This window comes from Rhizobium sp. R634, assembly GCF_002211305.1.
GTDB lineage: Bacteria > Pseudomonadota > Alphaproteobacteria > Rhizobiales > Rhizobiaceae > Rhizobium.
In genome coordinates this window covers 112,046-167,916 of record NZ_LOKW01000012.1, presented here as the reverse complement: position 1 = coordinate 167,916, position 55,871 = coordinate 112,046, and the positions used below count along the sequence as shown (strand labels likewise).

Genomic DNA, 55,871 nt, shown 5'->3' with positions numbered 1-55,871 from the left:
TATCGAATCCGCCAAGCTCGTGCAGCAATGGGCACAGGGCGGCTATTTTTTCCCTGGTTTCGAAGGCATCTCGGGTGACGACGCCGTCCAGCTGTTCATATCGGGGCAGGGGGCGTTCCTGATTTCCGGCACCTGGTATTTTGGGGATATGCAACACAATCCGGATATTGCCTTTATGGCCATTCCTGCCCCGAAAGGCGTTTCCAAGCCGTTGAGTGTCGGCGGCGTGGACCTTGCCTGGGCGATAACGAGCCTTGCCAAGGAAAAGGCAACCCAGGATCTCGCCGGCGAATATATAGACTACATGGTTTCTGAGAAGGCTGCCGAAACCTGGGCCAATGCAGGCTATCTTCCTGCAACATCGCTGGCGGCGGACGCAAAGCCGAAGCTCACGCCGCTGCTCACCAGCGGTATCGAGATGTGGAAGACGCTCAATGCCAACGACGCTCTCGGCCACTATCCCGATTGGTCGAGCCCGACGATGCTGAAGACGATAGACGACAACACGCCTCTTCTGCTGTCCGGCAATATTACGCCTGAAGCCTTCGTCGATGCCATGGACAAGGATTACCAGGCCTACCTGAAGGACAAGAAATAAGAGTTTGCACACAGGCCACGGCCGCTCGCCATGCGGCCGTGGCCTGTTTCTGCTGGATATAGGTTCAACGGGCACGGCGATTTCGGCTTGCGGCGCGATGACCATAGCTTTGGCTTGACGGAGTCCTGGATGAAACGCTCCAAACTCGATGGTTCCCAACGCACCAATTTGATCTATCTGCTGCCCGGGCTGCTGCTCTATACGGCTTTTGTTTTCGGGCCGATCGTTGCGGCCTTGGGCTTGAGTCTGACCAGCTGGGACGGCGTGAGCATGCCGAGATGGGTTGGCCTCAGCAATTATCTCGATCTGTTTTCCGACAGTCGTTTTTATATTGCCTTGCGCAACAACGCCCAGCTGATGATCTTCTATTGTGTGCTGCCGCTCGTGCTCGGCATCACTCTTGCCGCCTGCGTCTGGAACCTGAAGCAGCGCGAACAGCTCGCCCTGCGGACGTTCCTGTTCCTGCCCTACATCATGCCGACGGCTGTTTTGGGCATCATCTGGGCATGGCTCTACAATCCCGCCTTCGGCCCGTTCAATCAATTTCTGCGGGCTGTGGGATTGGGCATGTTCGCTCTGCCCTGGCTCGGCAATTTCAATTTCGCGCTTTCCGCGGTCGGGATCGTCGCGACATGGTATTTCTTCGGCTTCTGCATGGTCATCTTCCTGACGGGAATTCAGCGCATCGACCCGTCGCTTTTCGACGCGGCCAAGGTCGATGGCGCCTCGGCGCGCAAAACCTTCTTCTGGGTAACGCTGCCGCTTCTCCTGCCTGAGATAAGAGTGGTGCTGCTTTTGACCGTCATCGCGTCGATCAAGAGCTTCGACCTGATTTTCACGATGACCCGCGGCGGGCCTGCGAACGCGACACTCGTGCCGAACATCTACATGTATCAGCTCGGTTTCGAGCTCAATCGCTTCGGCGCGGCGGCGGCCATCGCCATCGTCGGCGCGGCTCTCACATTCATTATCAACTATGCCATTCACCGGTTCGTGGGCTCACAAAGCAAAGGGGTGGTTTGATGAGCCGTTCATCCAATATCCCCGCCGGTGCGCTATCCCTGCGCATTCTCCTCTGGCTTCTCGCTTTCGTAACGATCACGCCGTTCCTGCTTCTGCTTCTGACCTCGGTGAAGAGCAAGGCCGACGTTTTGAAGGGTGCCTTTGCCCTGCCGGCATATCCGCACTTCGAAAATTACCTCGATGCGTGGAATGCCGGGCATTTCAATATTTACTTCTGGAATTCGATCATCGTCGTCATACCGGTCGTCGCAGCCAGCGTCTTTCTCGGTCTGCTGACGGGCTTCGCCTTCGCCTTCCTGTCTTTTCCGCTCCGGCGCACGCTGTTCGCCATCCTGACGCTTGGCATGATGGTGCCGGCGGAGGCCTTCATCATCCCGCTTTATTATGAGATGCGCTACCTCGGATGGATCAATACCTATGCCGCGGTGATCGTGCCGCAGATCGCCATGTCGATCCCGTTCTCGACGATCTTCCTCGCCAGCGCGATGCAGCAATTGCCGGAGGAAATTCTGGAAGCCGCGGTCCTCGACGGCGCAGGACGCTTCTACATCCTTCGCAAGATTGTCGTCCCCCTCATGGTGCCGGCAATGTCGACACTGGCGCTGTTCCTGTTCATATGGACCTGGAACGAGTTTCTCATTCCCTTCATTCTGGTCAATGACGATGCCTATCGGACGCTGCCTCTCGGCATGCTGTTTTTCCAGGGGCGCTACACGGTCAATACGCCGGTGCTGACCGCCGGTGCCGTGATCGTCATCGCCCCGCTGATCGTGACGTATCTCATCTTCCAGCGGCGGTTTATCGCCGGCTTGACGGCAGGGGCGACGAAATAGACCGCCCTCACGCCGCTGCCACGGAGCTTCGGCGCCTGTGCCGCGCTTCCAGCGCGACACAGCCCCAGACCGTGCCGAAGAGCAGATAGACGTGCCGCCAATGGTCGATGTCGATGACGTTGCCGATTGCCGCATGGCCGAGCACGGAAATCCAGGCGATCATAAGGAAAGGTTGCCAGGGCCGGTCAAGCAGCAGGTTGCGAAAGCCTATGGTGAGCGTCCAGATCAGCATGCCGACATAGCTGACGAAGCCGAGCCAGCCATAGCTGGTCAGCGATTTCAGCCAGATATTGTGCTCGTCCTCGGGAAACATCGTGCCGAACACCAGCGGCCCGATGCCGAGCGGGCGCTCCATCATCATGGTGAAGCCGATCCTGTGGCGCTCGAAACGGCCGAGATGCTCGCCGTCATATTGCTGCACCAGTTGCGCGCGGGCCGAAAACAGTTCTGCGACCTTCGGGATCTGCAGCGCCACCAGCAGTGATGCGACCAGCATGATGATCGCCGCCAGCGACAGGATCAGGACTCGCAAGCGAAAGGCGCCGCTGCGCTCTTTCAGCAGCATGATGAAGATCAGCAGCAGCACGCCGAGAGCAAAGAGGCCCCAGGCGGCGCGGGAAAAGGACAGGAAGATACCGAGCGCAATCACCAGCAGGGCTACGGCCTTCAATGGCGATTTCTTCAGGTCGCCGACAAGGATGCCGTGAATGAGGTGGAGCGACGGCGGCACCAGGAAGGGGCCGAAAACGTTCGGATCCTGGAAGGCGCCTTTGGCGCGGTCGTAGAGCGTGAACACCTCGGAGCCGGGAAAGGCGTGGAAATAGCCGAGCACGCCGAGCGCCGACGTGGCGACGGCGGCGAAGGCCCAGGCGTTGAAGATCAGCGGCAGCCGCTTGTGGCTGTCCTCGATGATCGCCGCGTAGAAGACCGCCGTCAGCGCCAGGAAGGTCGAGACGGCGATATACATCGGCCCCGTCGCCAGGTCCTTCATCTGCGTCAGCGACAGCATGCCGCCGATATTGAAGGTGAGGAGCAGGGCAAGCAGCGGCGCCACGCTGCGCGAGATCTTCAGGCCGAGGATGAACCAGAGACCGATCAGCCCCGCCATCCAGAGTTCATAAGGCGCGGGCTCGTCGATGACGAAGCCGGAAAGGAAGACGCCGAAGGCGACGAAGGCCGAGCCGATCAAGCGCAGCGTCATCCGCTGCGGCTGGGCGACACGCGAATATGTCGCCTCGATCGCGCTCAATAGGCATTTTCCGTGTTGAGCAGCCGGATCGGCGTCAGGAACAGGATCTTGAGATCGAACCAGAGCGACCAGTTCTCGATATAATAGAGATCGTAGGCCGTGCGGAACTTGATCTTCTCGTCATTGTCCACTTCGCCGCGCCAGCCATTGATCTGCGCCCAGCCGGTGACACCAGGCTTGACGCGGTGGCGGGCGAAATAGCCTTCGACGACATCGGCGAAGGCGCGGTCACGTGCCTGGGCAAGAACCGCATGCGGACGCGGGCCGACGAGGGAAAGCTCGCCGCGCAGCACGTTGAAAAGCTGCGGCAGTTCGTCGATCGAAGTCTTGCGGATGAAGCGGCCGACACGGGTGACGCGCGGATCGCCTTTGGTCACCGCGGCCTTGCCTGTGGGGTCGGCCATGTTGGTATACATCGAGCGGAACTTGAAGACGTTGATGACTTCATTGTTGAAGCCGTGACGCTTCTGCATGAAGAAAACCGGGCCTTCGGAGGTCGCCTTGATGGCAATCGCGGTCGCGACCATCAGCGGCCAGAGCAGCGCAAGGGCGACCACGGTGAAGAAGATGTCGAAGCTGCGCTTGGCAACGGAATCCCAGTCGCGGATCGGCTTCTTGAAGATGTCGAGCATCGGCACCGAGCCGACATGCGAATAGGCGCGCGGCCGGAAACGCAGCCGGTTGGCATGCGCGGCCAGGCGGATATCCACGGGCAGCACCCAGAGCTTCTTCAGAAGGTCGAAGATGCGAGCCTCGGCCGAAAGCGGCAAAGCGATGATCAGCATGTCGATGCGCGTCAGCCGCACGAATTCGACGAGTTCGGCCACGGTGCCGAGCTTCGGGTAGCCGGCGACCATGATCGGCGAGCGCTTCTCGCCGCGATCGTCGAAGATGCCGCAGATGCGGATGTCGTTGTCGGCCTGCTGTTCGAGGATGCGGATCAGCTCCTTGGCCGGTTCGCCGCCGCCGACGATGACGGCGCGCCGCTCCATGATGCCGTTGCGCGCCCAGTTGCGGATACCGTAGGAAACGAGGAAACGCTCGGCTGCAAGGAAGAGCGCGCCCGCCACGAACCAGGGGATATAGGCATCGACCATCGCCCATGTCGTCCCGCGGACCAGGGCGAAAAAGCCGGCAGTCAGGATAAGCGCGATCGTCCATGAGGCGAGGATGCGCGGCATCAGCCTGAGTTTGGCCCGAAGCGCAGGGATGGTGTAGGTGTCGGCAAGCTGCAGACCGACGACCGTCAGGGCCGAAGCGATAGCCGCCATGCCGGCGCGCATCAGCGGGGTATCGCTGCCATCGCCGGGCCAGAAATAGTGGGCTATCAGGGCGATGGCGAAGAGCGCCAGGAATTCCAGAAGCCGCAACTGACCGATGATGATCACGGGCGATTGCGGACCGTCGCGGAACTGTTCGGCGATTTGCCGAGCATAGGGATTGATCTCGATCGGCCCGGAAGATTTCTCCTCGGCCGCATCGCCGCGCGCCTCGACATCGGAAACCTGCCTGCGCAGTGCTTCTACGTCGAACTGATCGCCTTTTTCCAGTTTGTTCATGGGGTTTTGTCGCTCGTTGTCAGCAAGCGAAATACCAGAAAGCCCCTAAGAAATATTTACGAGGCGACGGGCATTGCTTGCCTGGCCGCGGGATCGACGAGCTCATGGTACAATTTCAGAACATCCTGCGCCATCACGGCCGAGGAAAACACGGCCTTTACTGCTTCACGCGTGGGCATTGTTCTGGCGTGCCAGCCGGGCGTGCTCAGCGCTTCCGCCATGACGCGGGCGAGATCATCGGAATTGTCAGGCTCCACCAGGGCCGGGCTGTGCTTGCCGAGCACCTCGGGAATGCCGCCGACGCGACTTGCAATGATCGTCTTGCCGGCGCCCAGCCCTTCGAGCACGATATAGGGCATGGCTTCGGCGCGAGAGGGAACGACGAGGTTCTGCGCCATGGCGAAGGCTTCGTGGATGCGCATCGCCGGCAGCATGCCGATACGCTTGCCGAGGCCGCGTTCCACCATCATTTCCCGGTAGCGGTCACGGTCAGGCCCGTCGCCGATCATCAGCGCCGAAAGCGGCCGGCCGAGCAGCCGCTCGGTCTTGGCGAAGGCATCGACAAACAGATCGGGACCCTTGAGGTCCCGGAGCATGCCGACATAGATGAAGTGCACAGCGTCCGACCGGGTGTGGATCGGTTCGAACTCCCGTTCGCCGATGCCGTTGTAGATCAGTTGCGTCTTCGTCCGTGGCTTGCCCACCTTGCGCGCATAGGTGTCGCGTTCATATTCGCAGATGAAGACCAGCGCATCGGTGAAATATTCCTGCAGGCGCTCCATCCTGAGGACGAACTGTCCTGTGAAGGAGGAGCGCGAATAATGCAGGCTTCCGCCATGGGCGGTATAGAGGCGGGCTACGCGATACCTGTTCACCCGCAAGGCTGAGCCGGCAAGTCGCGCGAGCACGCCGCCCTTGGCGCCGTGCCCGTGCAGCACATCCGGCCGCAAACTTTTGATTTTCTTATATGTATCCCACATCGTCGCGATATCGGACGGGCTGACCGAGCGCCGGATCGGCACGCGTGTCAGACCGAGCGAGAGATAGGGACGGATATCGTCGAAAAGGCTGTCCTCGTGTTCGCCGCCGGTCGAGCTGTCGCAGAGAATGCCGATTTGATGACCGGCCTTGCTGTGCTCCTCGACGAGATCGCGGACATGGCGGAAGATCCCGCCGACCGGCGACCTGAAGCAATGGAGGATGCGGAGCGGCTTCTGTTTCGTCATCGCTCAGAAGAGCCGTTCGCGGACGTAGATCGTGTCGCCGGCGATGATCGGCCCCGATATGTTGATGCGGCCGGTCAGCACCTGTCCGTTGATCTTACGGGTCACGTCGACCATGCTCTGGTTGGCGCGGCTGGTGAAGCCGCCGGCAACCGCGATTGCGTTCTGCACGGTCATGCCGGGAACATAGGCATACTGGCCGGGCTGGCCGACTTCGCCCATGATGAAGATCGAGCGGTAGCGATCGACATCGATGGTGACGTCGGGATCGCGAAGATAGCCCTGCTGCAGTTTCTGGGCGATCTGTCCCGAGAGCTGCTGCAAGGTCCGGCCACGGGCAGGGACCTGGCCGATGAGGGGGAAGGCGATATAGCCGGCCTGATCCACCGTATAGGTGTTGGTCAGGCTCTGCTGATCGAAGACAGTGATGCGCAGCCGGTCGCCGCTATCGAGCGTATACGGCTGGATGGTCGCCTCGTTGAAGGCTTTCGGAGCCGGCTTATACGTCGTGCAGCCGCCCAATGCTGCCGTCATGGCTGCAAGGCTCAGGGCCAAAAGGATCTTGGGCGGGGCGACAGACATCCGCTTGTGCTCACAGAAAATGAACTCGGTGATGTCGTTATCGATCCGTTAGGGTTAATGCCCGGTAAAAAACCTCTGCGATTTCCCGAGTTCCTTGCTGATCGGTGCTTATTTCTTGGAAGTTCGCCATTAACCGTTGAGTTACCATGGTCGTTTACGCTTACGGCACATTTGTTGTGGAGTAAGAGCATGTCCGGCGTAGTGCGTGATCAGGATGTGGACATCGACCTCGGCCAGTTGGCCCGCGCGGTTTGGGCGCGCCGTCTCAGGATTTTGACGATTACCCTCATGGCGGCGGGCGCCGCCTTTGCCGGCGCCAAGCTGATGTCGCCGCAATATCGCAGCGAGACACGCCTTCTCATCGAGCCGCGTGCGCCGGCCTTTGCCAGCACCCAGCAGGTCAATGACGCGAGCGCCAGCCCGCTGATGGACGAATTGAACATCGCGAGCCAGGTGCAGCTCCTGCAATCGGCCGATCTCCTCAAGCGGGTGATCAACGATCTCAAGCTCTATGACCTGCCAGAATTCGACGATGCCGCCAGCGGCTCGGCGATGAGCAGCATCCTGGTGAAGCTGCACCTGAAGAAGAACCCGCTGGAAAATCCGCCGGAAGAGCGCGTCATCGACGCCTTCATCGAACGTCTGCAGGTCTATCAGGTGCCGGGGTCGCGCGTCATCGGCATCACCTTCACCTCCAAGGACCCGAAGCTCGCCGCCGCCATTCCGAACGCCATGGCGAAGGTCTATCTCTCGATCCAGAGCGGCGCCAAGCTGGATTCCAATTCGGAAGCGACGCGCTGGCTGGAGCCGGAGATCGAAAGCCTGCGGCAGAAAGTCTCCGAGGCCGAGAAGAAAGTGGCCGAATATCGCACCACCTACGGCCTGTTGCAGACGAACGGCACGACCACCTTTCCGGCCCAGCAGCTGAATGACATCTCCGCAGAATTGACCCGTGTGCGCGGCGACAAGGCCAATGCCGAGGCGAGGGCGCAGGCGGTGCGCAATGCGTTGTCTTCGGGCGAGGCTTCCGACACGCTGCCCGACATCATGTCCTCGCAGGCAATCCAGCGGCTGAAGGCGACGGAATCCGGGCTGCAGTCGCAAATATCAGACCTCCAGACCAGCCTTCTCAACAGTCATCCGCGGCTGAAGAGCCTGCGCGCCCAGCTCTCCGATATCCGCGGCCAGATCCGCCAGGAGACGCAGAAGATCCTCGCCAGCATCGAAAACGAGGCGAAGGTCGCCGATCTCCGTGCCAGTGAACTGGAGCGCCAGAAGGACACGGTGCAGGCCAACAGCGCCCGCGCCGGCGAAGACGAAGTTGGCCTCAATGCGCTGGAGCGTGAGGCAAACGCGCAGCGCCAGTTGCTGGAAACCTATCTGGTTCGCTACCGCGAGGCCGCTTCCCGCGCCGACAGCAATTCGAGCCCCGCCGATGCCCGCATCGTTTCCAAGGCGATCGAGCCGGTCGATCCCTATTTCCCGAAGGTCGTGCCGATCGTCGTCGTTGCCGCCGTCGCGACGCTGATCGTCAGCGCGATCGTCATCATGCTGGCCGAACTCTTCAGCGGCCGGGCGCTGCGCGCCGTCGATATCGCCCCGAAGGCGTCCGATGAGGAAGCGGCCATCGAGGACGAGGCGCCGCAGGCCGCTCCGGTCGCCGTCGCCGCGAGAAGGCCTGTCCAGCCGAGCATGCTTGCCGCCGTCACGGATGAGGACGACGCAGTCGAGGAGCCTGAGGCCGCCGAAGAGGCGCCGGAGGACGAGAATGAATTCTCCATTGCATCGGTTGCGGATTATCTGACCGGCAGCCGAGCGCCCCTGGCGATAGCTATATCTCCGACCGGTGACAATGGCTCGGCGGCGACGGTTTTGTTGACCCGCATGCTCGCCGATGCCGGCCGCCGCGTCATCCTGGTCGACATGACCGGTTCCGGTTATCCGACCGAATTGATGGCTGAAGACCGGGCGGCACCTGGCGTCACCGATCTGCTTTGCGGCGAGGCGGCCTTTGGTGACACGATCCACGGCGACCGCCTTTCCGATGCCCATCTGATCCCGCAGGGCCGAAGCGACGCACGCCGCGCAATGCGTGGCGTCGACAGGCTGTCGCTGCTCCTCGATGCGCTCGCCGCCGCTTATGACCTCGTGGTCGTCGAATGTGGTGCGGCCGATGTCGCCGGTGTCTCGCGGCTGACGCACAGCCGCGACGTCGAGATCATCCTTTCCCTGCCGGAGATGGAAGAGACCGTCTTCGTGACGCTGATGACCGAATTCCAGGCCGCAGGTTACGAGCGCGTCGTGCTGATGTCGGGCGGCGAAGGGGCGAAGCAGGAATTCGGCCGCGCGGCTTGAGCCGTCAGCCGATTTTTGCCCGGATGCCCTGGGCGAATTTATAAAGTTTCGGGCGCGCCTTGATATGCGCCTTGCCGCGGGTCACGAGCCGGTGCGCAGCGCCGGCGGCGACGCCGAACGGCGTGATCGGCAGCACCACATCGTGATGCGCCGTCTCGACCGGCGCCCAGGAACGCTTGTAGGTCTGGTCGCCAAGGCCGAAATCGAACAGGGCCACGCCTTTGCCGTCCAGTGCCGAGATGGTCTGCCAGTAAAGGAATTCGCCCGGGCTCGTATCCGGCACGAGCTCTTCGTCGATTGCGCCGAACTGGCAGATGATGTGATCGCCCTTGCGCGAGATGCCCGAAATCGCGGCGATCCGGCCGTCGTTTTCGCCTTTGAGCCGCAGCGCATGCATCTGCAGCCCGAAATACTCCTTGGCTTCATCTCGGCTGTCGATGAGGCCGTGCAGGAAGGTCTTCGTCTCCTTGTCGGCGAAAACGTCCGGCAGGCCGAGGCTGGCGAAGCGAGCACTTTTCAGCCGGAAGAACGTATCGAGCAGGTCGTGCTGTTCTTCCGATGTTTCGGGAACGGCGTATTCGAAGCCGCCCGCCGCCTCGAGGCGCCGCGACTGAACCCGGAATTTCTTGCGCCGGCTCTTGGCGTTCAGTTGTTTCAGCGTCTCCTCGAAAGTGGAAAGGAGCGGCAGCTGGTAGGCGTGATTCTGGTTCTGGACCGTCGGCAGCCCCGTCAGCGGCGTCTGCCGCCCGCGCCATTCCAGCGGAATGTTCTGCAAGAGCAGCAGATCGGCCCGGCCCTTCAACGCATTCTGGAGCTGGCCGGCGAACTGGTCGGCGTCGATGCTTCCGCCGCTTCCTGCAAAGTTTTCGGAAAACAGGCCGGTATTGATGTTGCTGTGATCGGCAGCGATGAACTTGGCGACGGAAAGCCCGCGGGATTTGACAATCTCGACCGGCAGAATGAAAGCGGTCTCGCCGGCATGCGTGCCTTTGAGGATCGCAAGCGGCCGCTGAAAGGCGCCCACCCAGGCGGCGCACCAGTCATAGCTTTGGTGAAGCGACTGCAGATTGTCGCGCTCCAAGGCCCGCCAGTCGTCCTCCAGCGGCTGCATGCTGTCGAACACGCTGATGTCGATTTCGGCCATCGCGAGTTTCATGCTCAGCTGGCGCAGGTTTGAAAGGGCTGTTTCGGCCAAAGCTGCGTCATTTGACTGATGTTCATGGACATCGAGCTTTTGCGTCTGCACGGGTGGTCTCCGGTCAAGAATGCTGAGCGGAAGGTAGGGGTGCCTGACGTATATTTGGTTTAATCGCGCGGGGTGGGCGAGGTTTTCCGCCGATCACGGTTATTCGGCCGTTAATGGCCTCACTGCCGCCGCGGTCCGGCCATCCATTTGATGATCACCATTGCCGGCAAGACCCAGAGCAGGCCGGTCAGAAGGAAATAGAGAAGATGCCCCCACCAGGGCGCGTTGCCGAGTGTTGCCACCGCGATCGTATTGGCCAGCAGCGCATAGCCGAGCACGAGCACGATGATGAGGATCGTGCCGATGAATTTGCGGAGGCGGATGGGCATCGCTTATCTCTTGCAATGGATGGATCGAACCGGCGCGACGGCATGCCGCAAAGGTTCGGGGCTTGTTTTGCATGAGCCGGTGGGGCAAATCAACACCCGGATAGAAGGAGATATCATGGCCGTCGCGAACCTCACCACGGAACAGGCGATCCGCAGCGAAATGCGCAAGCAGGACCGCGACCGCCGCGCCGTGCGCCTTTGGCTCGGCTTCGTGCTCTTGACGCTCTTCTGTCTCGTGCTCGTCGGCGGTGCCACACGGCTCACCAATTCCGGCCTGTCGATCACCGAATGGAAGCCGATCCACGGCGTCATCCCGCCGCTGTCGGCTGCCGAATGGGAGGAGGAGTTCCGCCTTTACCAGCGCATTCCCGAATTTCAGCAATTGAACAGCTCCATGACCGTCGACGAGTTCAAGGGCATCTTCTGGTGGGAATGGGCGCATCGGCTGATCGCCCGCGGCATCGGCGTGATCTTTGCCCTGCCGCTCATCTATTTCTGGCTGACGGGGCGGATCGAGAGACGCCTGCGTTGGCCGCTCGCCGGCATCCTGGCGCTCGGCGGCCTGCAGGGCTTCATCGGCTGGTGGATGGTGTCCTCCGGTCTTTCGGTCCGCACCGACGTCAGCCAATACAGGCTCGCGACCCATCTCGTCATGGCCTGCCTGATCTTCGCCTCCTGCATGTGGATCATGCGCGGTCTCTCCAGACATTCGAATGATCCGGCGCCGGCACGAAGCTCGCGCGCATTTGCTGCCGCGATCGCCATTTTCTCGCTGTTCCAGATCTATCTCGGCGCGCTGGTGGCGGGGCTCGATGCAGGCTTTTCCTATAATACCTGGCCGCTGATGGACGGCGCGGTCGTCCCGTCGGATCTGCTGATCCAGCAGCCTTTCTGGATCAACGCCTTCGAGAATCCGAAGACCGTGCAGTTCATCCACCGCATCGGCGCCTATACGCTCTTCGCGCTCACGCTGATCAATATGGTGATCGCCCTTCGCGGCGCATCATGGACCACCCATGCGCGCCGCGCCGTCCTGCTTTTTGCGCTGGTGACGATACAAGCGGCGATCGGCGTCGCCACGCTCTTGATGCAGGTGCCGCTGCACTGGGGCCTGCTGCACCAGGCCGGCGCGCTGGTGGTCTTCGGCTTCGCCATCGCCAACTGGCGCGGCTTCTACGGTGAATATCCGCGCGAGACGCTGATCGCAGAGCATAACTGAAGAGAATCGTTCAGCGCAGCACCCCATCGAGCAGTGGCATGCCGATGATCGCCGCGGCAGCAATTAGCACGTAGCAGGCGATGCGGAAGGTCCGTTCCTCGGCAAGCCCGAAGAGTTTCGAACCACCGTAGAGGCCGATGGCATAACTCGGCAGGATGACGACGGTGAGCGCGAAGACGGCCGGCACGAACAGGCCGCCGACATAATAGCTGATGACGCTGAAGACGGTTGAGATCGAGAAATAAAGCACGACATTTGCCCTGACGCGCGTGCGGTCGCTCTTACCGCCGAGCCAGTAGGCGACCACAGGCGGCCCGCCGAGCTGTGCCGCGCCGCTGAAAAGCCCGGCGATCAGGCCGACGCCGCTGGTAAGCGGTGCGGAGGGCGCGCCGTGGTAACGCCACCCGGATACCAGAAGCGCAAGCAGGCTGATGGCGATGATCGCGATGCTCCAGCGCAAGAGCATCGGGTCCAGCAAAGCCAGTATGGCAGTGCCGGCCGGCACGCCAAGGGCAGCACCCGCCGCCATGATGAAGACCTCGCGTCGGTTGGCGCCGCGCCAGGCGGGCGGGATCATCCCGAGCGTCGCAACGCCATCGATTACGAGCAGGATCGGCGAGACCAGCTTCGGCCCGACGATCGCACCGCCGAGCGGAATGAAAATCAGCGCAGCGCCAAAGCCGGAGAAGCCGCGGGCAAGCCCGGCGATGACGGCGAAGGCCATCAGCGCATAGATGCCGTGGTCGGGTAGGGCGGCGGCAAACCATGCCTGCACGCCGGCGAAAAGCGCGTCCGGCGTCATGACGTCAGGAGGCGAGCATCAGGTCCATGTTCTGGACGGCGGCGCCCGAGGCGCCCTTGCCGAGATTGTCGAGCAACGCCACCAGATTGACCTGCGAGCCGCCTTCCTTGCCAAAGACGAAGAGCTTCATCGTGTCCTTGCCTTCGAGCTCGACGGCGTTGACGCGGGGGAGCGCCTTGCTTTCGGCGAGCGGCACGACGGTGACGATCTCCTGACCGGTATAATGGGCGACGAGTGCGGCGTGGATGCTTTCCATCGTCGTGCCCTCGGCGAGATCGTCGAGGTGCAGCGGCACCTGCACGATCATGCCCTGCGCGAACTTGCCGACGGATGGAGAGAAGATCGGTGCACGGTCGAGCAGGCCGTGCACGGTCATCTCAGGCACGTGCTTGTGGGTGAGCGGTAGGCCGTACAGGAAATGCGGTGCTGTGATCGCGTCCGGGTGATCCGGGTTTTCCATCTGCGCGATCATCTGCTTACCGCCGCCGGTATAACCGGAGACCGCGTTGACCGTCACCGGATAGCCGTCCGGCAGAATGCCGGCGGCGCGCAGCGGCCGGATGAGGCCGATTGCGCCGGTGGGATAGCAGCCGGGATTGGCGACGAAGCGGGCGGCCTTGATCTTGTCCGCTTGCGCATTGTCCATTTCGGCAAAGCCATAGGCCCAGCCGGGATTGACGCGGAAGGCGGTCGAGGTGTCGATGACCCGGACGTTGTTGTTGGCCGACACCATCTGCACCGCTTCCTTCGACGCGTCGTCGGGCAGGCAGAGAATGGCGATGTCGGCGCTGTTGAGCATGTCCTCGCGCATGGCGGCGTTGCGCCGCTCGGCCTCGGGAATGGACAGAAGCTCGACATCGCGGCGGCCGGCCATGCGCGTGCGGATCTGCAGACCCGTTGTGCCGTGTTCGCCGTCGATGAAGATTTTCGGTGCCATGTTAGACCTGCGCTTTCAATGGGTTCTGAAGGTTTCCGGATTCAGTTTGCGATGATACGTCAGCCTTGTGACACAGCGATGGCGCGTCGCTCGGCGTGAAGACCCAGCATATACATTGCCACTGTTGCCCCCGCAATGGCGGTGATATCGGCATGATCATAGGGCGGCGACACCTCGACCACGTCGGCGCCGAGAATGTCGAGCTGATGCAGGCGCTGCAGCACCGAGAGGATCTTGGCGCTCGACGGTCCGCCGGCGACCGGCGTGCCGGTGCCCGGCGCAAAAGCCGGATCGAGGCAATCGATATCGAAGGTGAGGTAGGCGGGAGCGCCGCGCGTGTGGGAGATGATCGCCGAGGCGATGTCGCCGGCACTCATGTCCTCGACCTGATGCCCATAGAGGATGTTGATGCCGCAATCCTCCGGCGCATGGGTGCGGATGCCGATCTGGATCGAGCGGTCGGGATCGATGATGCCTTCGCGGGCGGCACGCGCCACGAAGGAACCGTGATCGATACGCCGCTCTTCGTCGAACCATGTGTCCTGGTGCGCGTCGAACTGCACGAGGGCCAGCGGCCCGTGTTTTGCCGCATGGGCTTTGAGCAGCGGCCAGGTGACGTAGTGATCGCCGCCGAGCGTCAGCAGGAAAGCGCCGCTGTCGAGGATGACGTTCGCCTGGCGTTCGATGGCCGCAGGCGTGTCCTGATGGTTGCCATAATCGAGCAGGCAATCGCCGTAGTCGATCACGGCCATGCCGGCGAAGAGTTCTCGGTTGAAGGGATATTGCGCGTCGTTGTCGAAGATTGCCGAGGCGCGGCGGATCGCCTGCGGCCCGAAGCGCGTGCCCGGCCGGTTCGATGTCGCGGCATCGAAAGGAATGCCCCAGACGGCAACATCGACGCCAGCAAGTTCCTTGGTGAAGCGTCGGCGCATGAAGGACAGCGCACCGGCAAAGGTCGGGTCGCTGGCGGCGGAGGTGAGGCTGGTGGCCGTGAAGGCGTGATCGATGGACTTGTTCGCCAAGAGGGGGCTCCTTCTCTGTGGGCGCTGAACCAGAGCCGCGTTCGATGTCGGCTGATGTTGCCGGATCACCGGTCACGACTACACCGCGGGCGGCGGATCTGCTGCCACTCGACGAGGTCCGCCTGATCCCCCGGAAGGAACTGGTGTTTCCTTTCGGGGCAGCAGAAGGGGTAGGCGAGGTGCGCCGAGATTTCAAGCGATCCCGTTGCTTGACGGCCGCTCGAGGTTTTCGAGCGGCCGCTGTTCAGCAGCCGTTGATCAGGCTGTCTTCCGAAGGAGCTGGCGCAATCCCGCCAGAGTGATCAGTGCCGTCACGCCGGTATAACCTGCCAGCGGCCAAGCTGTGTCGCCATCGAGAAGAACCACGAATAATGTGCCCGCAATTCCTACGATGAGGCTTTCGACGCAGAAATAGAGCGCCACTGCCGTCCCCGCGATATCGCCGAAGGCTGCGAGCGCACCGTTGGCGGTGACAGCCGTTGCAAAGACGATGCCGACCGCGATGATCCACATCGGAAGGATGAAACTGGCGACGGGCGCCAGCGGAAACATTTCTCCCGTGGCAAGCATCCCCGCACCGAGAAGCAGCATCGTCATTCCTCTTGCGAGGCTGCCTGCGATGCCCCAGCGCGTGACGAAGTGTTTGGCGAAGCGCGCCGTCGCGATCATCACCAGTGCCACCGAAGCAAAGAGGAGGCTGAAACTGATGCCGGAAAACCCGGCTTGATCGATCAGGATACGGGGCGCAGTCGAGAAGAAGACGAAGAAGGCCCCCATCGCCGCACTGAAACCGGTCGTATAGACCCAGAAGGGAAAGCTCGTGAGAATGGGGCGTAACGCGATGGTTGCGGCCGCAGCCGTCGGGCGGGTTTCATGCCATCGCGTGCAGGCGTTGAGAACGGCGGCGACCGAGAGGAGGCCGATGACGAGAAAGATAGCGCGCCACCCATACCGGTCCGCAATCAACGCTCCGACGATCGGCCCGAACGCAGGCACAAGAGATAGCATGGAACCGAGCAGGCTATAGATCACACTGCTTTCCGGGCGCTCGGCGTAGACATCTCGCACCGTCGCGAAGGTGGCGACAAGAGCCGCTGAGGCGCCGATGGCCTGCAGCAATCGGAAGGCCACGAAGAGGGACGCCGATGAGGCCCCGGCAAGCAGGAAGGATGCAACGGCAAAGAGTGCCGTTCCGCCGAGCAGGACGGGTCGTCGCCCGACGATGTCGGAGATCGGACCAAAGACGATCTGCCCGACGCCGAGCACAAGCATGTAGAGGCTGAGGGTCAACTGGATGACTTCAGGCGAGGTGGCGAGCGCCTGAGGCATCGTCGGCACGACCGGTAGATAGATGTCCATGGCAAGGGACGCCAGGATGTCGAAGGGAGCCATCAGCAACAATGCCGCCGGCACGGAATAATTCCAGGACGGAATTTTCGGATAAGACATGGGTAACGTCCGCTCAAATGATTACATTCGGCGGCGATCTGTCTTTTCATCAATATCGGATTTGCTGGGACAGACGCCGCAACAACAGCGCAAAGTTGTTGCGGCTTAGTTGTCTGCGGACTTGGTTGTTCCCATGATGCGGCCTCGGCTGCGGCTTCGCACATTCGCAAAGCACTTTGCCGGATTTCTATCAGCAGAACCGGAATGCGGCAATGGCGCTAAACAGGCCCAAGAGCTCCTCAAACACGCAAACAAAAAGGCCGGGTTTCCCCGGCCTTCGTAAATTCCTTCTGTCCGAAGCGATTAGCGCTTGGAGAACTGGAAGGAGCGGCGGGCCTTTGCCTTGCCGTACTTCTTGCGTTCGACGACGCGGCTGTCGCGGGTCAGGAAGCCGCCCTTCTTCAGGACCGAGCGCAGGCCCGGCTCGAAGTAGGTGAGCGCCTTGGACAGGCCGTGGCGAACGGCACCGGCCTGGCCGGAGAGGCCGCCGCCGGCAACGGTTGCGACGATGTCGAACTGGCCGTCACGGGCAGCCGCGACGATCGGCTGGCGCAGGATCATCTGCAGCACCGGACGGGCGAAATATTCCGCGAATTCCTTGCCGTTGACGATGATCTTGCCGGAGCCCGGCTTGACCCAGACGCGGGCGACGGCGTTCTTGCGCTTGCCGGTCGCGTAGGAGCGGCCGAGCGAATCGACCTTGCGGACGTGGGCCGAAGCAGCAGCTTCGGAAGCCGTGCCGAGTTCCTTCAGGGAGGAGAGGTCAGCCATATCAGGCGCTCCTTACGTTCTTTTTGTTGAGCGCGGCAACGTCGAGGGCGACCGGCTGCTGGGCTTCATGAGGATGGTTGGAGCCGGCGTAGACGCGCAGGTTCTTCATCTGGCGACGGCCGAGGGGGCCGCGCGGAACCATGCGTTCGACTGCCTTTTCGAGGACGCGCTCCGGGAAGCGGCCTTCGATGATCTGGCGCGCCGTGCGTTCCTTGATGCCGCCGGCATAACCGGTGTGCCAGTAGTAGACCTTGTCGGAATACTTCTTGCCGGTGAAAACGACTTTGTCGGCATTGATGACGATGACGTTGTCGCCGTCGTCAACGTGGGGCGTGAAGGTTGCCTTGTGCTTGCCGCGCAGGCGCATAGCGATGATGGAAGCGAGACGGCCAACGACCAGCCCTTCGGCGTCGATGATCACCCACTTCTTCTCCACCTCTGCAGGCTTCTGGGAGAAGGTTGCCATAGTGAATACTCTCTTTTGGGACCCTTGGCCCGAGGGCTTGAAGGGCGTTTCTTGTTGCTTGGATTGGCGCGCTTGAGGCAGGCCAAAAAGAAAGCAGCCCGGAAAGGCTGCGTTCTGGCGCGGTGTATAAAGGCAATGTGACATCCGGTCAATACGGGCCGTCCCGATGCGCGGAAAAAATAGATAGCAAAAACAGCAAGTTAGGTATGTGGTGTTATAATACCTCACATTTGTTGCCTGAAGAACGACCGTGCCTGACGCTTTCACGCCGCTCTACAAGCAGGATTGCATGCTCGCAAGGCCGCTAATCGAACTCCCGCAGGCATTTCATCATTTCACGAAGCCCGCGTGTCAGATGTTTGTCCCTGCGCAGAACCATGCCGAGGCGGCGCGTGAGCTTGGGCTTCAACGGCGACGTTGCCACAAGCTCTGCACGGTCGCGCTTAAGCGCCAGCCCCGGCAGGATCGACCAGCCGAGCCCGACAGCCACGAGTTCCTTGATCGCTTCGATACTGCCGAACTCCATAGCGGGCCGGATCCTGTTATCCGGGGCGGCCAGCCAGTCGTCGATCATGCGTCTCGTATTGCCTCCCTCGTAAAGCAGCAGCGTCCTGCCGCGCATGAAGGCGGCGTCCGGTCCGCCTTCGGGCATGCGGCTGCCCGCGGGCGCGACGGCCAGCAGCTCCTCCTCGTAGAAAGGTTCGATCTCGAAGTTCCGTCCGGATGCGGGCAGGGCGACGACGGCGATATCGAGGCTGTTGGCCTCCAGGTCGCGCAGGATGTCGTCGGCATTGCCGATGTGGACGGTGATTTCGAGGTTGGGCATGCTTTTCCTGGCGACGGCAATGGCGCGGGGAAGCAGATGGATCGACGCCGTGCCACCGCTGCCGATGCGCACGCGGCCGCTCGCGCCATCCCGATACGGCGTCATCGCTTCTTCCGCCGCAGCGGATTCCTGGAGCAGGCGCCTGGCATGCGTCAGCAGGTCGAGCCCTGCCGCGGTCGGCTGCGCCCGCCGCCCGACGCGCTCGATGAGCCGGACGCCGAGCCGCTGTTCCAGCCCCTTGACCTGCAGGCTGACGGCCGGTTGCGTCAGCCCCTCCTTGTCGGCCGCAGCCGTAAAACTTCCGAGATCTGCGACGTTGACGAAGGTCGCGAGCTGATCGAGATTGAGAGGCATCCCAAAGAAATCCTTATGCATATGATAATATCCATAAGCTTCTTTCGCGGCATCTTCCAGCGCATCCTTCATCCGTCGAGGAAAGGAAGCAGAGATGTCTTTGGAAGCAAGCGAGATCAACGAAGCGTCCCGCGATATCGTCCCGCCGAAGCTCCGCAAGCTTCGCGGCGTGGCCCTGCGGCTCGTCGCGACTATCGAGCATTGGCTGGAAAAGCGCCGCAGCCGCCGCACTCTTTCGGAGCTGAACGACGACCAGCTTCGCGATGTCGGCCTGACCCGCGCCGAGGCGAAGGCCGAGGTATCGAGGTCATGGTTCTGGATAGAATAGCGGCTCCGGCCGCTTTCGCCTAAGCCGCCGATATTGCTCGAAATTGCCGGCGCCTTGTGGCAGAACTGCTGTTTGGAAAATCAAGCGCAGGGAGCAGCATCATGGCCGAAATCGTATCCTTCCGGAAGGACGCAGACAGTGCGGACGAGGGTGGATTGCTGCTCCGCTCGCTGCGGGACGGCGTGCTGCGGCTCGTCCTCAACAACCCGCCGACAAACGTGCTTTCGATTGCGCTTCTCGAAGCGCTGATGAACGCGCTCGATGCGGCGGCTGCGGATCCGGATGCGCGGGTCGTCGTCATCGCCTCGACCGGTAACGTCTTTTCCGCCGGCCACGATCTCAAGGAACTCACCGCTCATCGCGCCGATGACGATCAGGGAGCCGCTTTCTTCGAACGGTCCTTCCGGCTCTGCGCCGATCTGATGCTCAAGATCGCGCATCTGCCGAAGCCCGTCATCGCCGAGGTCGATGGGCTTGCGACGGCCGCGGGCTGCCAGCTCGTCGCCTCCTGCGATCTGGCGATCTGCACGGATACGTCGACATTCTGCACCCCGGGCGTCAATATCAGCCTGTTCTGCTCGACCCCAATGGTCGCGGTTTCGCGCGCCGCCCATCGCAAGCAAGCGATGGAGATGCTCTTGACCGGCGAGACGATCGACGCCTCGACCGCTAAGGATTTCGGCCTCGTCAACCGCATCGTGCCGAAACAATATCTGGCGCAGGTCGTCGCCAAATATGCCGGCGTCATCGCCAGCAAGTCGCCGCTGATTCTGAAGATCGGCAAGGAAGCCTTTTATCGGCAGCTCGACCTGCCGGTGGAGGCAGCTTATGACTTTACCGCCCGGGTGATGGTTGAAAACATGCTGACAAGCGATGCGCAGGAAGGGATCGGCGCCTTCCTCGGCAAGCGCAAGGCGGAATGGAAGGGCGAGTAGTCACGCCAGTTTCAAAACCAGGCCGCCGATCGCGATGACGACGCCGGCGACGTAGCGCCAGATGCTGGCCTTTTCCTTGAACACCGTGACGGAGATCACCAGCGCGAACAGAATTGCGGTTTCGCGCAAGGCGGCAACCGTGGCGACCGGGGCTTTCGTCATCGCCCAGAGCGCCAGCCCGTAGGAGGCGATCGAGCCCGCGCCGCCGACGAGGCCGCGCCACCAGTTGCGACGGATATGACGCGTCACGGCGAAAGCGCCGCGCCGGGATGTCGCCCACGAGAACAGCAGGACGGGCGGCAGCAGCGACATCCACAATGTGTAGGAAACCGCATTGCCGGAAAGGCGTGCGCCGATGCCGTCGACATAGGTGTAGCTGGCGATGACGCAGGCATTGGCGAGCGAGAACATGACGGCGCGGCTGTTGCCTCGCCGCGCTTCGAGAGCGAGCGTCAGCACGCCGGCTGAGATCGTCATGATGCCGGCAAGTGCGGCGGGGGAAAGCTTTTCCTGCAGGACGAAGCCGCTTGTGGCGGCAATCAGCAGCGGCGCGCAGCCGCGCATCAGCGGATAGACGAGGCCTATATCGCCGGCCCGGTAGGCGGCGGCGACCAATTGGAAATAGGCGAATTGCAGGATGGCCGAGGCGCCGATGAAAGGCCAGGCCGAGGCGTGCGGCAACGGCAGGAATGCAAGGAACGGCAAGGCCGAAACCGCGCCGCCCGCCGAAATCAGCGCCGCATCGAGGGATTTGTCGTTGCCGGCCTTGACGATGGCATTCCATGTCGCGTGCAGCAATGCGCCAAAAAGAACGAGAAGAATGACGTCGAGAGGCAAGGAAGTAAAACCCGAGAGCCGAGGGAAGGAAGCGCCTTCCCATAGGCGGCCTAAATTTCTGAAAAGACAACTGGGATTTGTACGAAAATGGAGGCGGGCCCGTGACGACGTCGTTCAAATGCCGATCAGCGTCCGTCGATGTGTTCCCAATGGCAGTCCTTCGGAGCAATTTTTACGTGCGCGCGATATGCGTTCAATCCAGAAGCGGCTTTCAACTATGAGATGTTTCTAATGGACGTAGGAACGTAATGCGTCCATATATGGAACAAAGAAAGAAATCATCGGGAGGACTTCGACAGCCGATTGCTCTATAGTGCTGAAATATAGATATTATTCTATAACTTTGATATAGGGAAAAATTGAAGCCGCTGATTGTATAATTTAAAACAAATCGCAGCGCGGGATTGAGTAACGGCTCTTTCGCAAGCGCGAAGAGCGTATCGTTCCCGCGCCGATTGCGGCGGCGGAATTATCAGAGTTGATAATGTGGAATGAACAGCATCCCGTCAAGGTTGTCGATGTTCTGGCAGTTCAAAACAGGGCAGCGTGGATTGTCTTTCGAGGGAATATGCGTCCATTCCGCATAGTCGGTCGCGTCGCAGTAATTGCTGTTGCGGACATAGCGATCGTAGAGCGGCAGGCCGCGCGGAGACTGGTAGCGGAAGATGACGGCCCCCTGATTGTGGATGGCGGCGCGCACGCTGGCGCAGCTCATGGCGAGCGGATTATAACGCGAGATCGCCATTGCCGGTGATGCGGCGAGCACGAGCGCGAGGGCAAGAGCGAGTTTTTTCATCGAATCATCCTCCTGGAGCACCCAACTCATATATACGTGAAACATGCGCCTCCGGTTTCATGGAGACGCAAACAAACATTACGCCCTGCCGAGGGCATTTGGGAGTGGAGAAGCCGGTATGAACCACGACATTTACACGGACGATTATCTTGCCGACATCCTGCATTCGGTAAAGACCATCGCGTTGACCGGCGCCTCGCCCAATCCGGCGCGGCCGAGCAACGGCGTTATGGGCTATCTGCTGTCGCGCGGTTATGAGGTTATTCCCGTCAATCCGGGGCAGGCGGGCAAACAGATTCACGGCCGTACGGTCTATGCCCGGCTCGCCGACATTCCCGTCCCGATCGACATGGTCGACGTCTTTCGCGCCGCCGAATATCTGGATGGGGTCGTCGAAGAAGTATTGGCGCTGAAGCCGCTGCCGAAGGTCGTCTGGGCCCAGCTCGGCGTCCGCGACGATGCGGCTGCGGTTAAGGCGGAGGCCGCTGGCATCAAGGTGGTGATGAATCGCTGCCCGGCAATCGAGTATCCTCGGCTCGTTGCCTGACGTGCCGTCCGCGGAGACGGATTTTCCACCGAACGCCCTTGGGTTGAAACGGATCGCGATTAACTTTCATCGGCGACAGGCTATGATCCTGCCCGTGAGCAAAACTGGAGGACGACATGGCCAAGAATGATCCGGGATTCAACACTTTGGCGATTCATGCGGGCGCCCAGCCCGATCCGGCGACCGGCGCGCGGGTGACGCCGATCTACCAGACCACCGCTTTCGTCTTCAATGATTCCGATCATGCCGCTTCTCTCTTCGGCCTGCAGGCTTTCGGCAATATCTACACTCGTATCATGAACCCGACGCAGGCCGTGCTCGAGGAGCGCGTCGCAGCGCTCGAAGGCGGTACGGCGGCGCTTGCCGTCGCCTCCGGCCATGCGGCGCAGATGATCGTCTTCCACACCATCATGCGCCCCGGCGAGAATTTCGTCGCCGCCCGCAGGCTTTACGGCGGCTCGATCAATCAGTTCGGCCATGCCTTCGAGAATTTCGGCTGGCAGGTTCGCTGGGCCGATCCCGATGATCCCGCAAGCTTCGAAAGCCAGATCGACGACAAGACACGCGCCATCTTCATCGAGAGCCTGGCCAATCCCGGCGGCACCTTCGTCGATATCGCCGCGATCGCCGAGGTCGCGCATCGCCACGGCCTGCCGCTGATCGTCGACAATACAATGGCAACCCCTTATCTCATCCGCCCGATCGAACACGGCGCCGACATCGTCGTGCATTCGCTGACAAAATTCCTCGGCGGCCACGGCAATTCCATGGGCGGCCTCATCGTCGACGGCGGCACCTTCGACTGGTCGAAATCCGGCAATTACCCGATGCTGTCGAGCCCGCGGCCGGAATATAACGGCATGGTCCTGCACGCGACCTTTGGCAATTTCGCTTTCGCCATCGCCGCCCGCGTGCTCGGCCTTCGCGACCTCGGCCCGGCGATCTCGCCTTTCAACGCCTTCCTGATCCTGAGCGGCATCGAAACACTGCCGCTCAGAATGCAGCGCCACAGTGACAATGCGATCGCGGTGGCGAAATGGCTGAAGGCGCACAGCAAGATCGCCTGGGTGAATTATGCCGGCCTCGAAGACGACCCGAACCACGCCCTGCAGCAGCGTTACTCGCCGAAGGGCGCGGGCTCCGTCTTCACCTTTGGCGTTCATGGCGGCTACGAAGCGGGCAAGACGCTGGTCGAAGGTCTGCAGCTGTTCTCCCATCTCGCCAATATCGGCGACACCCGCTCGCTCGTCATTCATCCGGCCTCGACCACGCACCGGCAGCTGACCGACGAGCAGAGGATCGCGGCCGGTGCAGGGCCTGACGTCGTACGCCTTTCCGTCGGCATTGAGGACGTCAAGGACATCATCGCCGATCTCGAGCAGGCGCTTTCGAAGATCTGACTGGCAACCGCAGCAAGCATTTGTAAATTTCGCAGACTACGTTTGCCCAATACAATCATGGGATCAGCGTCCGATTCGAGCAGAGTCGGGCGCTGATTTCGTTTGGTCGATTGGAAAATCGAAAAAGTGGGGAGCGAGACGGCAAGCCGCCCAACTCGATCAAGGGTTTGACTGAGGTGTATTTCGGCGGATCAAAGGTTATCTCGCCCTATTTTCATAACGGTCGTGACAACATTCAAAACCCACCTTAATGATCTGTTAAACCTTGAGGGAGCGGGGGGCTCGCATGCAGGAGCCTGCAGTCAGGAAGCCATTTTACCCGAACTTCAACATGATCAGGCTCGGTGCAGCCTCCATGGTCATATTCTCGCATGCCTTCCTTATCTCGGAAAAGACCGCGGCGAACGAGCCTTTCATGCGCTTGCTCGGCGAGGGCAGGAATCTTGGTAGATTCGGGGTCTACGCGTTTTTCATCACCAGCGGCTTCCTCGTCACGCAGAGCGCGCAGTTCGGCAGCGTCGGCGGTTTTCTCTGGCGGCGGGTGCTTAGGATATATCCGGCGCTTGTCGTCTGCACGCTGCTCAGCGTGTATATTTTAGGCCCCTTTTTCAGTCCGTTGGGCATTGGTGGCTACCTGGGCTGGTCGTATCATGTGAGGACGACAGTCTATTCGGTGCTCAATCCGAGTTATGGCATGGTCCTGCCGAAAGTGCAGTTTTATGATCCTGCAATCTCCTGGCTTGCCACCTTCACCAACGGCTCTCTTTGGACGATCAGCCAGGAAATCTTCTGCTACCTCATCCTTGCGGCATTTATGGCCATCGGGCTCCTCCGAGCGCCGTTGATGGCGCTTGTCCTAACCGTGGCCGTCACGTGGGAGCTTTTCTTCGAGCATCCGTGGCCGGACAGAAAGCTGATCACGAATTTCACTTTTATCGCTCCCTTCTTCTTCTGCGGTTCGCTTCTCTGGTTCGTGATCGAAAAGAGGCAGCCAAATATTGTCTTGGCATTGATCTTCGCGGCGCTCGGTGTGCTCCTCGCCGTCTTTTGGCCCGACTATCTTTACGGACCCATGTTGTTCGCTTATCCGCTTGTCTACATCGCGACCTCGCCAATCCTACGCCTGCCGACGCTCGACCGCTTGGGCGACGTCTCCTACGGCACCTATCTATATGGCTGGCCAGTGGAGCAGGTGGTGAATTATGCCCTCGGCCAATACAGCACGCCGTGGAGCGTGTTCGCCCTTTCCTTGCCGACAGCGATGTTGTTCGGGTGGCTTTCATGGCATCTCTTGGAAAAGCATGCGCTCCGCTTGAAGCGAATCTCATTCCTCAGACGACAGCCTATCAATCAGTGACGATCGACCCACGCCCGTAGCTATTTTGTTGAAGCGTCCGGGGAGAGGCCGCCCCTCGGTGCCGTTGCTTAAACCGCTCGCACTTCTGCAAGTCGCTTGATGGCATAGTCGTCGTCCCAGCAGACGGCGGCTTCCCACGCGGCCGATGCTTGCGCGGCGACGTCGTACGCTGTGCCTTCGAGACTGGCTGCATTGTAGGGCAGGGCGAGGTCCAGATCTGGGACGTCAACATGCGACTCATCCCAGTCGATCAGTGCGACGCGGTTCGCCGTCATGCGGATATTGCCAGGGTTGGTCGGGTTGCCGTGGACGACGCCCGTCTCGCGACCGACAAGCCGCGCCCACGCCGCTCGGCATCGCGCGACACCATTTGGCGGCATTGTTGCAAGGTCGATTCTCGTCCCGGTTTCAGTGTGCAGGAGATCAATCGAGGACCGCCAGCCTGGGCGCTGCTTCCAACCCCGCGTCAACCGATGCAACTCGCGGAGTGTCTCAGCTACGCGACGCCAGTCGTCTTCCGTCTCAGGTGGCCCGCCATGCATATATTCCATCACCATAAGGCCATCGGCGAACAGGCTTCCATCGGCCGCCGGGATCGGCACCGGCACGCTCAGACCTTCGCGGTCAAGGTGGCGAAGGAGATCGGCCTCCCAGGCGAGATCGGCGTCGCTCCTGGTGCCCAGCCGACCGACCGCAAGTCGCCCGTGGACGCGCACGCTCCAGACATCATTGGCGACTCCGCCGGAGAGTCTTTCGATGCGAACCGCATCTTTGCCCCACAGCTCCAGCGCTTCCCACCCCATCAAACGCTCCTATAGTCCGTCGGGTTTACCATTCCCCGGGTCGGTTGACGTTCGTTTCGACTGGTCGTAGGTCCGGGATGTTTCCCCGGTATTAGGCGATGTAGATGCTTTTCATCCATGTTGAAAGGGTGTCTGGAAGGTTTTAATCGTTGTTGCGGTAGATCTTTCGTCGAGCTTTTGCGGCCACAGACGAACATTTGCTGCGAAGAACATTGATATCGGAGAGGTCTGCGATGGCCGTGGGGAACTTCATTACCTTCAGCACCGACGGCATAGAACCGGAGTTCGGCGCCCCCGAGGCGGACCGGATCATTTCCGGCGATCCGCAATTCTGCACATGGAACCTGGAGGAATCCGAAGGCGGCCTCTATTCCGGGATCTGGGAGGCGACGCCGGGCAAGTGGCGGATCGTCTATGAGGAATGGGAATATTTCAGCCTGCTGTCCGGCCATTCGATCGTGACCGAGGATGGCGGCGAGCCGGTTCATCTGAAGGCAGGCGACCGGATGATCTTGAGACCCGGCTTCAAGGGAACCTGGGAAGTCGTTGAAACGACTCGCAAGGATTATGTGATCAAGGTTTAGGAAGCGGCTGCAAACGGCCTCTCCCCATGCAGGCTCTGTCCCGGATTGCGGCGATTATGGGCGGTTTTTCCTGAAATCGCCGCTGCTCTTTTGCGGATAGACGGCATTTTATCGTTCGCTTTAAGTGTGCCTACATCGTCAAATGGTAGACCTTATCTGCAGCGCATTGCGGACATGATGTCTCCTGCCGTCACCATAGACATGGCCTTACAATTCATCTTTCCGGGATTGGCATGTCGTCGAATCTTGCGGGTAGGCACGTTCGCACCCAAACGTTTTCCATCATTGCGACAACTGTTTGCTTCCTTGTCATCGCTCTCGTGCTGACAGGCCTCATGGCCCACGTCGTGACGACGATGACCCGGTCGGCGAATGAGATCGACGATGCCAGGGCCACGCGCGCCGCCCGGGCGGCCGTCGCAGCCTTTGTCGATCGCCTGAGCGCGACAACGACTGATAATGCCGTATGGGATGACGCCTATAAGGCGATCTCAGCTCCTGGTGCGGCAGATTGGGCCTATGAGAACTGGGGTAAAACCAGTGCGGACTACCCCCTCTATGACGGCGCCGTCGTGATCGGCCCCGACCGCTCGTCGATCATCTCCGCATATGCCAAGGGCAAGCCTTTCCAGCCCGGTACCTATTTCGGCGCATCCTTTTATCGGCAGGTCGACAAGGCAGCCGATTCCGGCCAGGCGCCGGTGGTCAATTTCATCAAGACCAAAACGGGTATCGCGCTGATCGCGTCACAGGCAATCCAGCCATTCGAGAAAGAAGGCGAGCTGCCGAAGCTCAGCGTGCTGAGCTTCTACAAGGAATTCAACGCGGAAGTTCTCGCCACGCTTTCGAGCGAACACGAACTCGAAGGGTTGCGCCTTGCCGCCGCGCCCGAGCCGGGTCTGCTGAATACGCCGATCACGGACCTCAAGGGCAGCGTCGTCGGCCATCTTGTTTGGCCGAGCAAGGCGCCGGGTAGCGCCGTGTTTCAGGGGGTCTATCCTTATGTCGCGGCAGCCGTCATCATCCTTGTGCTGTTCCTGGCGGGCGTTTTGCTGGTCGGCGCCTCCGAGGCGCGGCGCCTGAACCAATTGGCGCAGGCGGCGATTTTCGAAGCGAACCATGATAGCCTAAGCGGCCTGTTGAACAGGCATGGGCTTCTCACCCTCCTGGGAGAGTCGGAAGGCTCGGATTTTTCGCCGCCCCGGCTCTATCTGGTCGATCTCGATGGATTCAAGGCTGTCAACGACGCCTGGGGGCATGCGGTTGGAGACGACCTGATCCGGATCGTCTCGAAAGCGTTGAGCGCCTGCCATCCTGAAGTCGTTGCTGTGGCGCGGCTCGGAGGCGACGAGTTCGCGCTGGTTCAGGTTGGAACCGCCGCGCGTAAAGAGATAGAAGAGACCATTCTGGCACTGTTTGCCGAGCCCTTCAAAATAGACGGGCGAACGATCGAGGTTGGCGCGAGCATCGGCGCTGCGGCTCGTGAGAGAGACATACCGCCGCTGGAGCTGCTCCGCCGGGCTGACATGGCGCTCTATCGCGCCAAGGAAAACGGCAGGGGCCGGGCGATCGAATACGACCCCGAGCTGGATCGCGAGCGCCTAAGGGTCGCCGAACTGGAAAGCCTGTTGAAGGACGCCATCGGCGATGGAACAATCGAAGCCGTTTTCCAGCCTCTCGTCTCTGCGACGACGGGCGCGGTCACCGGCCTTGAGGCGCTGGCGCGCTGGCGAACTGCGACGGGAAATATCAGCCCCGAGATTTTCATTCCGCTTGCCGAAAGGTGCGGCCTTATCGATGCGCTTGGCGTTCATATGCTGAAAACATCGATCGAGCATGCCAGGAATTGGCCCGGCCTGGCATTGTCCGTGAACGTTTCGCCGGTCCAGCTCTGCAATCCGGAATTTGCCGACGAAGTGATCTCGCTTCTTGAGGATCTCGATTTCGATCCGAGACGCCTGACCTTGGAGATCACCGAAGGCGTTCTCATGACAAATCCGGATCAGGCCCGCCGGTCGATCGATCACCTCAAGCAGGTCGGTATTAAATTCGCTCTCGATGACTTTGGCTGCGGCTATGCAAGCATCGGCGCATTGCGGCAGTTCGGCTTCGACCGGATGAAGATCGACCGCTCGCTCGTATCCGCGCTCGACCAGGCCTCCAACGGCGCCGATGTCCTCAAGGCAACCATCTCCCTGGCGACCGCTCTGCAGATTCCCGTCACCGCGGAAGGCATCGAAAATTCGCGCCAGGCAACGATCCTGCGCGAGGCCGGCTGCGACCAGCTGCAAGGCTACCTGATCGGAAAACCGATGTCGGCGCTCGACATCTCCAGCAAGCTTCAGGAACAGGCAGCGTAACGCCGCAGGATTGCGGCGGCACGCTGCGCGAGGCTGCCGGACACGAGAGCATGTCGCCGGAACGCGACGTTTTCATGCACGGCTGCGGCAATCGTGATTACATCACCGGCCGTTACGGCTGATATGCGAGGTTCGATCACCACCGCAGATCCAGGCGGTCCAGCCCGTGGAAATGGTAGACGTCCTTGACCACGGGCGTCTTTGCCAGCCTGAGGCCGGGAAGCCGCTCGAACAGGATCGGCAGCACGACGTTGAGTTCCAGCCGCGCCAGCGGCGCGCCGATGCAGAAATGAATGCCGGCACCGAAGGAGAGGTTTGCCGCTTCGTTGCGGTCGGGCCGGAAGGCGAGGGGATCGGTGAATTTCGCCGGATCGAGATTGGCGGCTGCGAGGATGAGGCTGACCTTGTCGCCGCGCTTGAAGGAGACGCCGTCGATTTCCGTAGGCTCGAGCGCCCAGCGCTGGAAGATGTGGACCGGGGCGCAGATGCGCAGCGTTTCCTCGACGGTGCGCTCCGTCGTCGCCTCGTCCCGGAAGAGTATCGCCGGATCTGAACCGCTGTCGAGGATAATGCGCACGGAATTGCCGATCTGGTGCACGGTCGCCTCGTGCCCGGCATTGAGCAGCACGATCGTCGTCGAGATCAGCTCCTCTTCGGTCAGATACTGGCCCTTGTGCTCGGTATGGATCATGTGGGTCAGCAGGTCGTCGCGCGGTTCGGCGCGCCGTTCGGCGATCACGGTCCTGACATAGTCAGAAAATTCCTTCGCCGCCCGTTCGGCATTGTCCTCCTGCTCGCGCGTCCGGCCGAACATGTACATGCGGACATAGGCATGCGACCAGGCGAGCAGCTGCGGCCCCATCTCCTCGGGAATGCCGATCATGCGGGCGATCATCGTCACCGGGATGATGTCGGCGAAGGCTGCGAGCAGCTCGACCTCGCGCTGGTCCGCAAAGCCGTCGATCAGCCGGTTGGCAAGCTCGGCAAGCTCCGGCTTCATTTTCTCGACATGGCGGGAGACGAAGGCGCGGTTGACCAGCGTGCGCAGCCGCGTGTGCTCCGGCGGTTCTAGTTCGAGCAGGGAATAGCGTTCCGAGAGATCGAAATTGGCAAGATGAGGGCTCGGCTCGGCAAGGCCGATCTCCTCGCGGCTGGCGATATGCAGGATCTGCCGGCCGAAGCGGCGGTCGCGCAGCAGACCGTTCACATGGTCGTAGCCAGTGAAGAACCACTGCTTCTGCTCCTTCCAATAAAAGGTCGGGCAATGGGCGTGAAGCGCCGCATAGACGGCATTCGGATTGCCGTAAAAGGCCGGATTGCGGGCATCCAGCGAGACATGGCGGCTGGCGGGATCGATCGAGAGGAAGGGCGGTATCGTCATGCGCTGAGGCTTAGCGGATTTGCCGGGCCTCGAAAAGATGCTGGCGAAGAACCGGTCCCGGCGGCTGCGCGCCTCGCAGGGCGCACCAGTCACTTTAAAACCTGTGCCTAACCCCGGGAATCGACTCCGGTTTTCGGGATTATCAGGCTAGCCGGCACGCGACAGCGTGCTCATGCGCCGCAGGGCCTCTACCTGGTCGTCCACCGTCGGCACCAGCTCGCCGGCGGTGCTGCTCGGCGTGGCCGGTACCGGGGCTGCGGCTTCCGCTTCGCCGAACGTGACCGTGCAGTTGCGGCCGGCCGCTTTCGCTGCATAGAGCGCCCGGTCGGAGGCCGAAATAAGCTTGTCGATATTGGCTTCGATCGAGGAGGCGAGCGCGATGCCGATGCTGACGGTGACCGGAACGATCGCCTCGCCGGTGCTGACGGGAAGGCGGCAGAATTCGGTGCGGATCGCTTCGGCGATCGCTTCGGCTTCCGTCTGGTCCGTAACCGCTGCGAAGGCTGCGAACTCCTCACCGCCCATGCGGCCGAAGATGTTGTTCGGAATATACTGGCGGGCCATGCGCGCAAAGGCGGTGAGCACGGCGTCGCCCGACTGATGGCCGAAGCGGTCGTTGACGCGCTTGAAATGGTCGAGGTCGAAAAGCAGCACCGCGACCTGGCGCTGCTCGTCATGGGCTCTTTCCTGAATGGCGTCGAAATAGCCGAGCAGGCCGCGGCGGTTGAGCACGCCGGTCAGCGCATCGGTCAGGCTCAGCGCGCGCAGGTGCCGTTCGGAGCGCTCCATGATCAGCCGGCAGGTCAGCGCGAAGGCGATGGTGAGCAGGAAGGCGCTGGCCATCGCCGAGGCGCCGCCAAGATTGGTGGCGTCGATCTCGCTCGGCAGCGTCAGCGCCATCGTCAGCGCCGAGCCGAAGCACAGGCAGCCCTGGATGACGAAGACGCCCATCAGCTTGACGCGGGTGCGCTCGCGGCGCATGTCGCCGGCGGCGACTGCCATGGCAAGCGCCGTGGCGCCCGTCGCCGAAGCGAGGTTGTAGAGGACAACGCGGTTGGAATAGTCGTCGTTGACCCAGGGCAGGAAGATCCCCGCCAGCCAGATTACCGGCGGCAGCAACGCCCACCATTCGATCTTCTTGCGGTCGAGCGCGAGGAAACCCGCCACCCAGGCGCTCTGCCCGAGAAGCGCGATGGCATTGCCCGCCTCTATCGAAAGCACGCTGGGGATTTGACCGCGCAACGCGACCATCGCGAAGCCCATTCCCGTCAGAAGGAAGCCGAAGCCCCAATAGAGATAGGCCTCGTTCTTGACGTTGTGGCGCCATGCGACGAACAACACCAAAGCGAGCGTCATGGCCTCCGCACACCAGATGGCGAGACCTGTAGCAATATTGAACACGGCAGCAACCCCTCGTCTGTCGGCCCTTGTCTGTCAGGCTGCATCCTTGCCGAGGAAGATCGCTACTTCCTTAATGCCGCTGCACTGCGACATGGTTTTGCGCCGATATCTGCCGGTAGGCTTTCCGTGGGGTAAACGTGTGTGAGCACTGTCGAATGGAGTAAGCTTTTCTTCATCCTGTCATGGAGAAAAGCCGGGGGAGACGGCGCCTGGGGCTCGCCGTCATCAGGGGTTTGGGAGAAAGAGGCTGCCAGAGCCGAAGCTTAGCCGCCTTGCCCCGCCTTCTTAACGTTATCCTCATGCGTGTCTTGAAGAGAAGGGCAGGGACACTCTATGTAGGGATAAGACATTTTCTTTGATTCCCGGCGCCGGCCGGCGAGACGTTGACAAAGGACGCACATGAGAAACCCAGTCGATACCGCAATGGCCCTCGTGCCGATGGTCGTTGAACAGACCAACCGCGGTGAACGCTCCTACGACATCTATTCCCGCCTGTTGAAGGAACGCATCATCTTCCTGACGGGCGCCGTCGAGGACCATATGGCGACGCTCGTCTGCGCCCAGCTTCTCTTCCTCGAGGCGGAAAACCCGAAGAAGGAAATCGCGCTCTACATCAATTCGCCCGGCGGCGTCGTCACCGCAGGCATGGCGATCTACGACACGATGCAGTTCATCAAGCCGGCGGTTTCGACGCTCTGCATCGGTCAGGCGGCCTCCATGGGCTCGCTGCTGCTGGCGGCCGGCCATAAGGATATGCGCTTCGCCACGCCGAATTCCCGCATCATGGTGCACCAGCCCTCCGGCGGCTTCCAGGGCCAGGCCTCGGACATCGAGCGCCACGCCCGCGACATCCTCAAGATGAAGCGCCGCCTCAACGAGGTCTATGTCAAGCACACCGGCCGCACCTATGAGGAAGTTGAAAAGACGCTCGATCGTGACCATTTCATGGATGCGGATGAGGCCCAGGGCTGGGGCGTGATCGACAAGGTTCTGACGTCGCGCCTCGAGATGGAAGGCGAGCAGGCCTAGTAATTAATTGGGATGGTGTTTTTGCCGCCACAGTTCTATCTCATTTGTGATCGAACAAGGCTTTCATCAGGCGACGAAGACGCTAATAGTAACTATTAATGCTATGTTGAATTTTTATGACATAGCATTTGGCATTCGAAGGGGAATTCGTTGCCGCCGGGACCCGCACATGATTGACTGGGACCGGTTCGTACCCCCTGAAGCCCTTCTCGGCAAAGGCTCCGGCAACGGAGCGCCGCCAGGAGCTGATAGAGTGGACCGCGATTTCGCCTTGAAATGCGGCGTGCTGGAAGGAAAGTGATATGAGCAAGGTCAGCGGCAGCAACGGCGGCGACAGCAAGAACACCCTCTATTGTTCGTTCTGCGGAAAGAGCCAGCACGAAGTCCGGAAACTGATTGCCGGACCGACCGTCTTCATCTGCGATGAATGCGTCGAATTGTGCATGGACATCATCCGCGAGGAGAACAAGTCCTCGATGGTCAAGTCCCGCGACGGTGTTCCGACGCCCCAGGACATCATCAAGGTCCTCGACGAATACGTCATCGGCCAGCGGCAGGCGAAGAAGATCCTGTCGGTCGCCGTTCACAATCACTACAAGCGCCTCGCGCACGCCTCCAAGAACGGCGAAGTCGAGTTGGCCAAATCGAACATCATGCTCGTCGGCCCGACCGGCTGCGGCAAGACCTATCTCGCCCAGACGCTGGCCCGCATCATCGACGTTCCCTTCACCATGGCCGATGCGACGACATTGACGGAAGCCGGTTATGTCGGCGAGGATGTGGAAAACATCATCCTGAAGCTCCTGCAGGCAGCCGACTACAATGTCGAGCGTGCGCAGCGCGGCATCGTCTACATCGACGAAGTCGACAAGATCTCGCGCAAGTCCGACAATCCGTCGATCACCCGCGATGTCTCGGGCGAGGGCGTGCAGCAGGCGCTGTTGAAGATCATGGAAGGCACGGTCGCTTCCGTTCCGCCGCAAGGCGGCCGCAAGCATCCGCAGCAGGAATTCCTGCAGGTCGACACGACGAACATCCTGTTCATCTGCGGCGGCGCTTTCGCCGGCCTCGACAAGATCATCTCCGCCCGCGGCGAGAAGACCTCGATCGGCTTCGGCGCCACCGTCAAGGCCCAGGACGACCGCCGCGTCGGCGAAGTGCTGCGCGAACTGGAGCCGGAAGACTTGGTCAAGTTCGGCCTCATCCCCGAATTCATCGGCCGTCTGCCGGTTCTGGCGACGCTCGAGGACCTCGATGAGGATGCGCTGATCCAGATCCTGTCCGAGCCGAAGAACGCGCTGATCAAGCAGTATCAGCGCCTGTTCGAGATGGAAGACGTGGAACTGACTTTCCACGAGGACGCGCTTCGCGAGATCGCCCGCAAGGCGATCGTGCGCAAGACCGGCGCCCGTGGCCTTCGTTCGATCATGGAGAAGATCCTGCTCGATACGATGTTCGAACTGCCGACGCTGGAAGGCGTGCGCGAGGTCGTCATTTCGGAGGAAGTCGTGCGCGGTTCGGCCCGTCCGCTCTACATCTATGCCGATCGTCAGGAAGAAAAAGCCAACGCATCCGCGTAGTCTTGTGGTTTTCGCACCATTATTTTGAGGGGCTTGCCTTAGGCAGGCCCCTTTCTATTTGAAAAACCATGCGAGGCACTGTTAGTATTTTACCGGTGGGAACCGGAATTGCCTTTGCCGATGTTGCGCAAGGGGCGGTGCTTGGCAAAGATGCAGCGATTCCGTGAGCCATTGCTGGCGTTTGTATTTTAGCCGGGTCGGAAGTGGTAAGCGCCGGTCCAGCCACGCGTTTCATAGTGTTGGCGTTCCGTTGTAATAAAGCTGTCACATCCGGGGAACGCGGGCGTTAGCGTGGCTTGAAAAGCGTAGTCAGAACCTCCACTTGTAGTGCCAAGTGAGAGTGCCGGCCGGTCCCAAGCGGCCGTGCAGAGAGCCCGGCAACGGGACGATGGAAAGGACATAAAATGACGAAGAAAACGTCTGTAGCGAGCAGCACCGCATATCCTGTTCTGCCCTTGCGCGACATCGTGGTTTTCCCGCATATGATCGTGCCGCTGTTCGTCGGACGGGAAAAGTCGATCCGTGCGCTCGAAGAGGTCATGGGATCTGACAAGCAGATCATGCTGGTCACGCAGATCAACGCCAGCGACGACGATCCGGATCCTTCCGCGATCCACAATGTCGGCACCGTGGCGAACGTATTGCAGCTGCTCAAGCTGCCTGACGGCACCGTGAAGGTTCTGGTCGAAGGCCGCGCCCGCGCCGAAATCGACGCCTATACCAGCCGCGAGGATTTCTACGAGGCGCTCGGCCATGTGCTCGAGGAGCCGCATGACGATCCGGTCGAACTGGAAGCCCTGTCGCGCTCGGTCGTTTCCGAATTCGAGAGCTATGTGAAGCTCAACAAGAAGATTTCGCCCGAAGTGGTCGGCGCCGCCAGCCAGATCGACGACTATTCCAAGCTCGCCGATACGGTCGCCTCGCATCTGTCGATCAAGATCACCGAAAAGCAGGAGATGCTGGAGACCACCAGCGTCAAGGCCCGCCTGGAAAAGGCTCTTGGCTTCATGGAAGGCGAGATTTCGGTCCTGCAGGTCGAAAAGCGCATCCGCTCGCGCGTCAAGCGCCAGATGGAGAAGACCCAGCGCGAATACTACCTGAATGAGCAGATGAAGGCGATCCAGAAGGAACTCGGCGACGGCGAAGAAGGCCGTGACGAGATGAGCGAACTGGAGGAGCGCATCTCCAAGACCAAGCTGTCCAAGGAGGCCCGTGAAAAGGCGGATGCGGAGCTGAAGAAGCTACGCCAGATGAGCCCGATGTCGGCCGAAGCCACCGTCGTGCGCAACTATCTGGACTGGCTGCTCGGCATCCCGTGGGGCAAGAAGTCGAAGATCAAGGCCGATCTCAACAATGCCGAGAAGATCCTCGAAGCCGATCACTTCGGTCTCGACAAGGTCAAGGAACGCATCGTCGAATATCTCGCCGTGCAGGCCCGCGCCACCAAGATCAAAGGCCCGATCCTGTGCCTCGTCGGCCCTCCCGGCGTCGGCAAGACCTCGCTCGCCCAGTCGATCGCCAAGGCGACCGGCCGTGAGTATGTCCGCATGGCGCTCGGCGGCGTTCGCGACGAAGCCGAAATCCGCGGTCACCGCCGTACCTATATCGGCTCGATGCCCGGCAAGGTCATCCAGTCGATGAAGAAGGCGAAGAAGTCCAACCCGCTCTTCCTGCTCGACGAAATCGACAAGATGGGCATGGATTTCCGCGGCGACCCGTCTTCGGCGCTGCTCGAAGTGCTCGACCCCGCGCAGAACTCGACCTTCATGGACCATTACCTGGAAGTCGAATACGACCTGTCGGACGTGATGTTCATCACGACGGCGAATACGCTGAACATTCCGGCACCCTTGATGGACCGCATGGAAATCATCCGTATCGCCGGCTACACCGAGGATGAAAAGCGCGAGATCGCCAAGCGGCACCTGCTGCCGAAGGCCATCAAGGAGCACGCGTTGCAGCCCGAGGAATTCTCGGTCAGCGACGATGCTCTGATGGCGATCAGCCAGCAGTATACCCGTGAGGCCGGTGTGCGCAGCTTCGAACGCGAATTGATGAAGCTCGCCCGCAAGGCGGTTACCGAGATCATCAAGGGCAAGACGAAGTCCGTTCATGTGACGGCCGCCAACATCGCCGATTACCTGGGCGTCCCGCGCTTCCGCCATGGCGAAGCCGAAGGCGAGGATCAGGTCGGCGTCGTCACCGGTCTTGCCTGGACGGAAGTCGGCGGCGAGCTGCTGACCATCGAAGGCGTGATGATGCCGGGCAAGGGCCGCATGACGGTCACCGGCAATCTGAAGGACGTGATGAAGGAATCGATCTCGGCGGCGGCCTCCTATGTCCGCTCGCGCGCCGTCGATTTCGGCATCGAGCCGCCGATGTTCGAAAAGAACGACATCCACGTGCATGTGCCGGAAGGCGCGACGCCGAAGGATGGCCCCTCGGCCGGTGTCGCCATGGCGACCGCCATCGTTTCGATCATGACCGGCATCCCGGTGAACAAGCATGTGGCCATGACCGGTGAGATCACCCTTCGCGGCCGTGTGCTGCCGATCGGCGGTCTCAAGGAAAAGCTGCTCGCAGCGCTTCGCGGCGGCATCAAGAAGGTGCTGATTCCGGAGGAAAACGCCAAGGACCTGGCGGAGATTCCGGACAACGTGAAGAACAGCATGGAGATCATCCCGGTATCTCGCATGGGCGAGGTGATCAAGCATGCGCTGATCCGGCGGCCGGAGCCGATCGAGTGGGACGGCACGGTGGAAACGCCTGTCATCACGTCGGTCGAAGGTCTCGACGATACGGGCGCGACCATAGCGCATTGAGTGGCATTTGCCACATTTGTGCCCAATTCGCGCAAAAGACGAGAAAAGGCTGGCGGAAACGCCAGCCTTTTTTGTGAAAACGTCATGGAGACGCTTGCTTTTCCTTGATTTGCAGGGCTTTTGGGTTTCCGGCGGGCCTGATGAAACCTATTCTGCGCCTAGCTTACATTTGAGTCGTTTCATACCATTTAGAAAGGGGTGGAAACATGAACAAGAATGAACTCGTGTCCGCAGTGGCCGAAAAGGCAGGACTGACGAAGTCTGACGCGGCTTCCGCTGTTGACGCGGTTTTCGACGTTGTCCAGGCCGAACTCAAGAACAAGGGCGATATCCGCCTCGCTGGTTTCGGCAGCTTCACCGTTTCTCATCGCGCTGCAACGAAGGGCCGCAATCCGTCGACCGGCGCTGAAGTCGACATTCCGGCCCGCAACGTGCCGAAGTTCACGCCCGGCAAGGGCCTGAAGGACGCCGTCAACGGCTGATTTGATCGTCCGCCGGCCGTAAACGAGAACGGCTGAGCAGGATTTCGAGGGGTTCGGCATTGCCGAACCCCTTTTGTTTTGCCGCTTGCCGCATGCAGCGCTTTGTTCTACCAACAATGCTGTTCTCAGGGCGGGGTGAAAGTCCCCACCGGCGGTAAGGGCTGCGGCCTGAGCCCGCGAGCGCCTTCCAAAGCCTTGGCCGGGGAGGGGTCAGCAGATCCGGTGCGATTCCGGAGCCGACGGTCACAGTCCGGATGAAAGAGAATGAGCATGGCCGCGTGCGGGCAGGGGACTGCCGGCCTGCGTGCCATCGCCTCATGCGTCCTGATTTATGTTTGGTTCCTATTTTGGATGGAAGACATGAATCAGAATTCCCTTGCAATCCCGCGTTCCCGCGCCTTTGCCGGCGCAGCATTCATGGTGCTTGGAGGCGTGGCCTTCTCGCTCCTCAATGTCGTCACTCAATGGCTGACCGTGAAGCTCGCCTTTCCGCCAGCCTCCGCAGCCTTCTGGCAATATGCCTTCGCCTTCCTTTTCTCTTTGCCCTTCCTGCGCAAGGTCGGTCTCTCGGCCATGCGAACGGACTATCCATGGCGGCATGTCATACGCGTTATCTTTGCCGCGCTCGGCGTCGAGGCCTGGATTTTGGGTCTCGCCTCGGTGCCGATCTGGCAGGCGATCGCGCTCGTCATGACCTCGCCTTTCTTCATCATCCTCGGCGCCCGCCTGTTCCTTAGCGAGCGCGTCGGCGCAGCCCGCTGGGCGGCGACGGGTGTGGGCTTTGCCGGCGCGATGATCATCCTTCAACCATGGTCGGACAACTTCACCTGGGCGGCACTGCTGCCTATTCTCTCGGCACTGCTCTGGGGTGCCTCGTCTCTCATCACCAAGAGCCTGACCGGCATCGAGAAGCCGGAGACGATCACCGTCTGGCTGCTGGTGCTGCTGACACCGATCAACGGCGGCCTGGCGCTTGCCGCGGACTTTGCGGTGCCGACGGGCATGACACTTGCGCTCTTCCTCCTGGCGGGCCTCCTGACGGTCGTGGCGCAATATCTGCTGACCCTTGCCTATGCCAGCGCCGATGCTGCCTATGTGCAGCCGTTCGACGACCTGAAGCTGCCACTGAACGTGCTCGCCGGCTGGCTGTTCTTCGGCTATGCGCCGGCCGGCTATCTTTGGCTGGGCGCTGCGCTCATCCTTTCCGCATCGCTCTTCATCATGCGAAGCGAGATGCGGCGGGAAAGGCAAGCGGCCTCCTTGTGAAATGTCGCGGACTGTCATGTCTCTGTCATGGCAGTCCCGCAGAAAACCCATGTTTCGACTATTCGACACATGGGGGATTTCATGACGATTTCATCGTGCCAGGCAGCGCTTGCTGCCGTGCTTCTCGCATCCGTTGCCTTTCCGGCCGCCGCCGAGCCGGTTTTCAACCGCATCGCCTCCTTCCCGGTCGCCCAGAACCTGCCTGACGACAAGGACAAGCTTTCGCCGACCTCCGCCGAAATCATCACCGCGACCGACGATGGCAACACGCTGATCTACAGCGACAGCCCGCTCGGCGCGATCGGCTTCATCGACATCACCGACGCCAAGGCTCCGAAATCAGGCGGCGCTCTGATGATGGACGGCGAGCCGACGTCGGTCACGTCGAGCGCCGGCAAGGCGCTCGTTGCCGTCAACACCTCCGACAGCAAGGCCAAGCCTTCGGGCCGTCTGGCGATCGTCGACGTGGCTATGAAGAAGATCGAGAACAGCTGCGATCTCGGCGGCCAGCCGGATTCGATCGCCCTCAACAAGAACAAGACGCTCGGCGCCATCGCGATCGAGAACGAGCGCGATGAAGACGTCAATGACGGCAAGATCCCGCAGATGCCGGCAGGCGATCTCGTCGTCTTCCAGGTCAAGAACGGCACCGTCGATTGCGGCACCATCAGGCATGTGGCGCTGACCGGGCTTGCCGGCGTTGCCCCGGAAGATCCGGAACCCGAGTTTGTCGCCTTCAACGGCCTGAATGAAATTGCCCTGACGCTGCAGGAAAACAACGAGATCGTCATCATCGACGCCAATACCGCTCAGGTGAAGACGCACTTTACCGCCGGCAGCGTCGATCTCTCCGGCATCGACACCAAGCGCGACGGCGCCCTGAAATTCTCGGGCGAATCGAAGGGCGTGCTGCGCGAGCCGGACGCCGTGAAGTGGCTGGACGACAGCCGCCTCGTCGTGGCCAATGAAGGCGATTACCAGGGTGGGTCGCGCGGCTTCACCATCTTCGACAAGACGGGCAAGGTTCTTTACGAATCGGGCGCCTCCTTCGAACGCGCCGTCGCCCATATCGGCCACTATCCGGAAAGCCGTTCGGGATCAAAGGGCGTGGAGCCGGAAGGCCTGGAAGCCGCAAAGTTCGGCGACGAGCAATATTTCTTCCTGCTTGCCGAGCGCGCCTCGATCGTCGGCGTCTTCAAGGACACCGGGGCCGATCCCGAGCTCATTCAGCTGCTGCCGTCCGGCATCTCGCCGGAAGGCGCGGTCGCCATTCCCCAGCGCAATCTCTTTGCCACCGCCAACGAAGTCGACCTCGGAAAGGATGGCGGCGCGCGCTCGCATGTGATGATCTATGAGCGTTCGGAAGGCGAAAAGGCCTATCCGCAGATCGTCTCGGCCGAAAAGGACGGCAACCCGATCGGCTTCGCCGCCCTTTCTGGCCTTGCCGCCGTTCCGGGCAAGCCGGGCATGCTTTATGCCGTCAGCGACAGCGTTCTCGGCTCGCAGCCAACGATCTACACGATTGACGCGAGCAAGAAGCCGGCCGTCATCACCGACGCGCTGGTCGTCAAGCGTGATGGTGCTCCGGCCCAGAAGCTCGACATCGAAGGCATCGCCGCTGCCGCCGACGGCTCCTTCTGGCTCGCCTCGGAGGGCTACAGCGAACGTCTCGTCCCGCACGCCCTCTACAATGTCAATGCCAAGGGCGACATCAAGGCCGAGATTGCCCTGCCGAAAGAGCTTGCCGCCAACGAAATCCGTTTTGGCTTCGAAGGCGTGACCATTATCGGTACCGGCGACGATACCACGCTGTGGATGGCCGTTCAGCGCGAGTGGGGCGACGACGAGAAGGGCTTCGTCAAGCTCGTCTCCTACAATCCGAAGAAGAAGGAATGGGGCGCGGTGCGCTATCAGCTCGACAAGACGGAAAGCGGTTGGGTCGGCCTCTCCGAGATTTCTGCCCACGGCGATAGCGTCTACATCATCGAGCGCGACAATCTCGTCGGCGACGCGGCCAAGCTGAAGAAGCTCTACAAGGTCGCGATTTCGGAGCTGAAGCCCGCCAAGCTCGGCGGCGAACTGCCGGTCGTCAAGAAGACCGAAGCCCACGACTTCCTCGGCGAACTCAAGACCGCGACCAACGGCTATGTCCTCGACAAGCTCGAAGGCTTCACCTTCGACGCATCGGGCAAGCCCTACGCGGTCACCGACAATGACGGCGTCAGCGACTCCTCCGGCGAGACGCTGTTCTTCCCTGTTGATTTGACCGCGACGAACTGAAAGCTGCCCCTCACCCTAGCCCTCTCTCCGTAAAAACGGGGAGAGGGGACGTGCCCTGTGAGACATGAGCGGGAATGGAGAGGTCGCGGCTTGGTCCCTTCGCCCCGTTTACGGGGAGAAGGTGCCGGCAGCCGGATGAGGGGGTCTCACGCTGCCGCAGCCCTCACAAAGAAGTAGCTCCAGCCTACCAGCGCTGATGCACATGCGGTGCGATCAGCCGTGCGTAGATCTCCCGCGTTGCCGCCATGACATCGGCTGCGAGCGGCGCGAGGTCGGCAGCGGCCGCATTGGCCTTGGCCTGCTCGGCGTTGCGGGCGCCGGGGATGACGACGGTGACGGCTTCGGCCATCAGGATCCAGCGCAGCGCGAAGGCGGCCATGGTGGCGCCGGCGGGCACCAGCTTGCGCACTTCCTCGACCGCCTGCAGGCCGACCTCGAAGGGTACGCCCGCGAAGGTCTCGCCGACGTCGAAGGCTTCGCCATGGCGGTTGAAGTTGCGGTGGTCGTCGCTGGCAAAGTGTGTATCTCGGGTAATCTTGCCGGAGAGAAGGCCGCTTGCGAGCGGCACGCGGGCAATGATCGCGACGTTCCTGCGGCGCGCCTCGGCGAAGAACAGGTGGTCAGGGCGCTGGCGGAAGATGTTGTAGATGATCTGGATGCTGACCACGCCCGGATATTCGATCGCCTTCAGCCCGTCCTCGACCTTTTCGACGCTGACGCCGTAACCCTTGATCTTTCCGGCCTTCTGCAATTCGTCCAGGCCTGCGAAGACCTCGGGCTGGTAAAACACTTCGCGCGGCGGGCAGTGAAGCTGTACGAGGTCGAGGCTTTCGACGGAAAGGTTCTTGAGGCTGCGGTCGATGAAGCCTTCGAGATTGGCCTTGCTATAGCCTTCTGCGACATGTGGATTGAGGCGGCGGCCCGCCTTGGTGGCGACCATCGGACGCGCGCCGCCGCGTGTCTTCAAAACATCGGCGATGATCTTTTCCGAGCGGCCGTCGCCATAAACGTCAGCCGTATCGATGAAGGTCATGCCGGCATCGAGCGCGGCATTCAGGGCCGCGCGGCCGTCCGCTTCGCTGATATCGCCCCAGGAGCCGCCGATCTGCCAAGCGCCGAAGCCGACATTGGTGACCGTGAACGGCATGCGGCCGAAAGCATGGTGTTTCATGGAAAAAATCCTCCGTAGGTCATGAAAGACTTTGGCGTATCAGGCAGGCGACTCTGCGGCAATCGCCGATCCGGCCTTGATCGGCCGCGGTGATGAAATATCGTTGGGTCCAGATGCTTCAACCGCAATGGATGAAAAGGAACTGTCATGGAGATTAAACCCATGGGCTCGCGCCCCTCTGTCAAGCCGTCGCCTGATTATTTCACCGGCGCGGTTCGCCAGGATCCGCTGATGGAGGCGCCGGCGCCGGCCCGGGTGAGGGCAACATCCGTCACCTTTGAGCCCGGCGCCCGCACCGCCTGGCACACCCATCCGCTCGGCCAGACGCTGATCGTCACATCAGGCAGGGGCCTTGCCCAGAGCTGGGGCGGAGAAATCCAGGAGATTCGCGCCGGCGACACGATCTGGTTCGCGCCGGGCGAAAAACACTGGCACGGCGCCGGCCCTGATACGGCGATGACGCACATCGCCATTCAGGAGGCGCTGGATGGCAGCGTTGCCGACTGGATGGAGCAGGTCAGCGACGAGCAATATGCCGGCAGGGGATGAGCTCTTAGAGCCGCTTCAGGCAATAGGAAAAATGCGCGTGTGATTCGACCGTCAGAAACTCGAATTGCCAGCCGTAATCCTTGCAGAATTTGGTGACTGCTTCGACGACGCCATAGACGATCGGCTTCACCGTATTGCCGGTACAGAAATCATGCCCGGCAATGCGCCCCGTCCGCTTCACCTTCTTTTCGCAGAGCAGAAGCTCCTGCCAGGTGAGCTCGAAGGAATGGTCGGTATCGATATAGGCCCAGTCGAGGAAATCGTCCTCGAATTCGGCAAGCTTTTCGAGCGATGTTCCCTGCATCAGACGCAGCCGGCCGGCCTCGATCTCGGCCGCGAACTGCGTGTGGATCGAATCGAGGCCGGAGCTGTAGCGGTCCATCGACCACGGATCGATGAGATAGAGCTGCGCCGGGCGATTCTTTTCCAGGATCTCAGCCGTATATTCGCCGAAGGCAGCTCCCACCTCGACGCCGATGCCGCCGTTCGGGATCCGATAGAGCAGTTCGCCGCGATCCGGCAGCAGCCGGGCGTTTTCCATATGATGGGCGCTGAGCGGCGTGCGCGGCATGCTCGCCCGGAGCGCCTGCCTTTCTTCACGTGTTTTCATCTCTGATCTCGGGATTGCGGGCGGCTGGCGGCCCTGATGGAGTTCGAGAGGAAAGTAGGAGCAGCCGATGCTGATGACAACCGCATGACGGGAATTTGCTTCTTTCGCGCAAACCGCTAAGTTTCATCTGTGGACTGACGAAAGAGCCTCGGGAGGAGCGACTTCATGAGACGCATGTGGCCTGAAGAATTCAACGCCATCATCAGCGGAGCCGAAGAGGTGGTGCTGGAATTGCCCGCCGAGGCCGGCGAGGCGCCATTGCATCGCAACGCGCTGAAGGCGCGTATCACCATGGAGGATTACGAACGAATCTGGCCGCTCGCCGAGATGCGCTTCCGGTTGGGCGACGAAAATTTCGCCGGCAAGGCCATCACGCTGATCACCACCAATCCTCATTACCATGCCTGGCATCCGAAGGACGGCGGCAGCGTCGACGCCGTGTCGGAGAGCGGCCGCCACTACAAGACCGACTACATCGTCGTGCACTTCCTGTTCGACGATGTGAGGGAAACGTCTCCCGCCTGATGGCTTTTCGGAGCCGGTGCGGCCGGAAGCTGCACCGGCTCTGTCCTGAAGCCCGATTGGCCCCGGCGCTGGTGACAACGGCGGCGAGATCGCTAAGCTCGGCGAAAATAATCTTTTGAAATGGAGGCTCCCGTGACGGGCAACGTGCTGGATATCCCTGTGAAGACGGTGGATGGCCGTGAGACCAAGCTTGACGAATACAAGGGCAGGGTGCTCCTGATCGTCAACGTTGCCTCGAAATGCGGGCTGACGCCGCAATATGAAGGGCTCGAAAAGCTCTATGGAGAAAAGCGCGAGCGCGGCTTCGTGATCGCTGCCTTCCCCGCCAACGATTTCAAAGGCCAGGAGCCGGGCACCGACGCCGAGATCCTCGACTTCTGCACCAGCACCTACGACGTCACCTTCCCGATTTTCTCGAAGATCTCGGTCAAGGGTGAGGCCCAGCATCCGCTTTACCGGCAACTGACCAAATCAGGCGTGCCGACGACAGGCGACGGCCCGATGCGCGAACGCCTGAAATCCCACGGCATTTCAGACGGGGATAAGGACGACATCCTCTGGAACTTCGAAAAATTCCTGATCGGCCGTGACGGCCAGGTGGCGGCCCGCTTCGCGCCTGATGTGACGGCCGATGATTCGCGGCTGGTTTCCGCCGTGGACAAGGAATTGGCGAAGGGGTGAAGCCCTTCAGGCTGCCAGGCATAACCGGGCTGCGATGATGTGCGAGCCGGGCTCGCTCATCAGATCCCAAGCACGGTCACGAGAGGAGGCGTAAAATCCTTGAAGCCCAGGCTCGGCCAGTCGCACCTTCTGTCGAATTTGGTCTTTGGTTCGCGGCGCTGACAATTCGGATTCGTCTTGAATGCATAGCCGGGCAGGGTGACGTAAGTGGCGTTTGGCGCGCCAACGGCAATCGCGATGCACAACGTCAATGCGGAGTAGAGAGTTCTCATGGCACCCCTCCAGGCGTGAGAAGCCTTCAAGCGCGGAAACTTTCCGGGCGACGGATAGTCTCACTTTGGCCGGCCCCCATCCATTCGCCCAATAGGAGGTGCCGGGCGACCGGAAGTAGTCCGTTCTGGTGGACGCTTATTCCAGACGGCGCGCCGCATTTGGTATTGGGGGTGGCGCCTTGCGCGCGTCGATCCGGATGTATCAGTCGACCATCCGGAATTCCGGATATGGTGACGAGGTAGCCGCGATACCGCCGAGGTATTTGTCATTGAAAGGGAAAAAATGGTGGGCGATGAGAGACTCGAACTCCCGACATCCTCGGTGTAAACGAGGCGCTCTACCAACTGAGCTAATCGCCCATCGCTAGCGAAGCCGCATCGGCCTGCCGCGTTGGTGGCCGTGATCTATGCGGATCGCGGCAAAACCGCAAGAGTGTTTGTGAAGATTTTTTGATTTTTTTGGTGGCGGTCTTGCTCCTTGCCCTGCCCGTTGGGTGCGGCCGGCTGTGGATAAAGGGGAGGGGAAGGCGATCCGCATATGCATTTTGCCGATGCGTGCGGCTTCGGTCATGCTTCAGCACGGCTGCGGACTTTGGAATCGCCCGTTTTTCAATCTCCATCCGGGGCTTTGACGAAACAATTCAACGACTGTCATGGTTTTGTCTCCAAACCTGCTTGACACTAAAAGACGAACCCCGTAGTTAGCCGCTCATCGAAACGGGCAGCCGTTTTGGTGAGGGTGCGAAGGCATCCGGATTGCTTGAAAATGAAGTGCGGGTGTAGCTCAGTCGGTTAGAGTGCCGGCCTGTCACGCCGGAGGTCGCGGGTTCGAGCCCCGTCACTCGCGCCATTTCCAAGCCGGCGACATCCGCCGCCATCCGGTTCTTCCGTCTGTTATGCGCGGGTGTAGCTCAGTCGGTTAGAGTGCCGGCCTGTCACGCCGGAGGTCGCGGGTTCGAGCCCCGTCACTCGCGCCATTCTCTTCCGAAAGCCATGCAGTTTCCAGGGGTCAGGCATGCAGCTTGAATCAGCTTCTGCGGATTTGTCGCGACATCGTTGCATCTGCTTGATAATGTCCGCGCGCGACGCGTCGAATTGCCTCTGTAAAAGTCTTGCGCCGGGGCTTCGGCTGCGCTAACCACGGCTTGTTGCAACGCACGTTCGCTTGCCGGGCAATTGCCCAAATGCGCCGTCTGGCGCCTCCGGCAAGCAAGGATGAACATGATGACTGAACTGCTCAGTTCCTATATTCCGATCGCTATCTTCATTGGTATCGCGCTTGTCATCGGCCTGGCTCTGCTCATTGCGCCGTTCGCCGTGGCTTTCAAAGCGCCCGATTCGGAAAAGCTCTCGGCTTACGAATGCGGCTTCAATGCTTTCGACGACGCTCGCATGAAGTTCGACATCCGCTTTTATCTCGTGTCGATCCTCTTCATCATCTTCGACCTCGAAGTCGCCTTCCTCTTCCCCTGGGCCGTTTCCTTCGGCGCCATCGGCTGGTTCGGCTTCTGGTCCATGATGGTCTTCCTCCTGGTGCTGACCATCGGCTTTATCTATGAATGGAAGAAGGGAGCCCTGGAATGGGAGTGACCCCTGTGAGCAATCAGCCGCTCGTCGCCCAGCAGCCGAAGGGGATCATCGATCCCTCAACCGGCAAGCCGATCGGCAGCAACGACGCCTTCTTCGGCGAGATCAACAACGAGCTCGCCGACAAGGGTTTTCTCGTTACCTCGACCGACGAACTGATCAACTGGGCCCGTACCGGCTCGCTGATGTGGATGACCTTCGGCCTTGCCTGCTGCGCCGTCGAGATGATGCAGCTGTCGATGCCGCGCTACGACGTCGAGCGCTTTGGTTTTGCGCCGCGCGCTTCGCCGCGCCAGTCCGACGTCATGATCGTCGCCGGCACGCTGACCAACAAGATGGCGCCCGCTCTGCGCAAGGTCTATGACCAGATGCCTGAGCCGCGCTACGTCATCTCGATGGGCTCCTGCGCCAATGGCGGCGGTTATTATCATTATTCCTATTCGGTGGTGCGCGGCTGCGACCGCGTGGTGCCGATCGATATCTACGTGCCGGGCTGTCCCCCCACGGCGGAGGCGCTGCTTTATGGCGTGCTTCTGCTGCAGAAGAAGATCCGGCGCACCGGCACGATCGAACGCTAAGGGTTAAGGACAAGGCATATGAGTGAAGCCCTGACTGAGCTTGCGTCCTATCTTGGCGAAGCGCGCGGCAACCTGATTGCCGCCTCGCAGATGAAGTATGGCGAGCTGACGCTGACGGCGACGGGTGAAAACCTGATCGCGCTGCTGACTTTCCTGCGTGACGACGCCAAATGCGGCTTCGTCAACCTGATCGATATTTGCGGGGTCGATTGGCCGCAGCGCGAACTCCGTTTCGACGTCGTCTATCATCTGCTGTCGCCGAAGCAGAACCTGCGCATCCGCGTCAAGGTCGCGACTGATGAGGATACGCCCGTTCCCTCGGCCTGCGCCGTCTATCCGGGCGCCGACTGGTTCGAACGCGAAACCTGGGACATGTACGGCGTGCTCTTCACCGGCCATCCGGACCTGCGCCGCATCCTGACCGACTACGGCTTCGAAGGCCATCCGCTGCGCAAGGACTTCCCGACGACAGGTTTCGTCGAAGTTCGCTACGACGACGCGGCAAAGCGCGTCGTTTATGAGCCGGTAGAATTGAAGCAGGAATTCCGAAATTTCGACTTCATGTCGCCCTGGGAAGGTACTGATTACGTGCTGCCCGGCGATGAAAAAGCGAAGCAATAAATTCAAGGCGGCTGGTGGGCTTGTGCCTACCACTCACTGGTTATCTGAGAACGCGAGCCCATCGCCATGACAGAACATAACGTCCGCAACTTCAACATCAATTTCGGACCGCAGCATCCGGCGGCGCACGGCGTTCTTCGTCTTGTCCTGGAGCTTGACGGCGAAATTGTGGAGCGGGTTGATCCGCATATCGGGCTGCTGCACCGCGGCACCGAGAAGTTGATCGAGACCAAGACCTATCTTCAGGCCGTGCCCTATTTCGATCGCCTCGATTACGTCGCGCCGATGAACCAGGAACATGCCTATGCCCTGGCCGTCGAAAAGCTGCTCGGCATCCAGATCCCGATCCGGGGCCAGCTGATCCGCGTTCTTTATTCGGAAATCGGCCGCATCCTCTCGCATCTCTTGAACGTCACGACGCAGGCCATGGACGTCGGTGCGCTGACGCCACCGCTCTGGGGCTTCGAAGAGCGTGAAAAGCTGATGGTATTCTATGAGCGCGCTTCGGGTTCGCGCATGCATGCCGCCTATGTTCGTCCGGGTGGCGTCCACCAGGATCTGCCGGAAAAGCTCGTGCAGGATATCGGCGATTGGTGCGACCCCTTCCTGAAGGCACTCGACGACATCGATGACCTATTGACCGGCAACCGCATCTTCAAGCAGCGCAACGTCGATATCGGCGTCGTGTCCCTGGCGGATTGCTGGGCCTGGGGCTTCTCCGGCGTCATGGTGCGCGGGTCGGGTGCCGCCTGGGATCTGCGTCGCGCCCAGCCCTACGAATGTTATTCCGATCTCGAATTCGACATTCCGATCGGCAAGAACGGTGACAATTACGACCGCTACCTGATCCGCATGATCGAAATGCGCGAATCGGTGCGCATCATGAAGCAGTGCGTCAACCGCCTGCTGTCGGATGCGAAGACCGGTCCTTTCTCGTCGATCGACGGCAAGGTCGTGCCGCCGAAGCGTGGCGAGATGAAGCGCTCGATGGAAGCGCTGATCCACCATTTCAAGCTTTACACCGAAGGCTATCATGTGCCGGCCGGCGAGGTTTATGCCGCCGTCGAGGCGCCGAAGGGCGAGTTCGGCGTCTATCTCGTCTCCGATGGCAGCAACAAGCCGTATCGCTGCAAGATTCGCGCCCCGGGCTATGCGCATCTCCAGGCGATGGATTTCATGTGCCGCGGTCACCAGCTTGCCGACGTCGCGGCCGTTCTCGGCTCGCTCGACATCGTCTTCGGCGAGGTGGACCGCTGATGCAGCGTCTGCCGCTCGTCGTCGCGCTTCTTCTTTCGGCATCCGGAGTTTCGGCTCAGGAGGCCGACACCCTCGGCACGCCGTTGGGGCATAAGGAAGTGACGCCGCCGGCAGCGCAATCGTCCATGGGCGAGCTTTTGTCCAAGGGCTATCAGATCAAGGCTGCCGTTCCGAACGGCGGCAAATTCGTAGTGTTTATGCAGAAAGACCAGTCGGCCTATGCCTGCGAGATGCAGTCCTTGACTGCGTCGCGGTGTGGAACCCTAAACTGACAAGGCGTGAGGAAGAATGTCCGTTCGTCGATTAGCCGAAGATCAATTTCAGCCTGCCGCATTCGCCTTCAGCGATGAAAATGCGGTCTGGGCGGACAAGACGATCCAGAAATACCCCGCCGGCCGCCAGCAATCGGCGGTCATTCCGCTGTTGATGCGGGCGCAGGAGCAGGACGGCTGGGTCACGCGCGCGGCGATCGAGAAAATCGCCGACATGCTCGACATGGCTTACATAAGAGTGCTCGAGGTCGCGACCTTCTATACGCAGTTCCAGCTGCATCCCGTCGGCACGCGCGCCCATGTCCAGGTCTGTGGCACCACGCCCTGCATGCTGCGCGGCTCCGAAGCGCTGATGTCGGTCTGCAAGAGCAAGATCCACGCCCATGCCTTCGAGCGCAATGCCGAAGGCACGCTGTCCTGGGAAGAGGTCGAATGTCTCGGGGCCTGCGTCAACGCACCGATGGTGATGATCGGCAAGGACACCTACGAGGACCTGACGCCGGCGCGCCTGGAAGAGATTATCGACACCTTTGCCGCCGGCAACGGCGCAAGCATCAAGCCGGGCACCCAGATCGACCGGATATTCTCCGCGCCTGAAGGCGGCCCGACTTCGCTGACGACGGAAGAGCCGAAGGCGAAAACGCGCGCCAAGAAGGCCGATGCCGAAACCGTGTCGGCCCCTGTCGACGCTGCTCCGGTTCCGCCATCGGAGGCTGCCCGCCCGAAGAGCACAGATGCGGAAACCAATGTCGCTTTGAAAACGCCGGCAACGGCACCGAAGGCGGCAGCGAAGAACGCAAAGGCTGCCGAGGAGCAGCCGGTTTCCGGCACCGCGGCTGCCGAGCCTGTCCCGGCCGTCAAGGCCGAGGCCGTTCCGGCGGCGAAGCCTGCCCTGACCGACAAGAATCGCCCGGCCGGCATCGAAAAGCCTGCCGCACCGGATGATCTGAAGATGATCTCGGGCGTCGGCCCGAAGATCGAGGCGACGTTGAACGAAATCGGCATCTTCACCTTTGCGCAGGTGGCAGGCTGGAAGAAAGCCGAACGCGATTGGGTCGATGGCTACCTGAATTTCCGCGGCCGCATCGAGCGCGACGACTGGGTCAAGCAGGCCAAGGCGCTCGCCAAGGGCGGCGAAGCGGAATATATCAAGGTCTTCGGCAAGAAGCCGCGGTAAGAGGTGAAGCATGTTACAAGATAAAGACCGCATCTTTACCAACATCTACGGCCTCAAGGACAAATCCCTGAAAGGCGCGATGAGCCGCGGCCACTGGGACGGCACCAAGCAGATCCTGGAAAAGGGCAGGGACTGGATCATCAACGAGATGAAGGCATCCGGCCTTCGCGGTCGCGGCGGCGCCGGTTTCCCCACAGGTCTGAAGTGGTCCTTCATGCCGAAAGAAAGCGACGGCCGCCCGCACTACCTCGTCGTCAATGCCGACGAATCCGAGCCCGGCACCTGCAAGGACCGCGACATCATGCGCCACGATCCGCATACGCTGATCGAAGGCTGCGTCGTCGCGAGCTTCGCCATGGGCGCCAATGCCGCCTACATCTATGTGCGCGGCGAATATATCCGCGAGCGCGAAGCGCTGCAGGCGGCGATCGACGAGTGTTATGACTATGGCCTGCTCGGCAAGAACAACAAGCTCGGCTGGGACATGGATATCTTCGTCCATCACGGCGCGGGCGCTTACATCTGCGGCGAAGAGACCGCGCTGCTCGAAAGCCTGGAAGGCAAGAAGGGCCAGCCGCGCCTGAAGCCGCCGTTCCCAGCCAATATGGGTCTCTACGGCTGCCCGACGACTGTTAATAACGTCGAATCGATTGCCGTTGCGCCGACGATCCTGCGCCGCGGCGCCGGCTGGTTCTCGGCCATCGGCCGTCCGAACAATGTCGGCACTAAGCTGTTCATGCTCTCCGGCCACGTCAACAAGCCGTGCACCGTCGAAGAGGAAATGGGCATCACCTTCCGCGAGCTGGTGGACCGCCATGCCGGCGGCATCCGCGGCGGCTGGGACAACCTGCTCGCCGTCATTCCGGGCGGCGCATCCTGCCCGATCGTTCCGGCCAAGGACATCATCGACTGCCCGATGGATTTCGACGGCCTGCGCGGCGTCGGCTCTTCCTTCGGCACGGCCGCCGCGATCGTCATGGACAAGTCCACCGACGTCATCAAGGCGATCGCCCGCATCTCCGCCTTCTTCAAGCATGAGAGCTGCGGCCAATGCACGCCCTGCCGCGAAGGCACCGGCTGGATGTGGCGCGTGATGGAGCGCATGGCCAAGGGCAATGCCCAGAAGCGTGAAATCGACATGCTGTTCCAGGTGACGAAGCAGATCGAAGGCCACACCATCTGTGCGCTTGGCGACGCCGCCGCATGGCCGGTGCAGGGTCTGATCCGTAATTTCCGTCCGGAGATCGAAAAGCGCATCGACCAGTATACGGCAAGCGCGCTCGATCACGGTGCGGTTCTGGAGGCGGCTGAATAATCATGGCGGACAAGGCATCCAGCGGCAGGAACAGGGAAGAGGCGGCGGATTTCGCGGCTGGCTTCGGCCGTCTTGCCGCCGAGGTGCTGGAAAATGCACGGGCAATGCCCGTGCATCCGCTGATGGCGCATCCCGCTGCCGCCTTCGCCGCCGCAACCGCGATCGGCTTCGGTTTTTCGACGCAGATGGCGGGCGCTTTCTTTGGAGCCTTCCAGAGCGCTCTGGAAACGACCGGCAAGCTTGCCGCAGTCCTCGACGACACGCCGCCGGAAGAACCGGCGCCGGAGGTCGATGTCCGGCCGGAGAACATCCGCGGTGACGTCAAGACTGTTGCCAAGCCGGTAGCGGAAAAGAAGGCAGGGCCGAAACTGACGGTGGTCAAGCCGGCCAGCGAACCGGTGGCCAGCCGGCCGACGCCTGCCGTGAAGGCAAAGCCGGCGGTGCGGACGAGGAAGTCCGACGATCTGAAGCTGATCGCCGGCATCGGTCCGAAACTGGAAGAAGTGCTGAATGCCCGGGGCATTCGCAGCTTTGCCGAGATCGCCGCCTGGAGCGACGAGGAGATTGCCCGGCTCGACGCCGAACTCGGCGTTAACGGCCGTATCGCGCGCGACGACTGGGCCGGCCAGGCGAAGGTTCTGGCAGGGCGGGGCCGCAGGAAGAAATGAAATGTCCGGCCGTATCAGGCGGCCGGAAGACGGGCAGATCGGCGGAGGGGCGGGGGCCTCGAGCCAAGATGCCGGTGCGGGTTTCAGATCTGGAACGCGCGACAGAGAATTTGGCAACATCAGCTGCCAGCAGGACGAAAGATCCGGCTTGGCAATGAGACTGTTGCAAAAATGGGTTTGTTTGCCGTCTTCAGGCAAACGGGAAACAGGACTGAGCGACGATGGCAAAACTGAAGATTGACGGCAACGAGATCGAAGTTCCGGATCATTTCACGCTGTTGCAGGCGTGCGAAGACGCCGGCGCCGAAGTTCCGCGCTTCTGCTTCCATGAGCGTCTGTCGGTCGCCGGCAACTGCCGCATGTGCCTTGTTGAAGTGAAGGGCGGCCCGCCGAAGCCGCAGGCCTCTTGCGCCATGAGCGTTCGCGACATTCGCGGCGGCCCGAACGGCGAACTGCCGGAGGTTTTCACCAACACGCCGATGGTCAAGAAGGCCCGCGAAGGCGTGATGGAGTTCCTGCTGATCAACCATCCGCTCGATTGCCCGATCTGCGACCAGGGCGGCGAATGCGACCTCCAGGACCAGGCGATGGCCTTCGGCATCGACACCTCGCGCTATCAGGAAGACAAGCGCGCCGTCGAGGACAAGTATATCGGCCCGCTCGTCAAGACGGTGATGAACCGCTGCATCCATTGCACGCGCTGCGTCCGCTTCACGACCGAGGTCGCCGGCATTTCCGAACTCGGCCTGATCGGCCGCGGCGAGGATGCCGAGATCACCACCTATCTCGAGCAGGCGATGACCTCCGAGCTGCAGGGCAACGTCGTCGACCTTTGCCCGGTCGGTGCGCTCACCTCCAAGCCCTTCGCCTTCACCGCGCGCCCCTGGGAGTTGAACAAGACCGAATCGATCGACGTCATGGATGCCGTGGGTTCGGCGATCCGCGTCGACACCCGCGGCCGTGAGGTCATGCGCATCCTGCCGCGCGTCAACGAGGTCATCAACGAGGAGTGGATCTCCGACAAGAGCCGCTTCATCTGGGACGGCCTAAAGACCCAGCGCCTCGACCGGCCCTATGTCCGCCGCGACGGCCGCCTTCAGCCGGCCACCTGGGCCGAGGCCTTCGGCGCCATCAAGGCCGCCGTCAGCGCCACCTCGGGCGACAAGATCGGCGCGATTGCTGGCGATCTCGCCTCGGTCGAAGAAATGTACGCGCTGTCCGAACTGGTTAAGTCGCTGGGATCGGAGAATCTCGACTGTCGCCAGGATGGGGCGGCACTCGATCCGTCGCTCGGCCGTGCAAGCTACCTCTTCAACCCGACGATTGCGGGCATCGACCAGGCCGACGCGCTGCTGATCATCGGCGCCAATCCGCGCTTCGAGGCGGCCATTCTCAATGCCCGCATCCGCAAGCGCTGGCGCCGCGGTAAATTCCCGATCGGCGTGATCGGCGAGCCGGGCGAACTGCGCTACAGCTATGATTATCTCGGCGGCGGTCCCGACACGCTGAAGGATCTGGTCGACGGCAACCACGCTTTCGCCGACGTGCTGAAGAACGCCGTCAAGCCGATGATCATCATCGGTCAGGGCGCTCTGTCGCGCACCGACGGCGCCGGCGTTCTCGCCAGCGCCGCCAAACTTGCCGGTTCGGTCGGCGCGGTCGTCGAAGGCTGGAACGGCTTCGCCGTTCTCCATACTGCTGCCTCGCGCGTCGGCGGCCTCGACCTCGGCTTCGTTCCCGGTGCCAAGGGCGTCAATGCCGCCGAAATGCTGACGGCGATGGATGTGCTCTTCCTGCTCGGCGCGGACGAACTCGACTTCACCGCCAAGAAGGCCAGGCTCACCGTCTATATTGGTTCGCATGGCGATAACGGCGCCCACCACGCCGATGTCATCCTGCCGGCTGCGGCCTACACCGAAAAATCCGGCACCTGGGTCAACACCGAAGGCCGTGTGCAGATGGGCAGCCGCGCAGGCTTTGCGCCGGGCGATGCCCGCGAGGACTGGGCGATCATCCGTGCTCTTTCCGACGTGCTCGGCAAGAAGCTTCCTTTCGATTCGCTGAGCGAATTGCGCGCCCGGCTCTATGCCGCTTTCCCGCATTTCGCCGCCATCGACGAGATCGCTGAAACCGATAGCGCCCAAATTGCCGCAGTCGCGAAAAAAGCCGGCAAGATGAACAAGTCAGGGTTTGCGTCGCCGGTCAAAGACTTCTATTTGACGAACCCGATAGCGCGCGCCTCGGCTGTCATGGCCGAGTGCTCGGCATTGGCCCGCAACAACCTCAAAGTCGCGGCAGAGTAAGGGCAGGGACTATGGATTCTTTCTTTTCGACCTATGTCTGGCCAGCGATCATCATGATCGGTCAGTCGCTGCTGCTTCTCGTCTGCCTGCTCGTCTTCATCGCCTATGTGCTGCTCGCCGACCGCAAGATCTGGGCGGCCGTGCAACTGCGCCGCGGCCCGAACGTCGTCGGCCCCTTCGGCCTGTTCCAGTCCTTCGCCGACCTTTTGAAGTTCGTCTTCAAGGAGCCGATCATTCCGGCCGGCGCCAACAAGGCGGTCTTCCTGCTTGCTCCGCTGGTGACGGTGCTGCTCGCGCTGTCCACCTGGGCGGTGGTGCCGCTCGCCGACGGATGGGTGATTGCCAACATCAATGTCGGCATCCTCTATATCTTCGCGATCTCCTCGCTCGAAGTCTACGGCATCATCATGGGGGGCTGGGCTTCGAACTCGAAGTATCCGTTTCTTGGCGCGCTGCGTTCGGCCGCACAGATGGTGTCTTACGAAGTCTCGATCGGCTTCGTCATCGTCACCGTGCTTCTCTGCGTCGGTTCGCTGAACCTCACCGATATCGTCAATGCACAGCATACCGGCCTCGGCACCATGCTCGGCCTGCCGGCGTCGTTCCTCGACTGGCACTGGCTGTCGCTGTTCCCGATGTTCATCATCTTCTTCATTTCGGCGCTCGCCGAGACGAACCGCCCGCCTTTCGACCTTCCGGAAGCGGAATCGGAACTCGTCGCGGGCTTCATGGTCGAATACGGCTCCTCGCCATACATGATGTTCATGCTCGGCGAATATGCGGCCGTCTGCCTGATGTGCTCGCTGACGACGATCCTCTTCCTTGGCGGCTGGCTGCCTCCAGTCGATATCTGGATCCTCAACTGGGTCCCCGGCATCATCTGGTTCATGCTGAAGGCCTGCTTCGTGTTCTTCATGTTCGCGATGGTCAAGGCTTTCGTTCCGCGCTACCGCTACGACCAGCTCATGCGCCTCGGCTGGAAGGTCTTCCTGCCGCTGTCGCTCGCCATGGTCATCATCGTTGCATTCGTGCTGAAACTGATGGGATGGGCTTGATCATGTCCGCTCTCGTTTCCGGCAAAATTGGAGGTTGAAGATGGCAAGCTTGTCCAGCTCCATCAACTCGCTGTTTCTCAAGGAATTCGTCGGCGCCTTCTTCCTGTCGATGCGCTATTTCTTCCGCCAGAAGGCGACGATCAACTATCCCTTCGAAAAGGGCCCGGTTTCTCCGCGCTTCCGCGGCGAGCATGCGCTG

At 61.1% G+C, this 55,871-nt stretch carries 54 protein-coding genes, 3 tRNA genes and 1 riboswitch (2 of these 58 running past the window's edge); of the genes, 35 read left to right on the top strand and 22 right to left on the bottom strand.

The window, feature by feature from the left end:
• The 3 genes from ATY77_RS14940 to ATY77_RS14930 form a co-directional block, all read left to right on the top strand.
• Positions 1–598: the end of an extracellular solute-binding protein gene (locus tag ATY77_RS14940; protein ID WP_088687932.1), read on the top strand. 737 nt of this gene lie to the left of the window's left edge; only the last 598 of its 1,335 coding nucleotides appear in the window; its start codon lies off the left edge, out of view; its stop codon occupies positions 596–598.
• A 129-nt stretch (positions 599–727) separates the two neighbouring features.
• Positions 728–1,621: a sugar ABC transporter permease gene (locus ATY77_RS14935; RefSeq protein WP_088687931.1), complete on the top strand. Its 894-nt coding sequence runs from the start codon at positions 728–730 to the stop codon at positions 1,619–1,621.
• A complete protein-coding gene (locus tag ATY77_RS14930; RefSeq protein WP_088687930.1) occupies positions 1,621–2,454 on the top strand; it encodes a carbohydrate ABC transporter permease in 834 nt (277 codons plus the stop codon). The genes ATY77_RS14935 and ATY77_RS14930 overlap by 1 nt, the downstream gene beginning before the upstream one ends.
• 7 nt (positions 2,455–2,461) lie before the next feature.
• On the opposite strand, the gene ATY77_RS14925 is transcribed toward ATY77_RS14930, so the two are convergent.
• From ATY77_RS14925 to ATY77_RS14910, 4 genes are read right to left on the bottom strand one after another with little or no spacing between them, the layout of a single operon-like run.
• Positions 2,462–3,703: an O-antigen ligase family protein gene (locus ATY77_RS14925; protein ID WP_088687929.1), complete on the bottom strand. Its 1,242-nt coding sequence runs from the start codon at positions 3,701–3,703 to the stop codon at positions 2,462–2,464.
• Positions 3,700–5,262: an undecaprenyl-phosphate glucose phosphotransferase gene (locus ATY77_RS14920; protein ID WP_088687928.1), complete on the bottom strand. Its 1,563-nt coding sequence runs from the start codon at positions 5,260–5,262 to the stop codon at positions 3,700–3,702. The genes ATY77_RS14925 and ATY77_RS14920 overlap by 4 nt, the downstream gene beginning before the upstream one ends.
• A 56-nt stretch (positions 5,263–5,318) precedes the next feature.
• Positions 5,319–6,488, bottom strand: coding sequence for a glycosyltransferase family 4 protein (locus ATY77_RS14915; RefSeq protein WP_088687927.1), 1,170 nt, complete (start codon positions 6,486–6,488; stop codon positions 5,319–5,321).
• A gap of 3 nt (positions 6,489–6,491) precedes the next feature.
• The gene (locus ATY77_RS14910) at positions 6,492–7,067 is read right to left on the bottom strand and encodes a polysaccharide biosynthesis/export family protein (protein ID WP_010060356.1); all 576 of its coding nucleotides are present in this window, start codon (positions 7,065–7,067) and stop codon (positions 6,492–6,494) included.
• Between the two features lie 189 nt (positions 7,068–7,256).
• Here ATY77_RS14910 and ATY77_RS14905 point away from each other — a divergent pair, with 189 nt between their 5' ends.
• Positions 7,257–9,422 carry a Wzz/FepE/Etk N-terminal domain-containing protein gene (locus ATY77_RS14905; protein ID WP_088687926.1) on the top strand — a complete coding sequence of 722 codons (2,166 nt, stop codon included), beginning with the start codon at positions 7,257–7,259 and terminating at the stop codon, positions 9,420–9,422.
• Between the two features lie 4 nt (positions 9,423–9,426).
• On the opposite strand, the gene ATY77_RS14900 is transcribed toward ATY77_RS14905, so the two are convergent.
• Together ATY77_RS14900 and ATY77_RS14895 are read right to left on the bottom strand one after the other, a co-directional pair.
• Positions 9,427–10,668 (bottom strand): GNAT family N-acetyltransferase, encoded by a 1,242-nt coding sequence (locus ATY77_RS14900; RefSeq protein WP_088687925.1) that lies wholly within the window; start codon positions 10,666–10,668, stop codon positions 9,427–9,429.
• A 119-nt stretch (positions 10,669–10,787) separates the two neighbouring features.
• A complete protein-coding gene (locus tag ATY77_RS14895; RefSeq protein ID WP_088677206.1) occupies positions 10,788–10,997 on the bottom strand; it encodes a DUF2842 domain-containing protein in 210 nt (69 codons plus the stop codon).
• A 115-nt stretch (positions 10,998–11,112) separates the two neighbouring features.
• Between ATY77_RS14895 and ATY77_RS14890 the strand changes: the two genes are divergently transcribed.
• Positions 11,113–12,216, top strand: a complete 1,104-nt coding sequence (locus tag ATY77_RS14890) for a COX15/CtaA family protein (RefSeq protein ID WP_088688233.1) — start codon at positions 11,113–11,115, stop codon at positions 12,214–12,216.
• A gap of 10 nt (positions 12,217–12,226) precedes the next feature.
• Here ATY77_RS14890 and ATY77_RS14885 read toward each other — a convergent pair whose 3' ends face one another.
• The 7 genes from ATY77_RS14885 to ATY77_RS14855 all read right to left on the bottom strand — a co-directional run bounded on the left by ATY77_RS14885 (position 12,227) and on the right by ATY77_RS14855 (position 18,864).
• Complete coding sequence (locus tag ATY77_RS14885) at positions 12,227–13,018, bottom strand: sulfite exporter TauE/SafE family protein (RefSeq protein ID WP_088677208.1); 792 nt, start codon at positions 13,016–13,018, stop codon at positions 12,227–12,229.
• 4 nt (positions 13,019–13,022) lie between these two features.
• Complete coding sequence (argC, locus tag ATY77_RS14880) at positions 13,023–13,955, bottom strand: N-acetyl-gamma-glutamyl-phosphate reductase (RefSeq protein ID WP_088677209.1); 933 nt, start codon at positions 13,953–13,955, stop codon at positions 13,023–13,025.
• A gap of 59 nt (positions 13,956–14,014) precedes the next feature.
• Positions 14,015–14,977: an agmatinase gene (speB, locus tag ATY77_RS14875; RefSeq protein ID WP_088677210.1), complete on the bottom strand. Its 963-nt coding sequence runs from the start codon at positions 14,975–14,977 to the stop codon at positions 14,015–14,017.
• Positions 14,978–15,235: 258 nt separating this feature from the next.
• Positions 15,236–16,426 carry a CmlA/FloR family chloramphenicol efflux MFS transporter gene (gene cml / locus ATY77_RS14870; RefSeq protein WP_088677211.1) on the bottom strand — a complete coding sequence of 397 codons (1,191 nt, stop codon included), beginning with the start codon at positions 16,424–16,426 and terminating at the stop codon, positions 15,236–15,238.
• Positions 16,427–16,729: 303 nt separating this feature from the next.
• Complete coding sequence (gene rpsI, locus ATY77_RS14865) at positions 16,730–17,197, bottom strand: 30S ribosomal protein S9 (protein WP_088687924.1); 468 nt, start codon at positions 17,195–17,197, stop codon at positions 16,730–16,732.
• A 1-nt stretch (position 17,198) separates the two neighbouring features.
• Positions 17,199–17,663, bottom strand: a complete 465-nt coding sequence (gene rplM / locus ATY77_RS14860) for a 50S ribosomal protein L13 (RefSeq protein ID WP_012483399.1) — start codon at positions 17,661–17,663, stop codon at positions 17,199–17,201.
• 304 nt (positions 17,664–17,967) lie between these two features.
• Positions 17,968–18,864, bottom strand: coding sequence for a LysR family transcriptional regulator (locus ATY77_RS14855; protein ID WP_190237635.1), 897 nt, complete (start codon positions 18,862–18,864; stop codon positions 17,968–17,970).
• A gap of 73 nt (positions 18,865–18,937) precedes the next feature.
• Here ATY77_RS14855 and ATY77_RS14850 point away from each other — a divergent pair, with 73 nt between their 5' ends.
• The gene (locus ATY77_RS14850; protein WP_088687923.1) at positions 18,938–19,171 is read left to right on the top strand and encodes a DUF1127 domain-containing protein; all 234 of its coding nucleotides are present in this window, start codon (positions 18,938–18,940) and stop codon (positions 19,169–19,171) included.
• A gap of 101 nt (positions 19,172–19,272) precedes the next feature.
• On the top strand, positions 19,273–20,106 hold the full coding sequence (locus ATY77_RS14845; RefSeq protein ID WP_088687922.1) for an enoyl-CoA hydratase: 834 nt from the start codon (positions 19,273–19,275) through the stop codon (positions 20,104–20,106).
• Here the strand turns inward: ATY77_RS14845 and ATY77_RS14840 are convergent, their stop codons facing one another.
• Both ATY77_RS14840 and ATY77_RS14835 read right to left on the bottom strand, forming a co-directional pair.
• Positions 20,107–20,943 carry an EamA family transporter gene (locus tag ATY77_RS14840; protein ID WP_088687921.1) on the bottom strand — a complete coding sequence of 279 codons (837 nt, stop codon included), beginning with the start codon at positions 20,941–20,943 and terminating at the stop codon, positions 20,107–20,109.
• 472 nt (positions 20,944–21,415) lie between these two features.
• A complete protein-coding gene (locus ATY77_RS14835) occupies positions 21,416–21,739 on the bottom strand; it encodes a hypothetical protein (protein WP_088688231.1) in 324 nt (107 codons plus the stop codon).
• Between the two features lie 118 nt (positions 21,740–21,857).
• On the opposite strand from ATY77_RS14835, the gene ATY77_RS14830 reads away from it, so the two are divergent.
• The 3 genes from ATY77_RS14830 (at position 21,858) to ATY77_RS14820 (ending at position 25,043) form a co-directional block, all read left to right on the top strand.
• Positions 21,858–22,286, top strand: coding sequence for a CoA-binding protein (locus ATY77_RS14830; RefSeq protein WP_088677215.1), 429 nt, complete (start codon positions 21,858–21,860; stop codon positions 22,284–22,286).
• 116 nt (positions 22,287–22,402) lie between these two features.
• On the top strand, positions 22,403–23,686 hold the full coding sequence (locus ATY77_RS14825) for an O-acetylhomoserine aminocarboxypropyltransferase (protein WP_088687920.1): 1,284 nt from the start codon (positions 22,403–22,405) through the stop codon (positions 23,684–23,686).
• A 286-nt stretch (positions 23,687–23,972) separates the two neighbouring features.
• Entirely contained in the window at positions 23,973–25,043 is a 1,071-nt protein-coding gene (locus tag ATY77_RS14820) for an acyltransferase (protein WP_088687919.1), read from the top strand.
• A gap of 68 nt (positions 25,044–25,111) precedes the next feature.
• Here ATY77_RS14820 and ATY77_RS14815 read toward each other — a convergent pair whose 3' ends face one another.
• The gene (locus ATY77_RS14815) at positions 25,112–25,846 is read right to left on the bottom strand and encodes a phosphotransferase (protein WP_088687918.1); all 735 of its coding nucleotides are present in this window, start codon (positions 25,844–25,846) and stop codon (positions 25,112–25,114) included.
• 233 nt (positions 25,847–26,079) lie between these two features.
• Here ATY77_RS14815 and ATY77_RS14810 point away from each other — a divergent pair, with 233 nt between their 5' ends.
• Positions 26,080–26,430 (top strand): cupin domain-containing protein, encoded by a 351-nt coding sequence (locus ATY77_RS14810; protein WP_190233725.1) that lies wholly within the window; start codon positions 26,080–26,082, stop codon positions 26,428–26,430.
• 233 nt (positions 26,431–26,663) lie between these two features.
• On the top strand, positions 26,664–28,790 hold the full coding sequence (locus ATY77_RS14805; protein WP_088687917.1) for a bifunctional diguanylate cyclase/phosphodiesterase: 2,127 nt from the start codon (positions 26,664–26,666) through the stop codon (positions 28,788–28,790).
• 136 nt (positions 28,791–28,926) lie between these two features.
• Here ATY77_RS14805 and ATY77_RS14800 read toward each other — a convergent pair whose 3' ends face one another.
• Both ATY77_RS14800 and ATY77_RS14795 read right to left on the bottom strand, forming a co-directional pair.
• A complete protein-coding gene (locus ATY77_RS14800; RefSeq protein WP_088687916.1) occupies positions 28,927–30,171 on the bottom strand; it encodes a cytochrome P450 in 1,245 nt (414 codons plus the stop codon).
• A 147-nt stretch (positions 30,172–30,318) separates the two neighbouring features.
• Positions 30,319–31,572, bottom strand: a complete 1,254-nt coding sequence (locus ATY77_RS14795) for a GGDEF domain-containing protein (RefSeq protein ID WP_088687915.1) — start codon at positions 31,570–31,572, stop codon at positions 30,319–30,321.
• 399 nt (positions 31,573–31,971) lie between these two features.
• Here ATY77_RS14795 and clpP point away from each other — a divergent pair, with 399 nt between their 5' ends.
• The 6 genes from clpP (at position 31,972) to ATY77_RS14765 (ending at position 41,031) form a co-directional block, all read left to right on the top strand.
• Positions 31,972–32,601: an ATP-dependent Clp endopeptidase proteolytic subunit ClpP gene (gene clpP, locus ATY77_RS14790; protein ID WP_003573944.1), complete on the top strand. Its 630-nt coding sequence runs from the start codon at positions 31,972–31,974 to the stop codon at positions 32,599–32,601.
• Between the two features lie 302 nt (positions 32,602–32,903).
• On the top strand, positions 32,904–34,181 hold the full coding sequence (gene clpX / locus ATY77_RS14785) for an ATP-dependent Clp protease ATP-binding subunit ClpX (RefSeq protein ID WP_004680013.1): 1,278 nt from the start codon (positions 32,904–32,906) through the stop codon (positions 34,179–34,181).
• 404 nt (positions 34,182–34,585) lie between these two features.
• Positions 34,586–37,003 (top strand): endopeptidase La, encoded by a 2,418-nt coding sequence (gene lon, locus ATY77_RS14780; RefSeq protein ID WP_088687914.1) that lies wholly within the window; start codon positions 34,586–34,588, stop codon positions 37,001–37,003.
• A 206-nt stretch (positions 37,004–37,209) separates the two neighbouring features.
• Entirely contained in the window at positions 37,210–37,485 is a 276-nt protein-coding gene (gene hupB, locus ATY77_RS14775; protein WP_003558438.1) for a DNA-binding protein HupB, read from the top strand.
• 117 nt (positions 37,486–37,602) lie between these two features.
• A riboswitch (FMN riboswitch) is annotated at positions 37,603–37,755 on the top strand.
• A 90-nt stretch (positions 37,756–37,845) separates the two neighbouring features.
• On the top strand, positions 37,846–38,751 hold the full coding sequence (locus ATY77_RS14770; protein ID WP_088688230.1) for a DMT family transporter: 906 nt from the start codon (positions 37,846–37,848) through the stop codon (positions 38,749–38,751).
• 69 nt (positions 38,752–38,820) lie between these two features.
• Positions 38,821–41,031: an esterase-like activity of phytase family protein gene (locus ATY77_RS14765; RefSeq protein ID WP_190237634.1), complete on the top strand. Its 2,211-nt coding sequence runs from the start codon at positions 38,821–38,823 to the stop codon at positions 41,029–41,031.
• A gap of 184 nt (positions 41,032–41,215) precedes the next feature.
• On the opposite strand, the gene ATY77_RS14760 is transcribed toward ATY77_RS14765, so the two are convergent.
• The gene (locus tag ATY77_RS14760; RefSeq protein WP_088687913.1) at positions 41,216–42,202 is read right to left on the bottom strand and encodes an aldo/keto reductase; all 987 of its coding nucleotides are present in this window, start codon (positions 42,200–42,202) and stop codon (positions 41,216–41,218) included.
• Positions 42,203–42,349: 147 nt separating this feature from the next.
• Between ATY77_RS14760 and ATY77_RS14755 the strand changes: the two genes are divergently transcribed.
• Complete coding sequence (locus ATY77_RS14755) at positions 42,350–42,751, top strand: cupin domain-containing protein (protein ID WP_088687912.1); 402 nt, start codon at positions 42,350–42,352, stop codon at positions 42,749–42,751.
• A gap of 4 nt (positions 42,752–42,755) precedes the next feature.
• Here the strand turns inward: ATY77_RS14755 and ATY77_RS14750 are convergent, their stop codons facing one another.
• The gene (locus ATY77_RS14750) at positions 42,756–43,361 is read right to left on the bottom strand and encodes a class I SAM-dependent methyltransferase (RefSeq protein ID WP_088687911.1); all 606 of its coding nucleotides are present in this window, start codon (positions 43,359–43,361) and stop codon (positions 42,756–42,758) included.
• Between the two features lie 165 nt (positions 43,362–43,526).
• Here ATY77_RS14750 and ATY77_RS14745 point away from each other — a divergent pair, with 165 nt between their 5' ends.
• Together ATY77_RS14745 and ATY77_RS14740 are read left to right on the top strand one after the other, a co-directional pair.
• On the top strand, positions 43,527–43,886 hold the full coding sequence (locus ATY77_RS14745; RefSeq protein WP_088687910.1) for a hypothetical protein: 360 nt from the start codon (positions 43,527–43,529) through the stop codon (positions 43,884–43,886).
• A gap of 132 nt (positions 43,887–44,018) precedes the next feature.
• On the top strand, positions 44,019–44,567 hold the full coding sequence (locus tag ATY77_RS14740) for a glutathione peroxidase (protein ID WP_088688228.1): 549 nt from the start codon (positions 44,019–44,021) through the stop codon (positions 44,565–44,567).
• A 59-nt stretch (positions 44,568–44,626) separates the two neighbouring features.
• Here the strand turns inward: ATY77_RS14740 and ATY77_RS14735 are convergent, their stop codons facing one another.
• Together ATY77_RS14735 and ATY77_RS14730 are read right to left on the bottom strand one after the other, a co-directional pair.
• A complete protein-coding gene (locus tag ATY77_RS14735; RefSeq protein WP_088687909.1) occupies positions 44,627–44,839 on the bottom strand; it encodes a hypothetical protein in 213 nt (70 codons plus the stop codon).
• A gap of 284 nt (positions 44,840–45,123) precedes the next feature.
• Positions 45,124–45,199, bottom strand: a tRNA-Val gene (locus ATY77_RS14730).
• 413 nt (positions 45,200–45,612) lie between these two features.
• On the opposite strand from ATY77_RS14730, the gene ATY77_RS14725 reads away from it, so the two are divergent.
• The 14 genes from ATY77_RS14725 to nuoI all read left to right on the top strand — a co-directional run.
• Positions 45,613–45,689, top strand: a tRNA-Asp gene (locus tag ATY77_RS14725).
• Positions 45,690–45,739: 50 nt separating this feature from the next.
• A tRNA-Asp gene (locus tag ATY77_RS14720) sits at positions 45,740–45,816 on the top strand.
• Positions 45,817–46,063: 247 nt separating this feature from the next.
• The gene (locus ATY77_RS14715; RefSeq protein ID WP_008521906.1) at positions 46,064–46,429 is read left to right on the top strand and encodes an NADH-quinone oxidoreductase subunit A; all 366 of its coding nucleotides are present in this window, start codon (positions 46,064–46,066) and stop codon (positions 46,427–46,429) included.
• Positions 46,420–47,004, top strand: coding sequence for an NADH-quinone oxidoreductase subunit B (locus tag ATY77_RS14710; protein ID WP_008521904.1), 585 nt, complete (start codon positions 46,420–46,422; stop codon positions 47,002–47,004). The genes ATY77_RS14715 and ATY77_RS14710 overlap by 10 nt, the downstream gene beginning before the upstream one ends.
• An 18-nt stretch (positions 47,005–47,022) precedes the next feature.
• Positions 47,023–47,625, top strand: a complete 603-nt coding sequence (locus ATY77_RS14705) for an NADH-quinone oxidoreductase subunit C (RefSeq protein ID WP_088687908.1) — start codon at positions 47,023–47,025, stop codon at positions 47,623–47,625.
• Between the two features lie 66 nt (positions 47,626–47,691).
• Positions 47,692–48,882: an NADH-quinone oxidoreductase subunit D gene (locus ATY77_RS14700; RefSeq protein WP_088677233.1), complete on the top strand. Its 1,191-nt coding sequence runs from the start codon at positions 47,692–47,694 to the stop codon at positions 48,880–48,882.
• Entirely contained in the window at positions 48,882–49,154 is a 273-nt protein-coding gene (locus ATY77_RS14695; protein ID WP_088677234.1) for a hypothetical protein, read from the top strand. The genes ATY77_RS14700 and ATY77_RS14695 overlap by 1 nt, the downstream gene beginning before the upstream one ends.
• 16 nt (positions 49,155–49,170) lie before the next feature.
• Positions 49,171–50,331, top strand: coding sequence for an NADH-quinone oxidoreductase subunit E (locus tag ATY77_RS14690; protein WP_088687907.1), 1,161 nt, complete (start codon positions 49,171–49,173; stop codon positions 50,329–50,331).
• 10 nt (positions 50,332–50,341) lie between these two features.
• Complete coding sequence (nuoF, locus tag ATY77_RS14685) at positions 50,342–51,646, top strand: NADH-quinone oxidoreductase subunit NuoF (protein ID WP_003558451.1); 1,305 nt, start codon at positions 50,342–50,344, stop codon at positions 51,644–51,646.
• A gap of 2 nt (positions 51,647–51,648) precedes the next feature.
• The gene (locus tag ATY77_RS14680) at positions 51,649–52,314 is read left to right on the top strand and encodes a 5' DNA nuclease (RefSeq protein ID WP_088687906.1); all 666 of its coding nucleotides are present in this window, start codon (positions 51,649–51,651) and stop codon (positions 52,312–52,314) included.
• A 1-nt stretch (position 52,315) separates the two neighbouring features.
• Positions 52,316–52,555 (top strand): hypothetical protein, encoded by a 240-nt coding sequence (locus ATY77_RS32525; protein WP_141103937.1) that lies wholly within the window; start codon positions 52,316–52,318, stop codon positions 52,553–52,555.
• Positions 52,536–54,617: an NADH-quinone oxidoreductase subunit NuoG gene (gene nuoG, locus ATY77_RS14675; RefSeq protein ID WP_088687905.1), complete on the top strand. Its 2,082-nt coding sequence runs from the start codon at positions 52,536–52,538 to the stop codon at positions 54,615–54,617. The genes ATY77_RS32525 and nuoG overlap by 20 nt, the downstream gene beginning before the upstream one ends.
• 11 nt (positions 54,618–54,628) lie before the next feature.
• The gene (nuoH, locus tag ATY77_RS14670; RefSeq protein WP_085736875.1) at positions 54,629–55,672 is read left to right on the top strand and encodes an NADH-quinone oxidoreductase subunit NuoH; all 1,044 of its coding nucleotides are present in this window, start codon (positions 54,629–54,631) and stop codon (positions 55,670–55,672) included.
• Positions 55,673–55,712: 40 nt separating this feature from the next.
• A protein-coding gene (nuoI, locus tag ATY77_RS14665) for an NADH-quinone oxidoreductase subunit NuoI (RefSeq protein WP_008521873.1) crosses the window boundary here: on the top strand, positions 55,713–55,871 show its beginning. The gene runs 333 nt beyond the window's last position; only the first 159 of its 492 coding nucleotides appear in the window; it begins with the start codon at positions 55,713–55,715; the stop codon falls past the right edge of the window.

What these genes read in the sequence shown, in the direction of transcription:
- ATY77_RS14745 (WP_088687910.1), top strand. Translation starts at nt 43,527, where the DNA reads ATGAGACGCATGTGGCCTGAAGAATTCAACGCCATCATCAGCGGAGCC.
- ATY77_RS14920 (WP_088687928.1), bottom strand. Translation starts at nt 5,262, where the DNA reads ATGAACAAACTGGAAAAAGGCGATCAGTTCGACGTAGAAGCACTGCGC.
- clpX (WP_004680013.1), top strand. Translation starts at nt 32,904, where the DNA reads ATGAGCAAGGTCAGCGGCAGCAACGGCGGCGACAGCAAGAACACCCTC.
- argC (WP_088677209.1), bottom strand. Translation starts at nt 13,955, where the DNA reads ATGGCACCGAAAATCTTCATCGACGGCGAACACGGCACAACGGGTCTG.
- ATY77_RS14810 (WP_190233725.1), top strand. Translation starts at nt 26,080, where the DNA reads ATGGCCGTGGGGAACTTCATTACCTTCAGCACCGACGGCATAGAACCG.
- nuoF (WP_003558451.1), top strand. Translation starts at nt 50,342, where the DNA reads ATGTTACAAGATAAAGACCGCATCTTTACCAACATCTACGGCCTCAAG.
- ATY77_RS14825 (WP_088687920.1), top strand. Translation starts at nt 22,403, where the DNA reads ATGGCCAAGAATGATCCGGGATTCAACACTTTGGCGATTCATGCGGGC.
- ATY77_RS14850 (WP_088687923.1), top strand. Translation starts at nt 18,938, where the DNA reads ATGTCTTTGGAAGCAAGCGAGATCAACGAAGCGTCCCGCGATATCGTC.
- ATY77_RS14885 (WP_088677208.1), bottom strand. Translation starts at nt 13,018, where the DNA reads ATGACGCCGGACGCGCTTTTCGCCGGCGTGCAGGCATGGTTTGCCGCC.
- ATY77_RS14845 (WP_088687922.1), top strand. Translation starts at nt 19,273, where the DNA reads ATGGCCGAAATCGTATCCTTCCGGAAGGACGCAGACAGTGCGGACGAG.
- cml (WP_088677211.1), bottom strand. Translation starts at nt 16,426, where the DNA reads ATGTCTTATCCGAAAATTCCGTCCTGGAATTATTCCGTGCCGGCGGCA.
- ATY77_RS14855 (WP_190237635.1), bottom strand. Translation starts at nt 18,864, where the DNA reads ATGCATAAGGATTTCTTTGGGATGCCTCTCAATCTCGATCAGCTCGCG.
- ATY77_RS14765 (WP_190237634.1), top strand. Translation starts at nt 38,821, where the DNA reads ATGGGGGATTTCATGACGATTTCATCGTGCCAGGCAGCGCTTGCTGCC.
- nuoG (WP_088687905.1), top strand. Translation starts at nt 52,536, where the DNA reads ATGGCAAAACTGAAGATTGACGGCAACGAGATCGAAGTTCCGGATCAT.
- ATY77_RS14890 (WP_088688233.1), top strand. Translation starts at nt 11,113, where the DNA reads ATGGCCGTCGCGAACCTCACCACGGAACAGGCGATCCGCAGCGAAATG.
- ATY77_RS14930 (WP_088687930.1), top strand. Translation starts at nt 1,621, where the DNA reads ATGAGCCGTTCATCCAATATCCCCGCCGGTGCGCTATCCCTGCGCATT.
- ATY77_RS14760 (WP_088687913.1), bottom strand. Translation starts at nt 42,202, where the DNA reads ATGAAACACCATGCTTTCGGCCGCATGCCGTTCACGGTCACCAATGTC.
- hupB (WP_003558438.1), top strand. Translation starts at nt 37,210, where the DNA reads ATGAACAAGAATGAACTCGTGTCCGCAGTGGCCGAAAAGGCAGGACTG.
- ATY77_RS14770 (WP_088688230.1), top strand. Translation starts at nt 37,846, where the DNA reads ATGAATCAGAATTCCCTTGCAATCCCGCGTTCCCGCGCCTTTGCCGGC.
- ATY77_RS14935 (WP_088687931.1), top strand. Translation starts at nt 728, where the DNA reads ATGAAACGCTCCAAACTCGATGGTTCCCAACGCACCAATTTGATCTAT.
- ATY77_RS14830 (WP_088677215.1), top strand. Translation starts at nt 21,858, where the DNA reads ATGAACCACGACATTTACACGGACGATTATCTTGCCGACATCCTGCAT.
- ATY77_RS14835 (WP_088688231.1), bottom strand. Translation starts at nt 21,739, where the DNA reads ATGAAAAAACTCGCTCTTGCCCTCGCGCTCGTGCTCGCCGCATCACCG.
- ATY77_RS14755 (WP_088687912.1), top strand. Translation starts at nt 42,350, where the DNA reads ATGGAGATTAAACCCATGGGCTCGCGCCCCTCTGTCAAGCCGTCGCCT.
- ATY77_RS14710 (WP_008521904.1), top strand. Translation starts at nt 46,420, where the DNA reads ATGGGAGTGACCCCTGTGAGCAATCAGCCGCTCGTCGCCCAGCAGCCG.
- rpsI (WP_088687924.1), bottom strand. Translation starts at nt 17,197, where the DNA reads ATGGCTGACCTCTCCTCCCTGAAGGAACTCGGCACGGCTTCCGAAGCT.
- rplM (WP_012483399.1), bottom strand. Translation starts at nt 17,663, where the DNA reads ATGGCAACCTTCTCCCAGAAGCCTGCAGAGGTGGAGAAGAAGTGGGTG.
- ATY77_RS14905 (WP_088687926.1), top strand. Translation starts at nt 7,257, where the DNA reads ATGTCCGGCGTAGTGCGTGATCAGGATGTGGACATCGACCTCGGCCAG.
- ATY77_RS14705 (WP_088687908.1), top strand. Translation starts at nt 47,023, where the DNA reads ATGAGTGAAGCCCTGACTGAGCTTGCGTCCTATCTTGGCGAAGCGCGC.
- ATY77_RS14820 (WP_088687919.1), top strand. Translation starts at nt 23,973, where the DNA reads ATGCAGGAGCCTGCAGTCAGGAAGCCATTTTACCCGAACTTCAACATG.
- ATY77_RS14910 (WP_010060356.1), bottom strand. Translation starts at nt 7,067, where the DNA reads ATGTCTGTCGCCCCGCCCAAGATCCTTTTGGCCCTGAGCCTTGCAGCC.
- ATY77_RS14915 (WP_088687927.1), bottom strand. Translation starts at nt 6,488, where the DNA reads ATGACGAAACAGAAGCCGCTCCGCATCCTCCATTGCTTCAGGTCGCCG.
- lon (WP_088687914.1), top strand. Translation starts at nt 34,586, where the DNA reads ATGACGAAGAAAACGTCTGTAGCGAGCAGCACCGCATATCCTGTTCTG.
- ATY77_RS14700 (WP_088677233.1), top strand. Translation starts at nt 47,692, where the DNA reads ATGACAGAACATAACGTCCGCAACTTCAACATCAATTTCGGACCGCAG.
- ATY77_RS32525 (WP_141103937.1), top strand. Translation starts at nt 52,316, where the DNA reads ATGTCCGGCCGTATCAGGCGGCCGGAAGACGGGCAGATCGGCGGAGGG.
- ATY77_RS14750 (WP_088687911.1), bottom strand. Translation starts at nt 43,361, where the DNA reads ATGAAAACACGTGAAGAAAGGCAGGCGCTCCGGGCGAGCATGCCGCGC.
- ATY77_RS14895 (WP_088677206.1), bottom strand. Translation starts at nt 10,997, where the DNA reads ATGCCCATCCGCCTCCGCAAATTCATCGGCACGATCCTCATCATCGTG.
- ATY77_RS14695 (WP_088677234.1), top strand. Translation starts at nt 48,882, where the DNA reads ATGCAGCGTCTGCCGCTCGTCGTCGCGCTTCTTCTTTCGGCATCCGGA.
- ATY77_RS14680 (WP_088687906.1), top strand. Translation starts at nt 51,649, where the DNA reads ATGGCGGACAAGGCATCCAGCGGCAGGAACAGGGAAGAGGCGGCGGAT.
- clpP (WP_003573944.1), top strand. Translation starts at nt 31,972, where the DNA reads ATGAGAAACCCAGTCGATACCGCAATGGCCCTCGTGCCGATGGTCGTT.
- ATY77_RS14800 (WP_088687916.1), bottom strand. Translation starts at nt 30,171, where the DNA reads ATGACGATACCGCCCTTCCTCTCGATCGATCCCGCCAGCCGCCATGTC.
- ATY77_RS14805 (WP_088687917.1), top strand. Translation starts at nt 26,664, where the DNA reads ATGTCGTCGAATCTTGCGGGTAGGCACGTTCGCACCCAAACGTTTTCC.
- ATY77_RS14735 (WP_088687909.1), bottom strand. Translation starts at nt 44,839, where the DNA reads ATGAGAACTCTCTACTCCGCATTGACGTTGTGCATCGCGATTGCCGTT.
- ATY77_RS14690 (WP_088687907.1), top strand. Translation starts at nt 49,171, where the DNA reads ATGTCCGTTCGTCGATTAGCCGAAGATCAATTTCAGCCTGCCGCATTC.
- nuoH (WP_085736875.1), top strand. Translation starts at nt 54,629, where the DNA reads ATGGATTCTTTCTTTTCGACCTATGTCTGGCCAGCGATCATCATGATC.
- ATY77_RS14715 (WP_008521906.1), top strand. Translation starts at nt 46,064, where the DNA reads ATGACTGAACTGCTCAGTTCCTATATTCCGATCGCTATCTTCATTGGT.
- ATY77_RS14815 (WP_088687918.1), bottom strand. Translation starts at nt 25,846, where the DNA reads ATGGGGTGGGAAGCGCTGGAGCTGTGGGGCAAAGATGCGGTTCGCATC.